Below are 57,671 nucleotides of genomic sequence, written 5' to 3'. Positions count from 1 at the left end.
GTTTAAGCTCAGAGTTGCCTTCAGTGGCTCGCCTGGTTGTACCCAGTTATTGGTATAACTGGACACGTAATAATCTTGGTCAAACAGATTTTCGATATTCAACTGGGCACGCACATCAGGATGGAGTTGCAGATAGCCACCCACATTCACGACAGTGAAATCAGGCAAACTTGTACCATTATCCATATAGTTTGCACTGCGCTTGCCGTAATAATTCAGATTGGCAATTAAACCAGAAGCATGTCCTGCCAGATTAAACTGGTAATCCGCAGTCAAATTTGCGGTATGTTTAGGAATGTTTTTCAGTCTTGCACCTTTTGCTTCAACTTCACTTTCCACGACGGAAGCATCGGTAAAGGTATAGTTGGCATTTAAGCGCAACTGTTCAGTCAATTGATGCTGTAACTCAAATTCCAGTCCATGACTTTGCACTCGCCCGCTGTCTACATAACTATCGCTAATACCTTCGGTTAACAAATGCTGTTTTTGCATATCAAAATATGTCAGACCTAACCAGCTTTTGGCTAAGAACTGATATTTAGCACCTACTTCCCAGCTTTCTGTTTTTTCAGGCTCATACAGCTCATTATCTTTGTTCAAGCCCGTATTCAGTTCAAACGCTTTGCCCCAGTTGCTATAAAATGACAACTTTTCAGTGGGTTGATAATTGATTCCCGCACGTGGGGTAAATGGACTAAAGGCCTGATTCGCACTTTTCCCTGTACGATGATCATCAATCTGTTGTTCTAAACGGTTGTAACGTCCACCCAATAAGATATTCCACTGATCATTCAAGAAAATGTGGTCTTGGAGATTAAAGCCCAACATCTCTTGCGTTTCTTTACTGTCTTTGGTGGTGCGGGTTAAATTTGATGTATGACCGTACGTTGGATCATAGATATTTATTGGAATATAAGCGTCTTCTACAGAACAACTCGTTGAATTAACCTGATTACAATTTCGTTGTTGAACTTGATCAATGGTGTATTGGCTTGCTTCAAAGTTCGCAACCACTTCATGCCTTATATTCCCTGCGTTTACTTTGCCTCGGAAAATGGACTGGAGTTGAGCTGTACTCGTTTCAAATTGGCGGTAACGACGGAAACGCTTTGCTGTAGTATTTTCGATTGGATTTAATATTCCCCATTCACTATCTTTCTTTGCATCTGGAAAGCAGCTTTTATCAGGATATACTCCACATAACTCAGTGGAAGTCCCCGCGCGCTCACCATGGTTATAAGTAATGGCTGTAGTATTGTTCCAATCATCATTAAATGCATGATTTAAGCGCAATTGATACATCTGATTTTTAATCGTGATATCGCCATCACTCGGCTCACCCAAAAAGGTCTTTTTATTCAGCGTCAATTGACCATTAAGCATCGGAATGCCTCGATCAAACACCCCGTTGGACTGTGCAAATTCCATATCTAAATTCAGTTGGGTTTGCTCTGAAATTTTCCATGCCAATTGTGGGGCAATGTAATAGTGTTGACTGTCTACGTGATCACGGAAGCTCTGATTATTTTCATAGGCCAAGCCTAGTCGATAAGCCAGCGCCTGATTCACTGCACCCGTATCATCTAGCGCAGCTCGGTATTCTTCTAAGGTGCTGCCACTCAGGCTGTAACTGCCTTTCGATTGCCATTCTGGTTGTTTGGTGGTGATATTCATGATGCCACCGATCGCCCCTTGTCCATACATGGCTGCCATCGGACCTTTTAAGAAATCAATCGCTTGTATATTCACCATATCTCGAGGTGTATGAATGCCACTCACAGAACTCAAGCCATTACGCATGTAAATCGTCCCCATGTTTGGGTCAGTACTAAAGCCACGGAATGAGTAATTATCCCAAAATCCGCCACCATAACTGTCTTGATACACCACCCCATTCACCAATGACAAAGCATCGCTAATGCGCTGTACATTATGATTTTGAATATCCGTCTCGGACACATGCGACTTGGTAAAAGGCACGTCCAATAAATCATGGTTAAACTGAGTGATGGCTTGTGATGAAGTATGACGTTCATCCTGCTTTTCTGCGGTTAAGGTAATGGTGGATAACTGTGTAATATCCGTGTCTTGCTCAGTTGCTTCAGCGGCAAACACCACATTAATTGAAAGTTGCGCCAGCAAAATACTCAACGAGAGCGGGTGAACAATAAATTTCGCCATGAAAAAAATAACCTAAAATTCTAATACTGAAATCCATGCAAACTCCACAAGGTGCGCAAGTGATGCTGGTTTCATTGAATAATTGAATGGTTTGAATTTCCCTCAAGCTTCAGGCAGCGCTATATTTCTTTCATCGCCAAACTTGTGCCACGGAAGCAATAGATGAAATCCTGCAGGATGAGGTTTGCCTGTTGCAACAGCACTCAAAGCATAAGATGTGAAATACCTATGCCATTACGCAGTCATACAGACAATGATTCAAACCAGACTCAACACAGACCATTGGAAGATTCCAATATCTGTGCATGCTTTATGTAGAAAATTTAGGCCAATACAGGTGGGGCACGTCCCTGAGGACTTAGAAATAACCGCTGTAAAACAAAGAAAACATGGCGAAAGGCTTGTTGAAATGCCAATAAGCGAACATTTAAGCGTTTAACCACTTCTTTAATTTCTATATTTAAATGCGGCAGCAAATGTCCATACACGGTACAGAAAATACAGTGATGATCCAGTTGGTGTTGGTGCTTAGACGTGGAATGCTGCATTTGCAACAGATCATGAGACTGCGAAGTGTCCGCAGTTGAATGATGCAGCGATTGATGAGTGGATGATTTTACTTGTAGCGTTAATTCGGCAATAGTGACGCATACCGGAGAAATCTGAAATTCCTCAGGTAAGAGTGGCTGTAAAAATACAGCTACTTGTAAAAACATCGCCATTAAAGCGAGAACCAAAGCTGTTCTCAACCCGCTATACATCCATCAATTGTGCGAGGCGGAAACTAACATAATACATCCGCGTGAATCAATTGGTTTAACCTTGCGCTTGGTTGAGTTTGCCTGAGGAAAAATTCACCATCCAGTCAAAATTTCAGTGATTTACATATGATTTAACAAGATTTATGTCTACCATTTCACAAAACATTTGCTATAGTGTTGTGCTAATGATTTCCAAAAGAGATCACATTAGGTGCTTATGTGTTTCGGAAGACTGTTTGGTTTCTTTGCAGTCTTATTACAGATAGCGGTGTTTTTACAGCCACTTTTGCCAGAGAAGTTCCAAATTTCTCCTGTCTGTGAAACTATTGCCCAAGCACTTAAAATAGGTGATTTTTCCACCAAAACTTTACCCAATTTGCAGCAGTCCCATCAACATCACAACATGATGAACATGACGGATCATGCGCAACATTTGGGGCATACTCTAGCAAGCAACGATCAAGCCAGTCCAACAACGCACTCACATCATGACGCTAATCATCAGTGTCAGTACTGCGTGGTCTATAGCCATGTCTTGCCGTTACCCGAGACCGATTTCAAGCTGATTTTACTGCGAATACAGATTCGTTTTCTGGCATTCCGTGAAAACTTCTTGCATGTGTTCTTTGAACTACAGCAGCTCTTTCTCATTCCTCAAGGTCGAGCACCACCACTGTCTTTTGCAATCTAAGTCACGCAGCAGTTTTGCTGTGCTTTTCATTTTATTGCATCGAAGAGACAGATCTTATGTTTATATCTTTTTTTGATACTCCAATGTGGGTAGAGCCCAATTCATCTCGATATTTCCTAATTTTGTACCCAGCATTGCGTGGGGTGACAGCATGAATTTAGGTTTAACTGCACTAGAACTGGCACGTATTCAGTTTGCCTTTACCGTTTCCTTTCATATTATTTTTCCAGCAATTTCCATTGGGCTTGCTAGCTTTTTGGCTGTACTTGAATGGCGCTGGTTAAGAACCAACAATCCAATTTATCAGGACTTGTTTAAATTCTGGGTGAAAATTTTTGCGGTCGCTTTTGGCATGGGCGTGGTCTCGGGCGTGGTGATGAGCTATCAGTTTGGCACCAACTGGAGTGAATTTTCACGTTTTGCTGGCGGTGTCACTGGGCCATTATTGGCTTATGAAGTATTAAGTGCCTTTTTCCTAGAAGCCGGTTTCTTGGGCATTATGCTCTTCGGCTGGGGGCGCGTGGGTAAAAAAGCCCACTTCTTTGCCACCTTAATGGTCGCAGTCGGGACCTGTATTTCCATGTTCTGGATTTTATCTTCAAACAGTTGGATGCAAACCCCGCAAGGCTTTAGCATCGAAAACGGCGTGATTGTGCCGCAAGACTGGTTTGCAATTGTCTTTAACCCCTCTTTTCATTACCGTTTAGCACATATGGCGATTGCGGCCTTTATGGTTGCGGCCTTACTGGTGGCAGCAACAGCGGCATGGCATCTCCTCAAGGGACGTCGTGATGAACTGGTCAAAAAATCTTTCTCAATGGCGCTTTGGCTGATTCTGATTCTTGCACCACTGCAAGTATTGATTGGAGATGCCCACGGCTTAAATACCTTAAAGCATCAGCCTGCCAAACTTGCCGCGATGGAAGGTCATTGGGAAACCAATCATGATGAAGGCATGCCGCTTTATTTATTTGGTCTTCCTGATATGCAAGAAGAACGTACCAAATATGCCCTTGCTATTCCCAATCTCGGTAGCCTCATTCTGACACACTCTAAAGATGGCACCGTACAGGGGTTAAAAGATTTTGCCCCTGAAGATCGCCCTAATTCCACTGTGGTGTTCTGGAGCTTCCGCATTATGGTTGGCTTAGGCATGTTGATGTTGCTTTTGGCATTGGCAGGACTCTGGCTCAGAAAAGGCAATCAACTTTATGAAAATAAATGGCTGCAACGTTTCGCATTGTTCATGGGGCCCTCAGGATTTATCGCTTTACTGGCGGGTTGGTTCACCACAGAGGTTGGACGCCAACCTTGGGTAATCTACGGGGTGATGCGTACCAAAGACGCGCTTTCTCCTGTTTCTGCGGAACAAGTCGGACTTACATTAATTATTTTTGTTGTCGTGTACTGCATCGTATTTGGGATCGGCATTTATTACATGCTGAAACTCATGCATAAAGGACCTGAGTTTATTCATAGTACTGCTGAAGAAGTTGGTGGTGTAGGTCATTTCAAAACACCCATGCGCCCATTAAGTGCCGCAGATGACTTTATTGACGATCAAAATCAGGGAGCATCATCATGATCGATTTATCTTTAATTTGGATTGTCATTATTGCCATTGGCGTCTTTATTTATGTGGTCCTAGATGGCTTCGATTTAGGGATTGGGATTCTGTTTCCTTTTATAAAAAGCCAACAAGAACGCGATGTAATGATGAATACCGTCGCCCCAGTCTGGGATGGCAATGAAACGTGGATGGTGCTGGGTGGTGCTGGTTTATTTGCAGCATTTCCGATGGTTTATTCGGCGGTACTTTCAGCGCTTTATCTACCGATTATTCTCATGGTCATTGCCTTGATTTTCCGTGGGGTTGCTTTCGAATTTCGCTTTAAAGCCAATCGCACCAAGTATTTATGGGACAAAGCTTTTATTAGTGGCTCTTTCTGTTCTAGCTTTTTACAAGGGGTCATTTTAGGTGCTTATATTCAAGGCATTCATATTGTGGATGGTCGTTATGCCGGCGGTGGCCTCGACTGGCTGACTCCCTTTTCATTGTTTACCGGCTTAGGCGTTGTGATTGTTTATGCTGCACTCGGTTGTGGCTGGCTGATTTTAAAAACCGACCAGCATCTACAACAACAGATGTATAAACTGATGCCGAAATTGATGCTGGCATTGTTCATCATTTTTGTGGTGGTGAGTATTTATACCCCTATGGCGCATCCCCGCATTGCCGAGCGTTGGTTTACTCAACCGCAATTGCTCTATTTTAGCCCTGTGCCAATACTGGTGGTGGTGTTTAGCTATCTCACTATTCAGGCCTGTCGTAAGCAGCAGGAATCGACACCCTTTTTATATACGCTGGCTTTGGTGTTCTTGGCCTATACGGGTTTTTTAATCAGCATTTTCCCTTACGTCATTCCACCATCCATCACCATTTGGGATGCCGCTGCACCCGCCAATAGTCAATTATTTGCCCTTATCGGGGCTTTAATCTTAATCCCGATCATTATTATGTACACCATTTTGTCCTACTGGGTGTTCCGTGACAAAGTCCGTGTCGGTGATGAAGGCTACCATTAAGGAGTGACTTATGAAATTATCTCAATTTCAGTGGTTTATTGTGCTTTGGTTGGCAGGGTTTCTGGGGCTGTTGGTGATTGCCCTACTGTTTAGACTATTGCTACAACTGGCCTATTGAATCGGGAGCATGACATGCATTTATCAGCACAAGCTCAGGCATTTCATGAGCGTTATGTCTCGAAGCAAGCCTTTAACTGGTCAGAAAGCATTATCCGAACCAGACATAAAATGAAGATTTCACAGCTCGAACTTGCCACAAAACTTGGCATTTCGGTCAGGACTTTAGAAAGTTGGGAGCGTGGTGTCCGCCAACCTTCGAGTTCTGCTCAGGCACTCATTCGCCTCTTTCTCAAATCCCCACAATTTGTGCTAGAAAATTTGGCATAAATGACAGGAGTACCATGCACATGCATGGTACTTCACATCTCTAGCTTGAGTTGCAACTTCGCGCTAATCAATTGAAATTAAAATAAAGATTAAGATGGTCGCTTAAAATGTTGATACCCTTGCACCAGTGCAAAAACAGTATGAAATAACACGATACTGACTACCCAGATTGGGACTAAGCAATACAGTACAACCATCGCAACCAACAGTAGCATTAAAGGCTTCAAATTACGCTGTTGCCACAGACGTTTTAAATTTTCATTAAAACTCTGTATGGTTTGAATCGGTCGGCTATAACTCCACCATGCACGATAGGCCAAGAGAATAATCGCCAAGATGCCTAACGCACTGATTACAAGCAGCAACTGATTCACCCAACCGAACAGCACGCCTATATGCATATCAACGCCCCAGCGGGTCAGTTTGGCCGAGAGTGGAAAATCCTGAAAATGCACAGCATCAATCACTTTATGCTGCTGCATGTCTACCGCTAAAGCATCGACTTGAATCGGATGGCGATGATTCATTTCTTCAACTTTCCATGCCAGATGCATGTCATAACTCGGCTTAATCTGTAAGGCTGATGCCATCAAACCGTTGGCTCTAGCAATTGCAATAATTCGATCAAACTGATTCAGGTCTAGCTTTTGCGATGCAGCATCTGACATCTGCATCATGGCATGATGTTCTGCGTGTAAATTTGGAGTAGTTGCCTGCGAAACATGTGCAATCTGTAAGTTTAAGCTTGGTGTATCACTGTTTAGCCAATGCCGAATTTGCGCAATATTCTCACCTGCCCATTTTGACCACGTGAGTCCGGTCAGGGATAGAAATAACAGCATGGGCAATATCAGTAATGCCGTAAGATAATGCCACCTGATGAACGTATGCCGCGCATGCGATGCTTGTTGAATTGTTTTTCGCTTCAGCCACCATTGCAACAAGCCCGTGAGGGTAAAAATTCCCAACCAACTCGCTGCCAGCTCACTATAAAGCCGTCCCCATTCACCCAAGAACAAATTGCGGTGTAGCTGATCCAGAAAAGTCCGCACAGGTAACACACCACTCGTACCATAGACAGGTAACTGACCTTGTATCGCTAACGTATAAGGGTTCACAAAAATAGCCGTACTGGTCACAGCATCTTCAGCGGATTGATACAGAACACGCGTGGTACTGTCTGCGCTTGCTGGAGTACGCACAGCCAGAATAGTCGCGCCATCAGGCAAGGCCTGTTGTGCCGCTTTAACCTGTAAGCTTAAAGCTTGTGGCTCCTGCTCTGGCTGATGTTCAGCAAATAACTGTTGCCGATAAATGCTCTGCTCGATTTGTGGAGTTAAGGCATACAGCAGACCCGTCATAGCCGCAATAAAAATGAGCGGTGCCATGAACACCCCCAATTGACTATGAGTTAAATTTAATAAGGTCTTCCACATCATGCCATCCGCATACCATCTTTGATCAAACCGACAAGGTTCATCTGCTTAAACTTAAGGCGGCATTATACGGGCAAAACAGCACAAAATTGCTAGCTGTATGGGGAAATTCAGAATAATTGAAAACGGTATAACCTGAAGACGAGACATCATGTTTTCAAGAACTGCTGTGAAATACACTTCTTAGATCATTAATAAAGTACTGTTCCAGTAAGGAGAGCTCTCTATCTTTATGCCAAGCCACGGATATTGGAATAATCGAGACATAGGGAAATGGCGGCAGTTGCTTAAACAAACGCTGTTTCTGGCTTTTTTCAATAATATTTTTGGGCAATAGCCCAATACCAATGCCATTTTGAATAAACCGGATCACTTCATCCATATTATTGGTGGTCACTAATAGCCTATTATTTTTCAGAATGCTTTCCCGCACCTCATTTAATGGCGATGCTGGATTATTTAACTGTTCACTTTGGAAAGAAATAAATCCATGTCCTTTAATTTGCTCAATGCTTTGAATATTCTCGTGATAAAGCGGATGTTGATCACTGCAAAATAGTGCATATTTTTGATTAATTAAGGTATGGTAATTCAATTTTGGATGATGGGTTTGATTAATCCCAATACCCAAAGCGGGAATTTTTTGTAATAACAATTGTTGAATTTCTTTACTCTTTAAAACATCAACCTGAAAATCCACCAATGGATATTTTTGATGAAAGTCATGCAAGAGCTGATCATACCGGCTCGATTCTATACGGCTCAGCACCAAAAGTTTAATCGTACCTGATAAGCTATTTTTCTCTGTATTCAGTCTTTCTTCATAGTCCAATAATTGACTATAAATCATCATACTCGCTTCAAAAACAATTTCACCCGTGGCTGTTAAGTAAAACTTGCCCCCTGTGCGCACAATCAGCGTTTCACCAATTTGCTCTTCCAGTCTTTTTAGGCTTTGGCTAATCGCGGATTGGGTGAGAAAAAGCTTGATCGCAGCTTTATTTAAACTGCCTTCTTGAACAATCACGCGAAAGATGCGCAGCAAAGACCAATTACATTTATCGAGTAATACATTTGATCGCATGCTTAAATCCCTCTTTGGTGCTGTTCCATCCATTGCATTCTGATCATATCAAAATTATGTGCTTATCGTTCAGATTTGCTAAGGCATCGTTCAAGCAAAACCTGAGCCAAAAAAATTATGATTCAGTGAGAAAATTCACCTCCGAGAAATGATCCTGAATATGCAAGGTAAAATATCGGTCATACTGCGCCTTCGTTAAATTACCGAATACAAAATGTGGCTGAAGCTGACCTTCATAAGCCAAAAATTGATCAATAATCTGTATCAAAATCTCTAAAGCTGGACGATGCTGTACCTCTATTGCTGCTGCACCCTCTAAGTCTGCCTGTAAATTATGCTGCATTCGATTACGGTAGAAAAACCAAGCCAAAACACAAGGACCAATGGTATTGCGAATAATCCGCGGTTTTAACTTCGGATAGCCTGTCATTGCACAAAGAATGGTCTGAGCACAATGCGTACAAATCTGCATTAGTGACCAATGCACTGTGATTGCTTCACTATGGCTATATTGAAGCAGATAATTTCGTAAACTGCGGAGATCTGAGACTGCGGATAAATTCATACGACAACCACTATAAAAATTTGCCTGATTATAGGAGATTGCAGTTTTCTAAATTGTCTTCTGGCTGACACCTCTCTAGAGAGACTCGCCCTACGTCATCTCATTGCTTCTGGCATCCGTGAAAGTGCCTGACATAAAATTGATCTAATTCCATAAAAAATCCAACGTTGCCCCTTCGACAGCTTTAGGGCTTGTTTTTTTTGCTCGACATTTTAATTTTTTTAGTCGGATGATTGCCCCCTCTATATACTATAGGGTACTATACTATTAAAGAAGCCAAAGACAGATTTCATGCCGAACCAAATTGAAGATAAAAAAAGAATTCTGCTCCGGGTCAGACGTATTAAAGGTCAAACCCAAGCCATTGAAAATGCATTAGAAGAAAATGCAGATTGCGGGGCAATTCTTCAACAAATATGTTCAGTCCGTGGAGCCATTAATGGCTTAATGAATGAAATGCTAGAAATTCACTTAAAAGATACTCTCGTTACAGGCGAGTCAACCGAGCAAGAGCGAAAAGAGGAATTTGTCGATATCGCCAAAATTCTCAAGTCATATTTAAAATAATCTTATCAGGAAGAATTTTATGAAATCACGTGCAGCCGTAGCCTTTGCCCCGGGTCAACCCCTTCAAATCGTTGAAATCGATGTTGCCCCACCGCAAAAAGGTGAAGTCTTAGTGAAAATCACGCATACAGGCGTTTGCCATACCGACGCTTTTACCTTATCAGGTGATGATCCTGAAGGTGTATTCCCTGCGGTATTGGGACATGAAGGTGCAGGTATTGTGGTGGAAGTTGGTGAAGGTGTGACCAGTGTACAACCGGGTGACCATGTAATTCCACTGTATACCGCTGAATGTAAAGAATGTTTATTCTGTAAATCTGGTAAAACCAATCTTTGCGTTGCTGTACGTGCTACTCAAGGCAAAGGTGTTATGCCAGATGGAACTACACGTTTCTCATATAACGGCGAACCTATTTATCACTACATGGGCTGTTCAACCTTTAGTGAATATACGGTTGTGGCTGAAGTTTCTTTGGCCAAAATCAACCCAGAAGCCAATCATGAGCAAGTCTGCCTATTGGGTTGTGGCGTAACTACAGGAATTGGTGCTGTACACAATACAGCTAAAGTACAAGAAGGCGATTCTGTTGCTGTATTTGGCTTGGGTGGTATTGGTCTTGCCGTAGTGCAAGGTGCAAAACAGGCCAAAGCAGGTCGTATTATTGTTGTCGACACCAATCCAGACAAGTTTGAACTGGCCAAACAGTTTGGCGCTACTGATTTCTTAAATCCAAAAGATTATGCACAACCAATTCAACAAGTGATTGTTGAAATGACAGGTTGGGGTGTCGATCATTCCTTTGAATGTATTGGTAATGTGAATGTTATGCGCTCTGCATTAGAGTGTGCACACCGTGGTTGGGGACAGTCAGTTATTATTGGTGTTGCAGGTGCCGGTCAGGAAATTTCAACGCGTCCATTCCAGTTAGTTACGGGTCGTAAATGGATGGGAACTGCATTTGGCGGGGTGAAAGGTCGTACTCAATTGCCTGGTATGGTCGAAGACGCCATGAAAGGTGATATTCAATTAGAACCTTTCGTAACCCATACCATGGGCTTAGAAAAAATCAATGAAGCTTTTGATTTAATGCATGAAGGCAAGTCTATTCGTTCCGTGGTGCATTTCTAAGATTAAAATTACCACTGTATTTGCTATGCATCCTTAACTCAGGTTAAGGATGCATCACTTGCAATAAAACTTAAAGAAACACCAGTTCTTTTAAAGTAAAAACCTTCGTGTTCTCTTATTCAGCATGATACTGATACCAGTGCTCCGCAATATCCCCGCGCCTGCAAATCCATACTTTGTCGTGAGATTGAATATAATCTAAAAATCTTTGCAAAGCTTTAAAACGTCCCGGTCGCCCTAAAATCCGGCAATGCATACCTATCGACAGCATTTTCGGAGAGGCTTCCCCTTCTGCATATAACACATCAAAGGCATCTTTTAAGTATTGGTAAAATTGCTCGGCACTGTTAAAACCCCCTGGTGAGCTGAACTTCATGTCATTGCTGTCCAAGCTATAAGGAATAATTAAATGTGGACGGCTATCACCTGAGGAATCTGTTAATGCACTCCAAAATGGCAAGTCGTCGCCATAGTAATCACAATCGTATTTGATCTGCGGGAACTCGGCTAATAACTGACGGGTATTCGGGCTGTCCCGACCGGTATACCAACCGATAGGTGCTTGTCCAAATAAGGCGTCCAAAACACTGATGGCTTGATTCATATATTGGCGTTCAAGTTCAATCGGCATGTCTTGATAATGTAGCCAACGCTGACCATGTGAAACCACATCATAATTTGCGTCTTTGATCGCTTGTACAATATAGGGATTGCGAATTAATGCCATGCCCACCCCAAAGATCGTCATGGGCAAATTACGTCGTTTAAACTCCTGATGAATACGCCAAAATCCGGCACGAGAACCATATTCATACATGGAATCCATCGACATATGTTTATCGGGAAAGCTTGCTGCCCCAATAATCTCGGATAAGAACTGTTCGGAGCCAGCATCGCCATGTTCAATGTGGTTTTCACCCCCTTCTTCATAATTCAGTACAAACTGCACTGCAATACGAGCGCCATTCGGCCATTGTACTTTGGGTGGCTCACCATGATAGCCAATCAAATCGCGTGAATAAGCTGCATGCTGAATGTGGTCGATGAGTTCCTGCCCACGTAAATAATCTTGTGTCACTTATATTCCTCAGAAGATAGATCAATATAGCTTTGTTATTTGTAAATGCAGCGGTTTTATTGAAATATTTTGACCGCTGCCACTCACAGGCATCGTCTTATCGTTAGCGGGAAAGCCCGCCCATTTGGCAGGCTTTTCAACGTTACATACAAAATTAAAATAAGAAATAACGCTGTGCCATTGGCAATACGGCGGCAGGTTCACAGGTTAAATGCACACCATCTGCGCGTACTTCATAGATTTCTGGATCAACTTCCATGACTGGCGTATAGGTATTGTGCTTCATATCGGCTTTTGAAATATTCCGAGTGTTTTGACATGCCGAAATGATTTTCTTCAGCCCTAATTTTTCAGCCACACCGTTATGAATTGCCGCCTGAGACAAGAAGGTAATACAGGTGTTATGCACACCACGCGCATTTGCCCCAAACATTGGACGATAATGCACAGGCTGAGGCGTTGGAATTGAGGCATTAATATCACCCATTGGTGCAGCGGCAATCATACCGCCTTTAATAATCATTGCAGGTTTCACCCCAAAAAATGCCGGTTTCCACAGCACCAAATCCGCCAGTTTACCTTCTTCGACTGAACCCACCTCATGGCTCAAACCATGGGTAATCGCAGGGTTAATGGTATATTTAGCAATATAGCGTTTGACCCGATGGTTATCGCTATGTGGCGTATCGCCTTCTAAAGGTCCACGTTGCACTTTCATTTTATGCGCGGTTTGCCATGTGCGAATAATCACCTCACCCACACGTCCCATGGCCTGTGAATCGGATGACATCATGGAAATTGCCCCCAAATCCTGCAAAATATCCTCGGCAGCAATGGTTTCACGACGAATCCGACTTTCAGCAAATGCAACATCTTCGGAAATTGCTGGGTCTAAATGGTGACAGACCATCAACATATCCAAATGCTCATCAATGGTATTGATGGTATATGGACGGGTCGGATTGGTTGAGGATGGCAAAACATTGGCTTGACCAATGGCTTTTAAAATATCAGGCGCATGACCACCACCTGCACCTTCGGTATGATAGGTATGAATGGTGCGCTGTTTAAATGCCGCGAGTGTTTCCTCTAAAAAGCCGCTCTCATTTAAAGTATCGGTATGAATTGCCACTTGTACATCGTATTCATCCGCTACAGTCAAGCAATTATCAATGGCTGCAGGTGTTGAACCCCAGTCTTCATGCAATTTTAAACCGACGACACCTGCTTCAATCTGCTCGCGAATCGGGTCAGGCAAACTCAAATTTCCTTTGCCTAACAAGCCTATATTCATGGGCATATCATCAATGGCTTGCAGCATGGTCGCAATATGCCACGGTCCTGGTGTCACGGTGGTGGCCGATGTCCCCGCTGCGGGTCCTGTTCCCCCACCAATCATGGTGGTTGTACCCGACATCAGTGCAGTTTCAACTTGTTGTGGACAAATCCAGTGAATGTGCGTATCAATACCGCCCGCTGTGAGAATCTGTCCTTCACCTGCGATCACTTCAGTCGCAGCACCTAAAGGAATGGTAATATTCGGTTGGATGTCGGGATTTCCCGCCTTTCCGATTTTCCAAATACGGCCATTTTTCAGACCGACATCGGCTTTGACAATGCCCCACCAATCGACAATTAACGCATTGGTAATGACGGTATCCGCGACATCCTCTGCCAATAGCTGGGATTGCCCCATGCCGTCTCGGATGACCTTGCCGCCACCAAATTTAACTTCTTCACCATAAGTGGTCAGATCTTGTTCGACTTCTATAAATAATTCGGTATCCGCCAAGCGAACCCGATCCCCAACCGTGGGGCCAAACATTTCCGCATATGCGCGTCGTGACATTTTCATTCTGGATTACTCTAAATTCTTGAAAGATTTTTCTATTTCTATCTAGTCAAGTTTCCCCATCACTCGACCCGCAAAACCGTAAACTTCCCGCTTCCCCGCCAAAGCCACCAACTCCACATCTCGGCTTTGCCCCGGTTCAAAACGCACTGCGGTACCAGCCGCAATATTCAGGCGATAGCCTTTGGTCTGTGCACGTTCAAATAGCAATGCATCATTGGCTTCATAAAAATGGAAGTGCGAACCAATTTGAATCGGGCGATCTCCTGCATTGGCCACAGTAATTTTGAGCGTTTCGCGTCCAACATTTAACTCAATATCACGATCTGGCGTGATCACTTCACCTGGAATCATCGTTGTTCCTTATTTTTGTCATTACATGATGGGTTGATGGACGGTGACCAGTTTGGAACCATCAGGAAAGGTGGCTTCAACTTGGACTTCAACAATCATTTCCGCAATTCCCTCCATTACATCATTCCGACTTAACAAAGTTGTTCCGTAATGCATTAATTCACTTACACTCATGCCGTCACGTGCGCCTTCAAGCAATGCCGCCGAAATATATGCAATTGCTTCGGGATAGTTCAACTTTAAGCCACGTGCTTTACGGCGCTCTGCAAGCAAACCCGCTGTAAAAATTAAAAGCTTGTCTTTTTCTGTTGGATTTAATTCCATATCTTTTACCTTTCTTAACCTGACGCTTTTTTATGTACTACATGCTCAACATGTGAATGAAACTTAGGCTATTTTGTATATACACAATTGCTAAATAGTCGCTAAGTTCTCCAAATACGCGGAAACTCTTCATCCAGATCATACCAATAGCGTCTGAGTTTCGCCCGAATCGCTGCAAAAGCATCATGGCATTGCCGAACATCCTGACCTAAAAAGCGTGCGCAAACCACATCATCCAACAGCGTTAAGGTCACGGGCACATCCATACGCATGATTAACTCGCGAATTAAATCGAGATGCTGTTCCAAATAAACACTGGCACGATATTCGGTGGGTGGAACAGCCCAGAAACTGCCCATAACAGATTGTCCATGCATGCCTAAGCATGAACTTAGCCAACGATCATTGCCCTTAAAACTCAAAGTATCCGCCACCAACAGGCTCTGATTGCGAAATAGTTTGAATTGGTTAATGTATGCCCCTTGGCTAAATTGTTCATCGCGCGCTTGCCGACCAATGACCAGCATGTCCCAGCCAATAAAACTAGCTGCCTGATCTAAATGAATAAGGGTTTCTGAATGTGCATTTGCCCCATTAAACAACATGGTTTCTTGTGGTAACCATTCAAAAATAGCATTGCCATTCAAACTGATATTGATATGTTGATAGGCCTTTTTGTCGTTGGTTTTGTACCATTTTCCCGCACCTGGGGTAGTCACCACAGCATGTGCCTGTGCATCTACCGACAGATCAAAAGTTAAATGATCACCACCGGCAATGCCTGCGGGTGGATGCACGATAATGGCATGACACACACCCGTCTTTTCTGGCCACAACATTTTTTGTACCCGCACTGGACCATAATGTTTGCGGTGATGTAACACCGTACATTCAGGCTGTTTTTGTGCCTGAAAGCCGAGCTCTAACTTGGCAAACCATAATTGTGTATCATGCGTTCGACTTAAGGTTAAATCTTGCATTATTCCTCTGATGTGACGAATACTAAAATGTGAGCTATGACCGTTTCAGCATGAAAACCGATATAAAATCATTAAGCTAAACCAATCAGTGCGACGAGTGCTGCGATGCCACCAATAATTTTTTTACCATGCGGTACGTATTTTTGAACGAATGCACCCAGCCCTAGCCCACCGACATAAATACAAGACATTGCAACGACCATGCCTATAACCAAACCCACCACATGACCGGATTGGCTCAACTCTGTGCCATGCGCCATGCCGTGAAAACTTGCGAGAATCATCGTGGCCAGTGCAAACAAGCGATTGGCTTTGCTCCAAAGTGCGATGGCTAATATAGACAATGAGAAAATAATGCCGTATTCCGCAATACTCGCGGAAAAGATATTGAGCTGACCTAGCGCAAAACCACTCACCATCGCAATGACCAAGCCTGCTAATCCAGCAAATTTCCAACGTGTAGTCGCAGACCAAAGCAATACACCAAAAGCCATTGCCATCATTAAATGATCAAGACCCGTAAAAGGATGAATAAAACCGGTCATAAAACTACTCTGATGCGCATGTCCGGGATGAGCCATTGCCCACATGGGAAATGCAGCAGCGAAAGTCACCAAAGTTCTTTTTAAATAAGTCATTATGTTTCCCCGAATCAGTTTTTAAATAAGCCTTGTTTTTCAATAAAAGAAATAATTTGTTCCAAACCTGCTTGGGTTTTCATATTGGTGAATAGGAATGGTTTTTCGCCCCGCATGCGTTTTGCATCTTGATCCATCACACTTAAATTTGCGCCCACCATTGGAGCCAAATCTGTTTTATTGATAATTAACAGATCTGATTTGGTAATCCCGGGGCCTCCTTTACGTGGAATCTTTTCACCACCTGCCACATCAATGACATACAGGGTTAAATCTGAAAGCTCTGGGCTAAAAGTTGCGGCTAAATTGTCACCACCACTTTCAATAATGATGAGTTCTAGCCCATCAAATTTTTCACATAAATCATCAATAGCGGCGAGGTTAATGGACGCATCTTCACGAATTGCAGTATGTGGGCAGCCCCCTGTTTCCACACCGACAATTCGGTCTGGTGACATGGCTTCGTTACGGGTTAAAAAATTGGAATCTTCTTTGGTATAAATGTCATTTGTCACCACCGCCATATTATATTTTTCACGTAAAGCCTGACATAAATTTAAGGTTAAGGCTGTTTTCCCCGAACCCACAGGTCCACCAATTCCTACTCGTAATGGGCTACGTTGTGACATGATTTTTTCCTCTAACAATTATGATCTGAATAGTCTGGAATATTGTGTTTCGTGATGCATACTCAGCATGGCGTATTGGGGTAAGGCACTGCTGATCTCGGTATCGTTCAGCGTCAGTGCGCGATTGATCGCTTCTGGGATCAAGCCATGTAAATGCCATAAAATGCGCTGACCACTCATCTGCCCCAGTGGAACTGTTTTTACTGCTGCCAAAACCTGATTTTCTAAAACAGTAAAGGTATAGGCCGTCAGCACATCGGTTTCATTAAGTCCTAAGCTTCCGCACAAGTGTCCATAGACTGGGACAAAGCCGAGATGCTTGTTGACTTTAACTGGTTGTTTTAAAACATCACGAATCCAAGCATTGAGTGAAAATGCCAGTTGTTTGGACTCTGCCAACAGTTCCTTACTCTCGCGGCTAGCACGATAAAAGTTTGCCCAGTAATCAAACTGCTCAATATCCTCACTGTATTGCATTAATCGTTTCAGCACGGGCAATTCAAAACGTACCAGAAGCATTTCGAGCACTTCCTCGAAATAAGCAATACTGGAAGCTTCGTCGTAAATGAGTCCACGATCAATTGCACTTTCTACACCTTGTGAATAACAATATGCCCCTATCGGTAATGCCGTAGAAGACAGTGTTAATAGGCTTAACAGTTGCGCTGGATTAGTGATGGACATGGTGCAAAGTCTTGATTGGACTTAAACGATGATCATGTTGGTGTTGTGCATATGCACCACTTTCAGGCTCAAAAGGATGATCAACATCTTGAATGCTTAATCCCAAGCCTCGAACCATTTCTGCCAACACATGGTCTGGCTCGAAATATAAAGCTGTTGGCGTCAACATGAGTGGCACATGACGATTACCTAGATGATAGGCTGCTTTGAGTAAATCAAATTCATGGGATGCAGAAACTTTCATCAGTTTTTCAGCTTGTGCTTCAACCCTTAGAATATTCCCGCTCTCAGTCGCAATGTACGATCCGCTACGTAAAATACCTGTACGTGGTAAATCTGCACCAATATCTACCCCATTTTTTAAAGTTGCACGAAAACGGCTCTTTTGACGTGTATCAAAATTCAGCTCAATGATGTCAAAGTTACTCTCTTCTGTAACTGTTTCTAATCGTTGAGTATAAATTTCCATGATTTCCCACCCTCAATTTAGCCTTATATTCTTTATGAGCCAAAATGACTCAAAATTAATTCTTGTATGCAAAATCGCACCACAATAAACATATAAGCAATTTTTGAACCAACTTTGGTTGTGAGATGAGAATCTGATTATTTCTGACAATGACCAAGCTAAATTGATTAATTTTTCAGCACCGAGTGATGTTGGATGTGTTAGGAGTATTTTTTTTAAATATCTTTTTCGTTCAGGCCGATGATCAAGTATTCAATTTTCAGCGTACAAATCTCGGATCTGATTATTCCACTTTGGTGAAATCCAATCGATTTGATACCTGATAAAACTTAGATTCATACAGAACAAAAGCTCCCTGACTGGGATCTTTTATGATCAAATTAATGTAGTTTCTTTATGAGGAACCATTGTCTTTGGACTGTCTATTCAATCTATTCAAACTAAACTAACTTATTGCTACTACACATCATCACTGTCTCCATTCACAAACTTGATGTCAGGTTATTGAGCGATCAATTCAGTGCAAGACACTTTCAATGTCAGGTCAATAAGATTCATAAGTATAATCAGGCTTCATAAATTTATTGAACCAGATCTCCCCTATACTCAAGTGACCACTTAAATTGAAGTGATTTAGAAGCGATTTAACTATTCAATAGTTGTGCAAAAAAGTCACTTTAACCCCATAAAAAAAGCCATACTCCTGCAAGAAGTATGGCCAAAATTCGTGTTATGACTACAACAAATTTAAATCAATTAGACCAACAATTCGGCTTGAACAGGATTTGCATATTTTGCACGTGCTGCATGCAATTTTTGGTAGCTATCGAGTAAGCGCTGATGACGATCCAATCCTTCTAGTTTCATACTGGTTGGGGTTAAACCATAGAATCGAACGCTACCATCAACTGAACCTACGGCTGCATCCATGTGTTCATCACCAAACATACGGCGGAAATTGACTTCATAATCTTCAAGTTCCATTTCATCATCCAGTTCTACTTCTAACACAACATTTAAACATTGATAGAACAAGCCACGTTCAACCGTATTGGTGTTGTATTGCAAGAAAGTCTCAACCAGATCTTTGGCTTCTTCAAATTGCTGTAAAGCCAAATAAATCATGAGTTTCAGTTCTAGAATCGTTAATTGCCCCCAAACCGTATTGTCATCAAACTCAACCCCGATCAGGGTTTTGATGTCGGTATAGTCATCCAACTCACTTTCTTCTAGACGTTCAACCAAAGCCTCAAGTTGTTCATCATCCAGACGATGTAAATTCAGCGTATCTTCACGGAACCACAACGCCTTATTGGTATTGTCCCAGATTAAATCTTCAACTAAATACACTTCTGAATAGTCAGGCACTAAAATACGACAAGCTGTAGCACCTAAATGCTCATACACCGCCATGTAAACTTCTTTGCCCATATCCTTAAGAATATCAAACAAAATTTTAGCTTCATCGGTATTTTTCGCATGACCTTCCGCACTAAAGTCCCAATCGACAAAGTCATATTCGGATTTTGCACTAAAGAAACGCCAAGACACCAAGCCACTCGAATCAATAAAGTGTTCGACAAAGTTATTCGGTTCCGTGACCGCCTCTGAACTAAAGGTTGGACGTGGTAAGTCATTCAAGCCTTCAAAGCTACGACCTTGCATTAACTCGGTTAAGCTACGTTCAATTGCCACTTGCATATTTGGATGAGCACCAAACGAAGCAAATACACCCCCAGTACGAGGATTCATTAGGGTCACACACATCACTGGGTATTTTCCGCCCAAGGATGCATCTTTAACCAAAATAGGGAAACCTTGCTCTTCTAAGCTTTTAATCCCTTCAATGATGCTTGGATATTGCGCCAGTACATCCGCAGGTACGTCTGGAAGTGCTATTTCACCTTCAATGATTTCACGCTTCACTGCACGTTCAAAAATTTCAGATAAGCATTGGACTTGTGCTTCGGCAAGGGTATTACCTGCACTCATGCCATTACTTAAATATAAGTTTTCAATTAAATTGGTTGGGAAATACACCACTTCGCCATCGGACTGACGCACGTATGGTAGCGAGCAAATACCACGCTCGATATTGCCTGAGTTGGTGTCGTATAAATGTGTGCCCAAAAGTTCATTTTCAGGGTCATAAATTGCTTTGCAATACTCATCCAGAATTTCTGGTGGTAATTCACCATTCGGTCCAGGTTGGAACCATTTTTCATCTGGATAATGCACAAATTCTGCATTGGCAATTTCTTCACCCCAGAATTGATCGTTATAGAACAAATTACAGTTCAAACGCTCAATAAACTCGCCCAAGGCAGAAGCCAAAGCACTTTCTTTGGTTGCACCTTTACCATTCGAGAAACACATTGGTGAATGTGCATCACGAATATGCAACGACCAAACATTCGGCACAATGTTACGCCAAGACGCAATTTCAATTTTCATGCCCAAGTCAGCCAATAACCCTGACATGTTGGCAATGGTTTCCTCTAAAGGTAAGTCTTTGCCTGTGATATGCGTCAAGTGTTCAGATGCCAAATTCGGCATTAAAAGCGCTTGTGCATCTGCATCAATACTTTCAACTTCTTCAATGACAAAATCCGGTCCAGTTTGAATCACTTTCTTTACAGTACAGCGATCAATCGAACGTAAAATCCCTTGACGATCTTTTTCTGAAATATCGGCAGGCAGTTCAACTTGGATTTTAAAGATTTGTTTATAACGATCTTCAGGATCAACAATATTATTTTGTGATAAGCGAATATTATCGGTTGGAATATTACGTGCAAGGCAATACACCTTAACAAAGTAAGCCGCACACATCGCTGAAGATGCTAAGAAATAGTCGAATGGTCCTGGTGCTGAACCATCGCCTTTGTAGCGAATAGGTTGGTCAGCAATTACAGTAAAGTCATCAAATTTAGCTTCGAGTCGAAGGTTATCGAGATAATTGACTTTTATTTCCATGTTGGCACCTAATGATGCTTATATGCCTAAACCAGACAGATAAACGTCGAAAATATTGAATTAAAAGCAGAATGCAATGAAGAAATGGGCTTGCAAAAAGAATCAGCCAAAGGATTGGAGCTGATAAAAAACGGCTTTACGAATGGACATAGATTTTACAGATTTCTAGCTCAAAGTGGAAATGCTATCTTGCGATTTAAGCAATTTTTCCCATAAGCCCATACATTTTAAATATGCACTATATTCAATTGCTAGGTTGTTAAAACAAAACACATCAAAAAAATATGTACATAACTGTATTAGTTCAGATCTGATCAGACATTGAACTTGAAAAAGAGAAAGTTATCCGTTTTGATAAATGTATCTATAGAATCGGTGACTATTCACATTTTATTTCTCTTTGGTACAACCATTCGAATTTGTTACCATATCGAGTCTGAGTTAGACAAAATCCTCCCACACCTCTTTAATATGATTAAGCCTAAAAAAAGGTACACTAAAAGGTATACTTTTTAAGTGGATTAGATCAGATTGATTCAGAATAAATAGGATCTGGTTGGACAGTCAGACTTGTTTTAAAATTTAATTAATTATTTAAATTCAAGGATTTCATATACATGAGCTTGCAAGACATCATAGCCAATATTGATTCCCACACTCCTATGATGCAGCAATACCTAAAAGTTAAGATGCAACACCCTCATGCCTTAATGTTTTATCGTATGGGTGACTTCTACGAATTATTTTTTGATGATGCCCATAAAGCCGCCAAACTACTCGGCATCACGCTTACGCATCGCGGTAAAACCAATGGTAATCCTATCCCGATGGCAGGAGTGCCTTTTCATGCCGCAGAAGGTTACCTCGCTCGCCTAGTGAAAAAAGGCGAAACCGTTGTTATTTGTGAACAACTTGGTGAAGTGACGGGTAAAGGACCTGTTGAACGCGGTGTTGTGCGTATTCTTACTCCTGGCACACTCACTGACGATGCTTTACTAAATAGCCATCAATCTTCAAATTTGGTGGCTTTGTGCCTCCAGCAAAACCAGATTGGTATTGCCCTGCTCGACTTAAGTGCAGGTTTATTTAAAGTTCAACAACAAGATTTTAAATTAGAACAACTAAGCATTGAACTTGCCCGACTCATGCCAAGTGAAATTTTGGTCGATGAAGATATTGTTGATCCAAACATTTTAGAACAAGTCAAAAAACAACTCGATTGTCCTATCACCAAGCGCCCGAATGTCGACTTTAATTTAAACAACGCACAGAAAACCTTGTCAGATCAGCTCGGTGTTTCGACCTTATCTGGTTTTGGCATTGACCATCTGCCTTTGGCCAAAGCAGCCGCGGCAGCATTGATTCATTATGCCAAAGAAACGCAAAAAACGGCTTTACCCCACATTCGTAGTATTCAGCTCGAACAAAGTAGCGATTTTATTGCACTTGATCCCGTGACACGTCGTAATTTAGAAATTGTTGACCCGCTTTTTGAGCATGGCACATCATTGTTTCAGCTCATCAATGACTGTCAAACGGCCATGGGTGGTCGATTACTCAGTCGTACGCTGATGCAACCGATGCGTGACACCGCCTTACTCGATGCTCGACTTGATGCGATTCAAGCCATCCTGAGTGGTTATCACGACTCACCAATTCGACTGGTATTAAAAGAAATTGGCGATATCGAACGGGTTTTGAGCCGAGTGGCTCTTGGCAGTGCACGACCACGTGACTTGGTACAATTACGCCATGCTAGCGCTCAGTTACCCTTTTTACGTCATGCACTTAATCCAATTGTGCAAAACCATCAATCGAAATTAGTGGTGCAATTGAATGAGGAATTGGGAGATTTTCACGGCCTGCATCAACGCTTACTCACCGCGATTGTAGAAAATCCGCCCGTCTTACTCCGTGATGGCAATGTCATCGCTGAAGGTTTCGACAGCGAACTGGATGAACTGCGCAAAATTCGTGATCATGCAGGACAATTCCTGATTGATCTTGAAATTAAGGAACGTGAATCTACCGGAATTTCTACACTTAAAATTGGCTACAATCGTGTTAGTGGCTACTATATTGAACTGACCCGTGCACAGGCAGAACAAGCACCTGAGCACTACATCCGTCGTCAAACCCTGAAAAATGCAGAACGCTATATCACGCCAGAACTAAAAAGTTTTGAAGATAAAGTATTGTCGAGCGAATCTCGGGCTTTAGCACGTGAAAAAATGTTGTTTGAAATGCTGCTAGATGAGCTGCGTCAAGAAATTGCAGCCTTGCAAATGATGAGTGCTGCAATCGCACAAATTGATTTACTCAGCAATTTTGCTCATCAAGCACGTTTAAGAAATTGGACACGACCTGAGTTTAGTCCAGAAACAGGGATCAAGATCATTGCAGGTCGGCACCCAGTCGTTGAAGCATTAAGTAAAACTGCATTTACCCCAAATGACACACATTTGGATTATGCCCATCGCATGGCCATCATCACAGGCCCCAATATGGGGGGTAAATCGACCTTTATGCGTCAAACAGCATTGATTAGCCTGCTCGCTTATTGTGGCAGTTTCGTGCCAGCACAATCGGCTGTTTTAGGTCCAATTGACCGTATTTTCACGCGAATTGGTTCTGCTGATGATCTATCGACGGGTAAGTCGACCTTTATGGTCGAAATGACCGAAACCTCACAAATTTTACATCATGCGACCAATCTATCTTTAGTACTTATGGATGAAGTCGGTCGAGGAACCAGTACCTATGACGGCTTATCTTTGGCTTGGGCCTGCGTGCTAGATTTGACCAAACGAGTGAAATGTTTGTGCTTGTTTGCCACACATTATTTTGAACTGACGGAACTGAGTAAAGAATCTGGCATCTACAACTACCATGTCAGTGCCAAAGAATTAAATGGTAATTTAATTTTATTACATAAGGTTCAGCAAGGTCCTGCCAGCCAAAGTCATGGCTTGCAAGTGGCTAAACTGGCAGGTATTCCTGTCAATGTGATTAAGGAAGCGCAAAACCGCTTGAAAATTCTCGAGCGTCAACAGCAACAACATGTCAGTACTGCGGTACAACGAGACTTATTTGCTCCAGCTCCTCAACCCGAACCTGATATTATCGAGCGTGTTGTTGAAGTGGAAAAAGTCTCTCCTGCGTTAGAACTCTTAAAAGAGCTTGATGTAGACAATCTCACTCCACGCGAAGCCTTACAGCATTTATATATGTTGAAAGAACAGTTAGAAAATTAAGCACTCGACCATAGATCAGATAAATTAAACTGACCTATGGTCTTGTATTCTTAAATTCGCAATAAGGCTATTACATGTTTAAACATAAGCCCGACAGAATATCTATCTAAATATGAATAGTTACTTTCATAATAAGTTAAACTCAAAAATTACTGTATTATGAATTGCCACCCGCCCAATACCAATAAACCTCTCCCCAATCTAGTTCTGAAAAGGTTGGAAGAATAGCACCTTGCTCAAAATACTGTCGTGAATCTGGTCGTGCGGGAGTTTGCCAATAACCAGTTTGTGGGCATAACTCGCCACCTTTCACTTTAAGTTTTTCTTCTTCCAATGATAAGTTACTAACCTTATTGACTCGTTTCCCTTCAGGCCAACTGCTATTTTCATCAAAACGAGCAATCCATAGGGGTGAGCTTTCTATATCAAATCTTGGGTTAGGGTCATCATCCCATGCATCAAGAGTCGTCAACTTCAAATCATTACATCGTATTGGTTTAATAAGCTCATTTGCCTTTACCAATAAATCTGGAATACCTTCTTCAACAGGATAAAGTGATAATTCTCCCAATTGAATCCAAAGACTGAATTTTTCAGGATCTGTTGGATCTAGCAGTTTGGTGATCTCGATTCGTGGATCATCTAGTTTTAAACGGATTTGCTCCTCACTTAATCCTAATTTTTCTAGCCAATATGGTGAAAGTAAAAAACACCATGTTGGAGTACGTATTCCTGCTGCTAATGATGGTGTATAGATAAAACCATCTATATCATCATGAGAATGACTCATGTTACTAGGATGATCGATATCTAGCCCGTAAAAATAGTCACTAAAAATGCGTTCTACAATTTCAAATTCTGGAGAAACCATAGGAAATTGTGCTGCACTCCCAATTTCATAACCACTATAGGCTTGTATTGGATTGAGTTTAATTAAACATTGCTGTACAAACTGATACCATTGCTTTTTATGCTCTTTATACCATTTTTCGCCAAATGATAATTTTAGACTAGAATATCTTAATCCGTTGTCTCTAATATTACTTTGTAAAGCCCACTGCGCACTTTGGTTGTCTGAATCTCCAGTGGTCGCTGCTATAAAATATACAGAATATTTTTTATAGCCTTCATGCATTTCATCCAATAACTTCTGACGAGTTCTTTGCCATTTTTCAGCCTTTTTCCATGTACTTGTTTTATGCCTGTACTTGAGTTTAAAAGGCTTATCAATTATTTTACTTTCAAACTCCTCATAAATATCAATGATTTTATTAGCAACCTCTTCCACTTCATCATCTTGATGATAAATATAAAATGTGATGTATGGGCAAATACCGAATTCTTCTTGTTCATATCCATAGATATGGTCACTATCCTTCTTAAACTCGGCTATATAATCAGTGACTTCTTCTTGGCTTAAAAATAATTCGTCATTATTCACTTCATTACTCATCATTTTTTACTCGCTGATTTCGATTTTTTTTGCTGCTGGCTAGGCTGATCTTTTGGACTCACATCTTCTGGATAACGGAATAATGACAATTTAAACCCCTCACTTGCTGTAATTTTGCTGGCTTTCTTTTCAGCAGCGCATTGCTTTTTTAGATCATCATAATTATCAAACTGTGCTTTATCAATCTTGTCTCCTTGGAACTTGATTTCCACCAATGCAAAAATATTGGTCAAAGTTAAAGGCTCACCACGATATTCTGGAATAATAATATCAGCACCAATTGTATTCTTTCCTTTATATGGCATTGGCCAAAATGGATTGATATCAGTACCTGTACGCTTGATTCGTGTTGTACCCTCTAATAGAGGTGCAAGGTACTTCTTCGTTTTTACATCATAACCAAAACAAACTTCTGATTTTAATGGACTCTTCCATTTGACAAGCTCATCCATGAATTCAAACATAAAGTTCACAGCAAGCTGCTTTAATCTCACGATGATATATTCATCTACATTTGCCCCCGCAAGTTCTTCAGCAGTCATCTTCAAAAGTTTTGCAACAATATCAACTTTGCTTTTAGGGACAACATCCTTTAGCTTTTTACCTTTTTGCTTCCTTAATTGAATCATAGGCAACTGTTCAGATTTTTCACAGACCTGACTAATGATTGACCGAAATGGTACCTTTTGTTTAATCGCAGCAGTAATCACATTACTTTTTGTTTGGGGGCGTCCAGATGCAGCTTTGGTATTGTTGCTTTGCTTATCGCCAGTAGTTAACGTCGTTAGTAAAACTTTTTCTTTTTCCTTATCTATTTTATCTGAAATCTCTTGACCAAGATTTTTCATGATTTTTTTAATTTCTTCTTTAGCCTTTTTAATATTGTCCTGATAGTTTTTCACCTCACCATAAGCATTAGAAGCTGTACGATATATTTCATATGCAGTTATTGCATATCCTGCCAATTCAACAACGACAATAATAGCTGGCAGCATCGTTACTCTCCATCCAACTCAGATTCTAGTTTTTTTGCTTTTTCTTCTAATTTTGCTTCCCAGTTTTCAGTCAATCGCTCGCTTTCTCTCATCACTGATTTATATCCAATAATTCTTTCTTTGATTTGTGTAATCACTTGCTCCGTAAATCCCTGCTCGTCTGTAACCCCCTCTTTTAATGAGTTATTCTTGCTATCATGTATTGAAAACTTATAACCTTTAAAGTTACGACCATCTGCTTTAAAAAGCTGATATTGAGCTGAGTAAGGTGACTCAGCAAATTCTAGTTTAGGTAATTGGGGTAAATTGCTAGAAACCTTCGCCCCTCCCATAAACACATGCTGCCCTGCCTTCACCTCAAACTTGCCACCCGTAGTCGGGAAAATACCTGAACCATTCAACTTGATTTGCGAGCCTCCAGCAGTAATCACAATCTCTTTCGGACTAGTGATCTCAATCCGATCTTCTGTCGAAATAATCTGAATCCCTTGCTTGGCAAGCAAGTCCATCCCATCTGATTGGGCATGTACCTCATACTTACCTTTAGCCGCCACCTGTTTGATGCCATTCTGTGCGGCAAACAGGCTAATCCTGTTCTGGACATGGGCAACCAGATTCTTTTGCGTGGTGAAATTGATGCTGTCGCCTGCAAACTGGTTAATTTGCCCATCAGCCGAAACATGAATGTCTGCATTGGTGCTTAAACCAATCCCATCTGGCGAGTTTAAAAGTAATAGCGCCTTTTCAAATTTTGCAATCTGCGCTTGAATTTGGTCTGCAAACTCTTTTAACTGATCAATCGACTCAATCTCATCAGTTTGCTGATTCTTGGCGACTTCACTGAGGGCTTTGGCATTACTCTGGTTGTTTTCCAACTGTTGTTTGGCTGGTTGAGCATCCAGATGTTCGCCTTCTGCTTGTGCTTGTGCATGCGTGCTGATTAATAATCCTTCACCTGCGCGTACAGCTCCCCATTGGTCAGTCCGAAGCTCAAAACCTTCACCACGGTCTTCACTTTCTGCATGGTCTTTAGGATGGCTGAGTTTGCCTAAATTAAGCTGACTTGCCGCATGGCTACTTTGCAACTGGGCACTGATTTGTCCCGTGGTGTCATCAAAGCGCAGCTGGTTAAAGCCCTGCCCCTGATATTCTTTGGATTTAATGCCTGCCAGTTTTTTGGTCTCAGGCAATTGCCCTGCATCATCAAATTTTGTTGGGTGACGTTGTGCTTCATGAATACGTCCCACCACAAATGGCCGGTCAATGTCCCCCTGAAAGAAGTCAATCACGACTATTTCACCAATACGTGGCAAGAAACGTGCCCCGTAGCCTTCACCCGCCCATGGGGTCAGTACATCCACCCAAGCCGAGTCAGTATCATTGTCGTTACTGCCTACACCACCATCATGTGCATGGTCTTCATTTCTGGTGAATAGAAAACGGACTTTGATGCGCCCCCATGCATCGACATGAATTTCTTCACCACTTGGTCCGACCACTTTTGCCCGTTGTCGGTATGCAGATGGACGGTGCTGCTCAGGATGATAGGCTGGAATAGTTTTAATCTGCCGACGTTGTAACTGTAATTGATTGGCTTGGCGTTGTTCTGGGTCTATGGTGCCATTCCAGATGGGTTGCTGCCAGTTGCTCTGTTGCAGTAGTCGTAGCAGCTGTTGATTGAGGTCTTTAGGTAGGTTGTTTTGACTATAAAAGGTTTTTTCCGTAATCAGAAACTCTTGGTCCGCACCGCTATGTAAATGAATTTCAGGGTGATCTTCCAGAATAAACCAGTAACCGACCTGAGCATCGCGTACCGTAGAATAGGCACTAAAGTGCTTGGCTTGTGCGTGGTAGTAGTCTGATAGCTGCTGATTGAATTGTTCCAGTTGCGGATTACCCGATGCGGTTGCCCCATCCTCGCCCTTCAGGTCTTGCATCCATGCGGGTGCAAAGTGCCAAGCTTGTTCTAGTCCTAAACTGCTGTGGTCATATTGTTCGCTCTGCTGGTGTTTGCTGTAGACGCTGCCTGCACCATCTTCTTGGCTCAGGGCATCAGCTTGCCAGCGTTGGAGATGTACCGCTGTCGGTTGTAACTGACGTTGTGCCTGCCAGTGAGTAATGCTGTCTGCTGTTTGTACGGCACTGCTCTGCTGAAAGCGGATACTTCGTCTTGGTAGGGCTTGGTAGTGCTGATTGTCATCAATCAGGCGAAGCTTTTGTGCTTGAATCGGGTGATTGATGTGGGGAACTAAGGGCTGTGCTTCATCGACCAGCCAATTGATGCCTTCACTTCTCAGTAAGCGGGTTAAAAAGTCATCATCGCTTTCGTTACTTTGCATAATAAAGGGCCGGACATCGTAGTCTCGACTCAATCCTGTTAAATCAAGGCTTAGACTGGCTGCAAACAGCGGACTTTTTTGTTGCCACTCCTGGAACAGGATGTTGACCACATCCACCACGCTTTTATTCATAAACACACGACTATTACGACGTTGTTTCCATAATGCAGTAGGGTCTTGTACTGTGAGACGATATAGCGTGAGTGCACCATCATGCGCACCAACATCAGCTTGGGTAATGATCCCTGTGATACGACTCAATTGGCCTGTATCCGTCACCTGGTCAATCGCAACCTGACAGCCAATAAACTGTTTTAGCGGAATAAAGGCATGTGTCGACAAGCAAATTAAGCTAGCCGTTAAACCTTGGTTCAACGCATGTGCCCCATCAATCCGCTGTAAATAGACCTGCTGATTGAGCACAGGATGGGAAAACTGAAGATGTAGCACACGTTTTTGCGCAGTGAACCCCAGCTGTTCAAGCGCCGCATAAATATGATTCAACATAATGTTTTTAATAAATATAAAGTTAATGTCGTAATTATAAAGTTTGCCGTATAGTATAAAAAATTAGCGACTATAGCCAGTGCTGATCTTAAATTTAGGGCACTTTGTGACATAAATTGGCAATCAAACTTTTGAAGTTAATCTCAGGAAATAAACATTTCTAGTTAAGAAATAATCGTTTATTACATAATAATTAAATGAATTTAATATTACTTAATCAGTAGAATTTGATGCACTTTGAAGTTAAGAGTAATATTATAATAAAACACACAACCATAAGGCATTGTTTTTTATAAATATCTGCTTAAAGCAGACTTCAAAATGGTCTTTTTCCAAGCCTTTATTTAGATTGATTATCATTTACTTAGATGTATTTCATGCAATTGAATAACAAATATCAATAAAAGCAATTGTTAGTTCAGTACTTTTTTGCCTAAAATACGTCATGAGTAATTAAAACCATATTTTTAGGTAGCTGTCGCCATGACCTTTGTTGTCACTGAAAACTGTATTAAATGTAAATATCAAGACTGCGTAGAAGTTTGCCCTGTTGACTGTTTCTACGAAGGTCCTAACTTCTTGGTGATCAACCCGGATGAATGTATCGACTGCGCATTGTGTGAACCAGAATGTCCAGCAAATGCCATTTTCTCAGAAGATGAATTACCAGAAGGTCAAGAAGTCTTTATTGAGCTAAATGCTGAACTTGCACAAAAATGGCCAAACATTACTCAAATCGGTGACCAACCTGCGGACCGTGAAGAATGGAATGGTAAAGCAGACAAGTTACAGTACTTGGAAAAATAAGCCATAAAAAAGATCAGCAATTGTGCTGATCTTTTTTTATACCAAAAGCACACATTTGATTGCAAAATTTCCAAATTTACTTAAGTATTTTCGATTAAAATAAGCAACTATATTTCTAAGCATTTGATTTTTCATACATGAAGCATTTTTTCAAGGGTTTGCTCGGCTTGAGTATGATCCCTTTGGTTATGATTGGATGCAGCTCATCTCCTCATAAATCTGTGCAAGGCACTCCTCATGGTAAGCGTATTTACATACCACAAGAGCGTGTCATTATCGAACGCCCTATTCCACCAAAGATCATTCCTTATACCTATAATAGCTGGGTTGCAGCAAGTAACAACTTAAGAAATGTGCGTGAGTACGAGATTTTCTTAGACAAAAATAATGTCGGGAACATTGTTCCTAGCTTCGAATTGTTAAGAACAGCACGTGACTGGCAAAAATGTGGTCGCTCGCAATATATGATCCCAACACGTGAATTGTGGAATAACTTAGTTCCGACGCTACGTGTATTTAAATATTTAGTTGCAGCGAAGGTACTCACGGATTTTGAAGTTACCTCGGTGTATCGCGACTTGCCCCTTAATCAATGCGCTGGTGGTGCGAGTTCTTCTCGTCATCTATTCAACTCCGCAATCGACTTTCGTATCGGACCTGAATACCCGCAACCTGAAGATTATGCCTATATTGAACATACTAAATTTAAACTCTGCCAGTTCTGGGAACAACACGGTCAAAGTTTAAATATGGGCTTAGGCTTATACTCATCTGGACAAATTCACATCGATACTCAAGGTTATCGTACTTGGGGACCAGATTTGAGCCGCTACTCATCCATGTGTAATTATTAAATGCTGAATTTTGCAGAGGTCTTTGACCTCTGTTTTTATTTTCATTGATTAATTTAGACAGAGAATTGCACTCTGTCTAGAAAAGTTTAAAATGCACTGATTCAAATTTTAGGCGCCAAGATTATGCAAAAAATGTGGTCAGAGATTGATAATTTTATCGATACACATTTAATTCCAGAAGATCCTATTCTTTTACAAACACTTGAAAATACAGCTCAAAAAGGCTTTCCTGACCACCTTGCTGTTGCGCCAAATCAAGGGATGCTTTTACAAATGTTGATTCAAATGAATCAATGTAAACGTGTGCTTGAACTCGGAACTTTTGCCGCTTATAGCACCATGTGGTTAGCGCGCGCCTTACCTGAAGATGGGTATATTCTCACCATTGAAGGTCGAGATACCCATGCCGCACTCGGTCAAGAAAATATTGACCGAGCAAATTTACCCCAAACGGTTGAATTAAAAGTCGGACGCGCAGCAGATGTGCTTAAAGCCTTACCTGCGGATTTTGAACCTTTCGATTTTATTTTTATCGATGCAGATAAACAAAGTTATCCTGAATATCTTGAACTAAGCTTGAGTTTATCGCATTCCGGTACGGTGATTGTACTCGACAATGTAATTCGTGCAGGCGACATTATCAATCCAGATAATCACAAACCAAGTATCGAGGGTTTACGCGAAACCTTTGCACGTCTTAGAAATCATCCCAAACTCTTGTCTTGCACTGCGCTGCAAACTGTAGGGAGTAAAGGTCATGATGGTTTCGCAATTGCGATTGTAAAATAACCGGTAGCGAGCAAAAAACAACCTTCTGCATTTTTGCTTTAAAATACAGACATTTACATATCCTATCCATATAGTTATCCACATATAATGCGGATAACTATATTCAACACTCAATGTTTCAATATTTACTTCGCTACTAAAAGCGGTACTGTCGAATTTCTGAATATAGTGGTGGTAATACTGCCTAAGAAGAATTGATGAAGCTTGCTATGGCTAAATGCGCCCATGACAATTAATTTAATATCATGTTCTCGCTGATAATCCAAGATATTTTCTGAAACATCTCCATAACGATATTCAACCACTACATCTAAGCCAGCATCTCTTAAATATTGTGAAGGGTCATTTAGTATTTCAGGATGATCACCCACATACAGTAAATGACATTGCAATAAGCGCAATAAATCACTTTGTGCAATGCGATGCATCATCTTCACACATGTAGGCGAATACTCGTAAGCAAAAATAAAACGTGTCGGAGGAACAAAGTTTTCTCCTACTGTTAAAACGGTACTACTCACACCACGAATAAAGTTTTCAACATTGCCACCGATCGGTTTGTTACGTTCTGCTGAGCGCTCCCCTACACGACCAATAACCGCAATATCATCCTCTTGGAGCACATGAAAACTTTGTTCTAGGAAATCCCCTTTTTCTTGTATATGGGTTGCCTCTAGGTCATATTTTTCTTTGACCATTTCAGAAATGTGGTTGAGTAAATTATTACTGTAATCCAGTGCCAATTGGCTTTGTTTTTGTTCAAGCTCGGCGAGTTCTTTCAGTAACATGGCATTACTTTCAAAGCCAATCACCCCACTGATTTCACCTAAATGGTAGCTTGCGGGATAGTAATCTAACACTTGTAATAACACGAGTTCGCGTTGAGTTTGTTTTGCGATCCAAGCCGCGGCTTCAGCGACCGCATTAATGCAAGGAGAAGAATCTATACACGCTATTACCCGTTTCATTGTATGCCTCTCAATTAGCCTCTGGGGACTATAGGTCTAGTTGTTGACTCTAAACTTAGCACATCTATATGAGAGTTGGCATCTTTTGTGTAACCGAGAGTGATGAAAAATAAACAATTATTCTATTCACGGTAACGAATAAAGCGGGCTGGGTTACCTGCAACAATCTCTCTTTCCGCAACATCTTTGGTGACCATACTTTGCATGCCGACTATGGCATAATCCGCTATTTTCACCCCATCTTTGACCCCAACGTGAGCACCGAGCCAGACATCACGTCCAATTTCGATCCCCTGTGAACGCACGGGTTGCTGATAAATAGGCTGATCGAGTTGCATCCCATGATCAAATGCATACAAGTGGCTATATGCAGCAATACGAACCTGATCATGCAATTTAATCCCTGCACGCCCACCATCTAAAATGCAATGATGATTGATGGCGACTTCATTGCCGATGTCCAAAGGACCATGCAAGGTACAGTCTGCAGCAATAAAGCAGTTGTCACCAATGCGAATGGTCCGTCCACGTTCGGCAAAAATATGAGCCAAGGGAGAAATAAAACAATTTTGACCAATCTCTACCGTTTCCATTTCTCTTAAATATTGTTGATATTCATTCTGCCATTGCTCCGCCCAAGCACGGTGCTTCGGCTTTAAACTCCAGTACAGCCAAGGCATGTAATTGAGTCGATGCTTATGCTGCTCACGATATTTTAATAATGGATCTTGCTCAGTCATGTTGCTCTTCTACCACCTTGAGTTGCTCTCTGCCACGGGTCACATCACGAATTTTATCCATTAATTCTGCAATCTGATGAACCTGTAATTGAATTTGTACGCTGACTCCATCTGCGGTGTATTGTTCCTGATAGTCAATGCCTTGCTGATTTAACTCGTATTGAAAAATCGGCCATTCTGAAAACTGACAGCTAAAATGTGCTACTTTCTTTTCAATCAGTTCAATTTTCTCTGCCAATAGTAGCGCTTGACCTGCACACCCACCATAGGCACGCACCAAGCCACCAGTGCCGAGTTTCACTCCACCATACCAACGATTCACCATCACTAACACATTGGTCAGCTCATTGCCTTCTATGGTGGCGAGAATCGGACGTCCAGCTGTCCCCGAAGGCTCTCCATCATCATTAAAGCGGACTTGATGCCCAATCTTCCACGCCCAACATTGATGCGTCGTGGTTAAATCACGATTTTCCTCCAAAAAAGCCTTCACCTCCTGCTCGTTTTCTACAGGCACAGCAAACGCTTGAAATCGACTTTTTTTGATTTCTTCTTCATAAGTAACTTGAGCAGCAATGGTAAATGGCATATCAGACAGGAAATAACAGATAGAAAAAAATAAGGTTCAATACTATATTGAAACACAAGCCTAAGAAAAAACCTCCATTTCAATGGAGGTTTTTATACGAATTATCATCAAACCTTGTGATTAGACCATGAAATCTTCGCCCAAGTAGACCTGACGCACTGTTTCATTTTCCAAGATTTCTTGCGGTGTACCTTCAGCAATTACAGAACCTTCGCTGACAATATAGGCACGCTCACAAATCGCCAAGGTTTCACGCACGTTGTGGTCGGTAATCAACACCCCAATGCCACGGTCTTTGAGCGTGCGAATAATGTCTTTAATGTCATTGACTGAAATTGGATCAACCCCAGCAAACGGCTCATCAAGCAACATAAATTTCGGATCTGCTGCCAAAGCACGGGCAATTTCCGCACGACGGCGCTCACCACCCGACACACTCATGCCTAAAGAATCTTTAATATGGGTGATTTTAAAGTCCGCCAGTAATTCCACTAAACGCTGTTGACGTTGTTGCTTATTTAAATCTTTACGGGTTTCCAAAATCGCCATGATATTTTCAGAAATGGTCAGTTTTCGAAAAATAGAAGCTTCTTGCGGTAAATAACCAATACCCTTGCGCGCGCGCTCATGCATGGCAAGATCGGACATATCCAGATCATCCAGATGGATTTCACCCTTATCCATACGCACCAGTCCTACCACCATATAGAAACTGGTGGTTTTACCAGCACCATTCGGACCAAGCAAGCCCACAATCTGCCCACTTTGCATGCTAAAAGAAACGTCTTTGACGACCCAACGTTTGCTGTAATTTTTGGCAAGATGCTTAATACAAAGCGTTTGTGTTGCAGTATCGACTTGTTCCATTAATCACGCGCTCCTGGGAAGGATTTAGTACTTGAAGGTGGAATCACAATTTGTACACGACCTGATGATGAACCTGTGCTGTTTGGTGTTCCTGTCGCTTCAATATCCCCTTTATTCATACTGTATTTCAGGGTATTCCCGCGAATGCTCGCGCCATCTTGTTCCAACAATGCACCACCAGACATAGTGATGATACCTGTTTCAGCGTTATACACAATTTTTTGGGCCTGCCCTTTGGCTAAGCCCTTATTGGCATCGAGCTGCTGTTGGAAACGCGCAGGTGAACCTGATGCAGTAATTGAACTGATTTGTTTTTTCTGGTTTAGATTGGCAACAATTGACGCTGCCTGTAAACGCATGGTGCCCTGCTCAATAATGACATTGCCTGAGTAGGTTGTGATGCCTGTTTTTTCATTAAAGGTCGCGCGGTCAGCCACCAAGGAAATCGGCTGATTGCGATCTGAAGGAATCGCAAAAGCAGAAGATGCAGCCATAATAACGATACTGAGTACTGCCGCTTTTTTAAGGAAAGCTTTATGAGCTTGAAACTTAAGATTTTGGTTCATACTTTCCTCGAATATTAAAAAATTCGTATTGACCATCATTCAAATTGGCTTTCAATCCCTGACTGATAAATTCTGCCTGAGGAGATTGAACAGTCACTTGATGATCTGTTTCAATGACACGTGTTTGTGGAAATGCTGTCAGTTCATCTGTCAGAAATTGCATTTTCCCTTGCCCTTGATCAAGCAACTTGGTTGCAACAACTTGCTGGGACAGAATGACTTTTTTATTGTCCTCATACCCATTGGCTTGTTTGGCAAAAAAAGTCGCATCAACCGCGCCATTTTTATACATAGAAGCATTCAAGTTTTCGAGCTTAGAGGTTTGCTTTTGCATATCCTGCTCCAGTCGGTCGACTTGAGCACGGACATAGAGATTTCCAGCATCATCGGTTTGGGTTAAATTAATTTTTTCTGCCGAATAGGTCATACTCCGTGCAGATTCAATTTCTAATTTATTTCCCTTACCGCTGTAATAGTAATAACCACCACTTACAGCAGCAATTGCAATCGCCGTGATATATAAAACTTTGGTATCCATAAGTGTGGTTCTTCACTAAAAACAATTATGTACGTATATAAACATTAATGCGGGATTGAAATAAATTTTTCAAGTAGCTCTTGGTAAGTGCCTTTCGCCATTAAAAGCATATCGCAGATTTCACGTACCGCCCCACGTCCACCCATTGCTTGGGTGACTAAGTCTGCACGACGACGTACTTCAACATGACCATTTGGCACGGTCACTTTCATACCTGCAATCGCAAATGCAGAAAGATCAGGCCAGTCATCACCCATATACAGGCAGTCTTCAGGAGAAAGATTTAATTGCGCACAGGCTTCACGTAAAGCTACACCTTTATCTTCACGTCCTTGGAAAACCAAGTCTACACCTAAGTCCGACATTCGTTTTTCAACAATATTGCTTTTACGCCCAGTGATAATAATCACTTTAATGCCAGACTTTTGCACCAATTTCATGCCTAAACCATCACGAATATCAAAGGATTTTATTTCATCCCCTGTATTGGTTAAGGTCACAAAACCATCACTTAAAATACCATCGACATCTAACACTAACGCTTGAATATGACGTGCTTGTTCTAATAACACATAAGATGCCATGGATTAATTTACCCCTGCTTGAATTAGGTCATGCATGCTAATTACACCAATCACTTTATTGGCATTATCAACCACCACAAATTGGTTAATTTTTTTATCGCGTAATTTCTCTAAGGCATGCACAGCACGCGCTTCCTGTGAAATTGTCGCTGGATTTTGGATCATTACTTGCGAAACTGGAAGATTGACATCAAAACCTTGCTGTTTGTCGATGAGACGACGTAAATCCCCATCGGTAAAAATCCCCAATAAACGATCTTCACTGTCTACAACCGTGGTTAAACCCAAACGCTTGTTTGAAATTTCATATAACACTTTATTCATTGGTGTTTCAGGTGCAACCTTTGGCAGCTCATTGCCTGTATGCATTAAGTGTTTTACATGCAATAACAAACGCTTACCCAGAGCACCCGCAGGATGCGAACGAGCAAAATCATCAGCAGTAAAGCCACGCGCTTCCAATAAAGCAACGGCCAAAGCATCACCCAAAGCTAAGGTTGCAGTCGTGCTCGAAGTTGGAGCCAACCCCAGTGGACAAGCCTCTTGAATATTACCCAAAGTCAGTGCCACATCTGCATTTTGTGGCATAGGACCTGTGTCGTCACCACTGATGGTAATTAAAGGCACTTCTAGATGTTTAATCAATGGCATGAGCATCATGATTTCATCACTCTTGCCCGAGTTTGAAATTGCAATCAGTACATCACCACGTACCAACATACCTAAATCACCATGTCCAGCTTCACCTGGATGCATAAAGAAAGATGGTGTGCCAGTAGAAGCAAAGGTTGCCGCCATTTTACGACCAATATGACCAGACTTACCCATGCCTGTCACAACCAAGCGACCTTTGCACTGTAAAATAATTTCGCAAGCACGACTAAAACGCTCATCAATTTGAGTCGCTAAAACGCCTAATGCTTGTTCTTCTATGCGCAAAGTTTCTAATGCGGCTTTTTGAAAATCGATTGGATTCGGCATGGTTTGTAGATTCAACGTTGGCAACCTTAAACTCAATATGAGCTTATTTTAGGGTATTTAATCATTAATCCAATAATGATTTACCCTGTATCAAGTAAAAAAGAATTTTCGCAATTTTATCATATCTATGCAATTCACACGTTTCTAAATGTATAAGTTTTCACTTGCTTATAAAAATAACGCATAAAACTTTGTGAATCATGGACCTTACGTTATGATGAACCATCTTTTTGTTATCGCAATATGAAAGTCCTATGCAACCTTTTGTTCTATACAATTCAGAGCAACGTAAAAAAGTAGAATTTGTGCCACGTAAAGAAGGTCATATCGATATGTATGTCTGTGGTATGACCGTTTACGATTACTGTCATATCGGGCACGCACGTGTGATGGTTGCATTCGACTATATTATTCGCTTTTTGCGTAGTCAGGGCTGGAATGTCAAATACGTCCGCAACATTACCGACATTGACGACAAAATTATTAAACGCGCCAATGAAAATGGTGAAAGTATTACTGCTCTGACGGATCGCTTTATTCAGGCGATGAATGAAGATGCAGAAAACTTGGGTTGTTTACATCCTGATGAAGCGCCACGTGCCACTGACTATATTGACCAAATGCAAAGCATGATTGGCAATTTAGTCGACAAAGGTACAGCTTACCCTGCCAGCAATGGCGATGTGTATTTCCAAGTTGAAAAATTTGCCAAATATGGTCGTCTCTCTGGTCGCAAGCTTGAAGATATGCAAGCAGGTGCTTCAGAGCGCGTCGATGTTGAAGTAGAAAAGAAACATCCTTTTGACTTTGTATTGTGGAAACACGCCAAAGAAAATGAACCCGCTTGGGCTTCACCATGGGGTAATGGGCGTCCAGGTTGGCATATTGAATGTTCAGCAATGTCGACGTGCTGCCTAGGCAACCATTTTGATATTCACGGTGGTGGTTCTGACTTAATGTTCCCGCATCATGAAAATGAAATTGCCCAAAGTGAAGCATCGACAGGTGAACAATATGTGAACTATTGGATGCATGTTGGCTTCATTAATGTTGATGGCGAGAAAATGTCGAAGTCATTAGGCAACTTCTTTACCATCCGTGATGTAATGGATAAATTCCATCCCGAAGTGATTCGCTACTTCATTGTGTCTTCACACTACCGTAGCCCTGTGAACTTCTCTGATGTAGCCTTAAAAGAAGCAAAAACGACCTTAAGCCGTTTCTATCATTCTTTTAAAGCGTATCAACAAGTTTATGGCAACCATTTAATTGAACAATTAGATGACTCTCTGGTTGAACGCTTTAATGCTGCAATGTGTGACGACTTTAATACCGCAGAAGCAATTGCTGTCCTGTTTGAAATCAACAAAGAACTAAATCGCGCTGTAAAAGAAGAAAATGCTGAACAAGCTGCTGTCTTCTATGCAACACTTCGTCACCTCACCAACATTTTAGGTTTGGTTCAGCATGATGTTGAAGAGTTTTTAAAATCGGATATTGGTCAAGAAGCTTTAGGCTTGTCTGAATCTGAAATTGAAGATTTGATCCAACAGCGCCAAGATGCGAAAAAAGCCAAAGATTTTGCTAAGGCAGATGGCATTCGCCAGTCTTTATTGGACCAAGGTGTAGTCTTAGAAGATACTCGCCAAGGTACTGTATGGCGTCGTGCTGATTAATTCAGCAGTTGTGCATCTAGAGAGTTGACAGCTTATTAAAACTCTCTATAATGCACATCCATATTGCGGGAATAGCTCAGTTGGTAGAGCACAACCTTGCCAAGGTTGGGGTCGCGAGTTCGAGTCTCGTTTCCCGCTCCAAAATACGAAAGAGCCCTCATCGAAAGATGAGGGCTTTTTCTTATTGTTTTTTAATAAATTTATTTATCATCAGAAATTCTTACACTCCAAAAAGCAATATTACAAAACTCCCCTTTTTTTAGTTTTCGACTATTCTATTGGTAGAGCGATATCGGAATAAGTTTGATTACAACCACATCCATTATGGAATAACCAACTCGACCACAAGTTCATTTACAACCACTCTCGCAGCCCTAGCCTCACCAAGTCAAAAGACTAAACCACTACCACTGTCCTAAAATTGGTATGAATAATTGATTAAAAAACGATGCTGATCCCAATCTTGACGAGTCATACCGTTAATTTTTTCTCCCAACTGCCCATTTTTAAACTTTGAGTCGTAGCTTAAGTAAGAATAGCGAATATCCATATTCTTCACCCAAGGAATGGTATAACTCAATGTTAAATCTAAGAATTTCTCTTTTCCTTCAAGATCACTACTGATATTACTTTGATGTGCTCCAAACCCATAAATATATTTAGCTTCTGTTTTTAGACCTTTAATCGTATCCTTCCAATCATACTTAAGCCGAAATGCAATAGCTGTTTCATCATTATTAGTAAAATCAGGTCCAATGCTTGAAGAGATAGGAAATGGATTTGTACCATGGTCTTGCGTTAAAACATTGGCACGATCAGAAGATGTAGAAAAACTATCTTCCAACCAAAAACCATCAAATTTAGAAATAGCAAATCCCGCCTCAACATTCTGCTTTGACCAATTCAGATCCAAGAAATATCCTCGCCCTCGGTTATCAATCTCTTGCCCTTTAACGCAATCTAAATCAAATTCAGCACCACATTTGAACAAGTTGCCATTATCACGAGAATAAAATGCCCCACCACTCAAACGCCAATAGTTCTCTGCCACCGGAAGTTTGTATTGAAGTATTGCACCATACTTTTCCAAATAGTCTTTGCTTTTTAGATATTCCGCTGAAACACTCACATTCTGAGCCTGATATAATCCACCAATGACGCCAACATAAGAAATTCGTTCATTATTATCGGTGACTAATTTTTCAAAAGAATCCATACTGCGTGGCTTCCACCGATCATAATAAGAAATATAGGTCTTTACTTGATCATTAAATTTTAACTTAGCACTGGCTCCTGAGAATGTATCGGGAACTGCACGATTTGTTGTACTTTTAAGTAGTATTGAATCTTGCATTTGGCGCCCGACTTTAATCTCACCAATCTCTAAAATTTTGGCCTTAAGATACAATTGCCCCAAAGTTGCAAAATTTTGATCTAATTTTCCATTTGGCTGGAGTTCTAATAATTGGGTTGTAGGTTTACCTGAGTCGAATAATTTCGTCACCGCATACAAAGATCCATCCATTCCCAACCAGTTTGACCAGTATTTAGAGCGATAATTTAATTCAACCCCTAAAGCACTTTGTTCATAGCCAACTTCAGACGGTTTAGGATTACCTAGAGTTGGATGGGCTGTCCCTTCATCATTCCAATAACGAGTATTCAGTTTTAATTCCAATGTCCCTAAATCAGATGGTTGTTCTGCATGACTCCATGTACATATAAAACAGCCCACCACCCCACATAAAATATATGGATTCATTTAAAGTTCCTTTTTTTTAGGCATGAATGACCTTTTGCCTAACTTTTATCGTTAGGCAAAATTCACATTAGAGAGTCAGAAAGTTGTTTAAGGAGAGAGTTTTTCGAGCATTTGACCTTTGGTTTCTATAGCAAACCAGAACGTCACAAGCCCACCAATTAATGCAACCACAGCCAAGACACTGAAAACATATTGGATACCATAACCAGATACCACAAGCCCAACCATGAGAGGCCCAATTGCAGATCCCGCACGTAACCAAGCTGTACTAAATCCAATCCCCATGGCTCTTAGTCTGGTTGGATATAATTCGGCAGCATATAAGTACAAAGAGAAAGAAATGGTCTGTAAAATTGCATAACTTAAAGATGCCAGAACAACAACCTCTGTAGCTGTTTTCGCCCCAAGTATAGACAGACTCATTAATGGAATGATGGCTAAAAAGAATGCCGCAGTATACCAAGGGCGACGCCCCACTTTATCAATCATTAACGCGCAGATGATCGAAGCAATAACCCCAACACCGGAAGTAATCCAGCCGTAGCCTAAACTGGTTTGTAGAGATAAACCAAAATGTTGCTTATAAAGTGATGGTAGCCATGTCACCATTGCATTATTCACCATATAGACACAAAACCACATGCCCCAGAGCGTGAACGTACGCTTACGATAGATCCCTCTAAACAATTCACGCCAATCAGTTTTTGCCATAGATTGTGGATTAATTTCCTTCACTATTGGCTCAGGTAGAACTTTTCCACTTTTTACAGCCCCTTGTTCAAAAAGCGTTACTACACGGTTGGCCTCTTCAAAACGCCCTTTCGACGCTAACCATCGCGGGGATTCTTTTAAGAAAAATCGTAAAGGAATAACCAACACTGAGGGAATAAGCCCGACGATAAACATGACCTTCCAGCCGTATATAGGCATTAAGAAATAAGCAGCCATTCCTGCAAACATTAATCCTAAAGGAAACAAAACTTCATACAATAAGAAAAACTTGCCTCGTTTTTCAGCACCAATAAATTCATTAATGTAGGCACTTGCAACAGGTACTTCTCCACCCGTTCCGACCCCCTGAAAGAATCGAAAAATTAATAAAGACAGTCCACTCCATGCAAATAAACAGGCAATATCCATCAATACAAAAAGCAGGATGGTAAATGAGAGAACTTTTAACCGACCGACCTTTTCAGCCAGTGATCCAAAGAAAACAGCACCAAATAATTGACCAACATATCCAGCAGCAATAATTGCGCCTACATATGCAGGGGTTAAATGCCATTCACTAATCAGTTGAGGTAAAGCGAAGGCAATTGCAAGAACAGTATAGGCATCAAAAAATGTCGCTATACCAATCGTGACTCGCATAAATTGCAAGCGTCGCGTCACAGGAATTCGTTCTAGTCTTGCAATAATTTCAGCATTTTTTTGTTGATGATGATGAATTAACTCCATGTCTGCTAGATTTGTCATCCTCAATCTCCTTATCAACTACGTTCCTCGTAGTTTCTTTGTTATTCGCTGCAACTACCTGTCACCAGCAATGTCGTACTTTTTAATTATTATTTTTAGTTCATGTCCGAAATTTGCCTCAGGCAGCGTACATGATAAAAGGGCTAACGTAAAATGTTAGCCCTTATAGTATTAAGCAACCGCCTGTTTTTCAGACACTTTAGCAATACCCGCCAATCGCATCGCTTCATGAATCTCTTGCTCTGCTCCTTCTGCTAGCGGCAATAATGGCGAACGTACTGTTGCATGATCCAAAATTCCACGTGCAACTAGCGCATGCTTTAATGCCACCGTTCCTTCCATATGTGAACCACGATGGTATACATTACGTGTCACTGGCAAAAGTTGATCATGAATCGCACGGGCTTTTGCATAATCTTTGGCCTTACCCGCTTTAATCATTTCAATTAAAAGTTCTGGCGCGATATTGCCATACCCGACTAATGCACCATCTACATCAAACATGGTATGTAATAGATATTCATCGTGACAGGTTAGAATTTGTAAATCTGGGCGTTCACGACGAATAATTGGAATTTCCACATCCCAACGACGCATATTACGCACGCCATTCTTCATCGCAAAAACACCCGGTTGAGCCGAAATATCCAATAAAGTATCTAAGTCATAAGTGGCTTTAGTCGCATCTGGATATTGGAAAAGAATGGAAGGTAGACCGCTCTCTTCATAAATAGCCTTATAACGATCCTGTGGAGCACCTTTTTGATAACCAAAACGTAACCAGCCATGTGATGGATAAACCAGACCAGCAGCGGCGCCAGCTTCAACTGCACGCTTAGCTTCTTGTGCAGCAACTTCAGTTCCTTCTAAAGTAATTCCTGCAATGACTGGAATCTTGTTATCTACCGACTTAACAAAACTTTCAATGACTTGTTGCTGCTCTTTTTGAGAGAGGAATGTACCTTCCCCTGCATGCCCCAGAACAACCAAACCTTTAACTCCATCAATGCTACCAAGCCAAGAACCTAGTCGTTGGATCGCAGCATGGTCAACAGCACCATCACGAGTAAATGGAGTCACAGGGGCTGGTGTTAAACCGCGTAAATCAATGCTCATCTTTTGCATCCTTGTAAATCATCAAGTTAAAGTTATAAAATTAATATAATTCAACAATTTAATTGAATATTTAAACTTTATGATTAAAGTATAGGATGTATCATTTTTTTCGAGAATCCGTTATTTTCTTATTTCAGCTATACTGAATTCGTATATCTCACAGGAGGGATTAAGTGAACTACATGCAATGGAAATTATTCTTAGATGCAAATGATTTAGGTAGTTTAAGTAAAGTGGCTCAGTTTTATAACAGCAGCCAACCGCACATCAGTCGACAATTACAAGAGTTAGAAGATTTCTGTGGTGGACGCTTATTTCATCGTACAGGTCGAGGGGTCACGCTCACGGATTTAGGCTTATTCTTACTTCCTAAAATCCGTCATTGGGTCAAACTCACTGAACAATTACAAAATGATATTCACCATTCGAGTAAGAATTTAATCGGTAAAGTGCGAATTGGTAGCATTCCCTCTACTGCTCACCCACTACTTACAACTGTTAGTCATCGACTTAAAAAGGAATATCCTCAAATCGAACTCTCAGTACGTGAAGGTCAAGGTGTCTTATTAGAAAAATGGCTTGAAGAAGGATCTGTCGATTTATCTTTACACTATCGATTTAATTCCGCTTCACAAAATGGAGATTTATATTTAGCGGAAGTAGAAACTTATTTAGTTGGCAAAAAAGAAGATCCTTTATTAAAAAATATGAGCATCAATTTTGCACAGCTTGATGGATTACCTTTAGTTACTTTTTGCAGACCAAATAGTTGGGTCACCCATTTAGAAAATATTGCACGCCAAAAACAAACCACCCTTAATATTGCTTTTGAAGCCGACTCCATCAGTATGCAAATGCATTTAATTGAAAGTAGCAATTATTATGGCATTTTAGGCCCTCAAGCAATTAAAAACCATGCCCCCGATAAGGGACTTACCGCAGTCAAAATCATAGATCCCAATATTAAACGCTATTTATCGTTATCCATGTCACCACATACTTATTTAACACCACCCTGTCGAAAAGTGATTGATATAATCAAAGATATATTGAAGTCAGGGGACCTCGATTTTTCTAATGTCAGAGATGATTCTTTAAATTAATGAAACTTTTGATTGATAAAAAATTATAGATGATTGAATTCACTTAAAAAGTCCCATTCACATTTTAAACACTTAGATGAAAACATACGCAAGCCAAATGATTAAGATTTTTGAAGGCTATTCAAGATTTTAATCATCATGAAATTTGATTGGCGGAAATATTTGACGGATTACTTCAAGCTGAAAAATATCACTTCGACTGTAATGTCCTGCAGCATCAAGACTTCTGCGTGCGTTCGCCGCCGCTGCAGGATCAATTTCCACATAAAAAAGCCTTTCTTCACCACCTCGAGGTTCCGAAATACACCTTCCTCCTGGGGCATACACGCTGGCCTTTCCTGGGTTAATACACTCATTTTCATCTGGAAATATCTGCTCTCGATGAGGGAAGCTCGTGGGAATATCTTTTCCATAGATACAACTTGCAACCCCAACAACGTAACACCCCCCTTCACGAGCTATATGCTGTAAAGTACTTTGCCAAATATCGCTACTGTCCCAAGTAGGCGCTAAATAAAGATCGACCCCTTGCGCGTAAAGCGAATATCTTGCTAGCGGCATATAACTTTCCCAGCAGATCAGCACACCAACTCTTCCAACTGGCGTATCTATAACTCGCAAGCCACGTGCATCCCCAATTCCATGAATCATTCGCTCTGAATTAGTGGGCATTAGCTTCCGGTGTAAATTTAACAACTCACCTCTGTGACTTATAAGTGCATTACTGTTAAAAATGGTTCCTCTAGAGAATTTTCCTTCTCGCTCATTCATTCCTATGCTAACCGAAATACTACATTCTTTAGCTGCTTGCTGAATTGGTGAAAGATCTCCAGCTGAAACGTCTACTGAGTTTTCCAATAGTCTGTCATGTATATCGTTATAATAGGCCATATCTGCGCCTGGCTTGAGTCGCCATGACCAAGTTGGATAACCAGGAATAAAACACTCGGGGAGCACCACCAATTGCGCTTCCGCTCGCGCAGCTTCTTCAATTATCGCCACGGCCTTGGCAATAGAGGCTTCCTTGTCTAAAAGAACTGGCGCGACTTGCGCTACTGCTATTTTTTCATTAGGATTCCTGCCATATATAACTAAATTTAACGGCTCATTTGCTATTTTATTTAAAGCGGATAAAACTTCTATTCTTATAAATTTACATATTATTTAATCAAAATTATATCAACATGGGCTTTGTTGCACAAACCTATCTTTAAAGGCTTATTCCACAATATATTTCTCAAATAAATAAGCCCACGCCTAAAATTTATCTTACAACCAATTGGTCTTCTTAGAATCGTGCTTTAATAAATCGAGAAAACCCCTCTGTTCCTACTACCCCATGGTATGCTCAGCCAAAGGGCAAACAAGGACGAAATCGAACCTACTCAGATACAACCATCCAATCTTGCTTAATGATTAAATCTCTATTTCGACTTTCTTTGCGTATGGTCACAGGTTTTGTGCAAAGCCTGATTAAACTTTGTGGTTTGGATTGGACAACCCCGAATATCCGTGATATTCGTACTCCACCATTTGTAGAAGATAATGGCATATTGATATTTCAATTTGCTATCAAAAAATAGTGATGGGCTTCATCTACTCGTTGACTCTACTGGTTTGAAATTTCTAGGTGAACATGAATGGAAACGTAAGAAACACCCGCCTGAATATCGTCGCCAATGGCGTAAATTACATATTGGTATATATACTAAGACCCTGCAAATACGAACAGTTCAACTCACCACAAACAATGTGAGCGATTCACAGGTACTTGGTGATTTACCTGATCAAATTCCATGAGATGAGCAGATTTTTAATCTATACACAATTTTACTGCTATAAACAAACCATTTAAAAGATGGCAACTGCACATTGCTATACAGTGCCACCTTGTTCAATTAATGCATTTTTAATTGCGGACGAGAAGACTTAGACAAAATATCTTTTAACATCAGGATACTGGTTTTAAATAAGCCGTGCAGTGCTATTTGATGAAATCTGTATAAAGACATATACATGACACGCGCCAAAAATCCTTCAATGTTGATATTTCCCATCACATGCCCAACACTATTCCGATCACTTAAAGACACCAATGATCCTTTGTCTTTAAAAACAAATTCAGGAAGTGGCTGCCCCATTACATATGCATATAATGCTTTTTCTAAGAAAATAGCTTGTTGATTGGCAACTTGAGCACGCGGTGCCAAAGGACGATCCTGACCATGTGGGGTAAAGCTTGCACAATCGCCCATAGCAAAAATGCTTTCATCGCATGTCGTTTGCAAGGTAGGTTTAACAATGAGCTGATTAATCCGATTGGTTTCTAGGCCTGCAATATTATTTAAAAAATCGGGAGCTTTAATCCCTGCTGACCATACTTTTAAATCGGCTGACAGTTGTGATCCATCATCGAAATAAATATTCGTTTCATCAATTTTCTTCACACGACTCTTGGTTCTGACATAAATTCCCATATTGAGCAATTCAGTCTCGGCCAGATTTGAAATTTTTGGATTCAGTGCTGGCAATATACGATCAGTCGCCTCAATTAATGTGATTTGCACATTATCTGGCTCAATACTGTCTAGGCCATAGCGACAGAATTGATGCGCAGCAAAATGTAATTCTGCCGCCAATTCAACCCCTGTAGCACCTGCGCCAATAATGGCAATATTGAGTAAGCTTGGCTTATCATTTTCAATCAAGCTGTTCGCTTGTGCTTGCAAATATAAATTTAAAAACTCTTTTTGCAAGTAATCTGCCTGAGCGCGTGAGTCTAAACGCACACAATTTTCTTTAGCCCCTTCCGTATTAAAATCATTTGAAGTCGAGCCAACTGCAACCACCAAAATATCATACGACAGTGAACGGCTAGGTGCTATTTTCTCACCATGATGAGAACTTAATTCTTCAAGTTGTATCGTTTTATGCGTCCGATCAATATTGATCATCTTACCTAAGAAAAATTCAAAATTATTTTTATTGGCATGTGCAAAATAATTCAGTTCATCTTCATGAGAATTTAAAGTACCAGACGCCACTTCATGTAAAAGTGGTTTCCAGATATGCGTCAAAGCAGCATCCACCAAGATAATCTCAGCCTTATTTTTTTTCCCCAAGCGATTTCCTAGACGAGTGGCAAGCTCAAGCCCACCAGCTCCTCCACCCACAATCACAATACGCTTTCTAGGATGTCCGATTTGTATTTTGTTATACAGCATTGTTGTCACTCCAATTGTTTGATGAATACAAAACGTACGATTCATATTCATCAAGCAATTGTTTAGGCATTTAAACTCAAGAAGTTGTTTCAAAATGTATCCTACTATAAAAAGATAAAAAAAGATGATAGTCAACATTTTATTTCGAAATAAATGAAATTTGCAAACATAAGATATTGCTTTTAATATATATTTTTTTTAGAAATACCAAACTCAAGAACTGAAATGTATTTTCAACTATTGACATTTAAATTTTTCAATTATTTTAAAGTTTATAATCATAGGATTCCAAACGCACTTTCTCAGCTCTTGCAATGTTCAATTACAATAAATATCAATAAAATTAAGATCCTAGGCACATGCTTTCCTAACCAAATGATTAAGAAAGTCGAATAAATTGATAAATAAACTTCCAACAATTAAATTTGAATGTTCTCATCTTTGTTTTTTTGAATATTTTTATTTCATATACTTCACACAAAACCGCTTTAAACATCATGGTTATGATTGATCGTCGAGCAAAAAGACCTTCATGCTCAGAGATTAAAATGCCTAAGATATTGCAAGCCATTCTCAAAAATGAGCATTGAACTTTGAAGTAAAAGTTGCGACTTTAACGGCTTATTTGAAATGAATAAAAGATAGCTAAATTGAGCAGTTCAGACCCCATTAAATCTTCTCTGAATAGCCACTAGAATTCTAGACAATAAAAAAGCCCGACATCCTGTCGGGCTTTTTCGTGTGTGGTTGATTAGGTATAACTCCTGTCGTACCTCACGTCCTGGTGTTGCACTTATCATTATTGTTTTATGTGTTGGAACATCCTGTTCTCTATGTCCCCATCATATGAAAAATCCCCTCGATGGCCTAGACGCCATGCTCGCTAATTCATGTCAGCCTGAGCGTACAACATTGCTCAAAACTTACCCCAAGGTTTATCCGCAGAAATTGCGGATAGTTTCGGGACTGGATGTATTGAGTTATCAGGGAAAAGTTTAAATTTGAACGTTTTTTGATCGAATTTATTGGCTGAAAGTGACAAATTCGTTCAATAAAAAGCCGATTTGTTTCAAAATCGGCTTTTTGGGCATTTTTTGATTGGAGTGAAATTTTTAAGTATTTGATATTTAAATTAATATACAAGTGTACTTCGTATAACGCCCATTATGTTAAATGGGTAGTCGTTTCAATATATTTGAGAGCATGTAATAATCCTATTACCACACTTACATCACATATTTTTAATATGTTTTGTAGAGTAAGAAATAGAGCAATCTATTTCTTACTCAACTTATCTTACATTGGATAGTTAAAGCTATCTCGATGCCATTTCAAATATTTTTTTGACTCTTGTGGTAACTCAATTTTTCTAGTTTGAACATTCATTTGCTCTAGCAAATTATCTACTTCATTATTTTTAGTAAGAAGGTTTCCTTCATCATCGAATGAAATAAGTCCTTTATCAAATAATATATCTACGTGAGCTGCTAATAAGATTCCATTTGATGAATCTAAGCGTTCACTATCATTTGAAATCCTCCAAGGTTTAATATGGCTTGCACGCAACAACTCATTTAAACGGATTCCAGTAAGCGGACAATGCCCAAACTTCTTAATTAGTTCTTTTCGAAAGATGTTTTGCCCAATGCGCTGCAAGATATATACAGATTTTGATGTTAGAGGAATATTTTCATCTTTATCTTGGTCTAATTGACCAATTTCCAGCTCTCCGGAAGGATCTATTTTTTCATATAAGTAACTGGCCAAGTTGGCGCTAATTTCTGCTAAGTAGCAACCTTGGTTGCCATTTCCTGTAGTTGCGCTGATTGGGGAATATTTGGCTGGTAATAATGGTCGAATTTCATCAATAAAGTCTTTAGGCTTAAATTTACTTTCGACAACAAAGAAATCAACATCTACTTTCCAGCCAACGCTCCCCCAATGTCCTGTTTCTTGAAAAGGATTTTCTGCCTCATAAGCTGATGATCTAGCACAGCCTAATGCCTGGATGACTCCCATTGCGTAAGAAAAAACAATGTCACCAGGTTTTACGAGTTTCATGTTTTCGTATGATTGATTGAAACTATTGTTGGCATTTACTTTTGGGGACCAGAGATAACCATCTCCAACTTCAGTTTTATATGTTTGTTTATGATTAACCCAAAAATAGTTAGGAAGTTGTGTATTCATAGTAAGTCTCTTCTGCAGTTTGATTAGGAAATGAGAGCAGAAGAAGCACCACACTTACATCACATCTCTCAATAGACATTAGAATACACACGAAATACAGGGGTGTAAACAGGGTGTTATCCAGGGCTTTAGTATTTTGATGCTTAATTTTTATTAAAATATTGTTTTATATCATTAAAAATTTTTACAGGGCTTGTTTTTTTATGCTTATTTTTGTTAAAAAAATCTTTTATAAGCGTTCTTATATTCTCTAATAGATGCAACTAGAGTCCAAATAAGAATTCCTATAATCAGATAGTTTGAACGTTTTATTAGTCGATGAGGCTCTAGACTTTCTAACAATGTACCTGCCGTTTGAGCATGTAATTTTGCTAGCTGATAGTCCATGCCAATTTTGATTAGCAATGATAACCCTATGCCAAAGACGAGGATCCACCATAATTTTTGGCTTACCATAAATGGAAAAAAGATAGTTTCTAGTAATGCTCTCATTAGCTTCTCGTGTTTTTAAATTTGAAAGTTTTTCTAAAATTAACATAATGCACGTTATACGTAATGCCTGAAATTTCCCTATAAGCATCAATATCTTAGTCAAATCCGTTCCAGTACTCAACATACTGGAACGGTTTATTAATGATTCTTCACGTTCCACACTTATTTTTAATCAAATTTCTACTAATTTAATTATGTCTACTAAACAATTCTTAATTACCAACTTCAACGCTTTTTTAACAGTTGCTACTCCAACTCCTAATTCCTTTGCTCCCCTTATGATTGTTCAACTTTCTTCCAGCATCGCTGTATTATTTGAAAATAATCTATTTGATGCTTTCTACCCTTATACAAACCTCTAGTCTTGGCTTTAGCAGTGTCTTCCTTTGGACTTTCCCAAATTATTGTACGTTCAAATTCTGAAAAAGCTGTGAATATCTAAAATATGAATTTATTAATGGCTGATTGAATAACATAATAGCCACCCAAAATTTCTCGCACCATCACTTAATCTTCTAACAATCGAGCCAATAAATGAGGGAAAAATTATTATTCTGTTCTACATTTTCATAAGTCTGCCGTAATTACGAAGCCAAAATCATGCCCGTTCAATTCGTTAATCCATTAAATGATTTAGAAATTAACTGCTTGATAATCCGTGTGAGTAAGACTTGGACTGCCACTATGTCTAGGATATTAGGGGCAGTCCCAAATAAGCAGGTATAATATTTAATACCTGCTTTCCTTGTTAGAAACTATAACTCACTCCAAACTTCGCAGTACGAGGTTGTCCCGGATAAACATAACGGTTAAAGGCGCTATCATCATATTCTTCGTTAAAGATGTTTTTGATATCAAAGCTTAAGCGTACATCTTTGTTCCAATCATAATAAGATATTAGATCCGTTGTCGCATAACTCCCCATGTTGTAGGTGTTATTGGCTGTTTGCCCTTTACGACTACCAACATAACGTTGGTTAATCCCTAAACCTAAACCATTGAATGTGCCTGATTTAAACTCATATATACTCAATAGATTAAATGAATCCTGAGGAATATTGGCTAAACGTGTACCTTTTTCCAAAGCATTGTCTTTGCTAACAGCAGCATCTACATAAGCGTAATTACCAATAATTTTCCATTCAGGAGTGATGTTACCAACTAAGCTTAAATCTAGGCCTTTACTGGTCACTTCACCCGCGGCAATGCTTTTGGTGGAATCTAATGGATCAAGTGTTAAGACATTTTCTTTCTTCACATAATAGATTGCCGTATCAAATGAAAGCTGATTATCTAACAAGGCATATTTTGAGCCGATTTCGTAAGAAATACCCTCTTCTGGATCAAATCCTTGGTTGTTACGATCTGCGCCAGCATTTGGTTTAAATGACTTACTGATATTGCTGTAAATAGTGAATTGATCGGTCAGGTCATAAGTTAAACCCACCCGTGGAATAAATGCATTGTTGTCTGTAGACCAAGACGTATTATTCACGAAATTGCTGTAATCTTGTTGGTAGTTTTCAAAGCGCATCGCAATCAACGTATTTAAACGATCCGTGAGACGAATTTGATCTTGCACAAAAAAAGCTTGGCTTTTTAATTTTTCTCGGTCATGTGTAGTCACATTCACCAATTCTGGTAATGGAAGTGTGTCATACGGTTGATTGATATTGAGATCAAAAGCATCTTTAGAACGGATGATGTAAGATTTATAGTCATATTCTTCAAGCTCAATCCCTGAAATCAAGGTGTGCTCTAGATTGAATAAATCAAAGTGACCGACTACATTGGCTTGGAAATTCTTATCAATCCAATCTAAGTTACGCCAATTATAGTTGCGAGTAATGACTTCGCCATTGCTATCGGCTTTTACCCCATTAGCTTCAACAGCATAACCATGCAGATGACCATTTAAATATTGAGCACCAACATTCAATTTCCATGTATCGTTGAGCGCATGTTCAACACGGAACTGTAGCATGTCGTTATTGTTATATAGTCGATTACGGTCTTTGCCTGACTCCCACCAATATTCCGAGGAATCGAAAGAATCTTTTTGTTGTCCTTCATAACGGGTAAAACCGCGATCCAAGGCATGCTGATTACGTAAAAAATCAGCTTCTAATGTGAGCTTGGTCGCATCTGTAGGTGTCCATTGAATAACAGGCGCAATATTCCAGCGCTTAGAATCGACATGATCACGATAAGTATCCCCATTTTCACCCATTAAATTAAGGCGATAGGTAAGACTTTCATCATCTGTTAAAGCCCCTGTCGTATCTACAGTGCTACGGTATAGACCTTCCTGATCTACACTTAATCCCAGTGTTGTTTTTCTTTCTGCTTGTGGTGTTTTACTGACAATATTAAATGTTCCACCCGGGTCACCACGACCATATAAACTCGATGATGCCCCTTTTAGGACTTCAACGCGTTCCACGGTACTACTATCAGGGGCATTCGGATATCCACGGTTAATTGGAAAACCATTACGATAATATTCGCCACTGGTGAAACCCCGTGAAGTAAAGGTCGTTAAGCCTTGTCCACCAAAGTTATTTGCTCGACCAACACCCGCGACATCCAGCGCTTCAGATAATCGCGTAGCTTGAATGTCTTTTAACACCGCTTCAGGAATTACGGTGACCGCCTGAGGCGTTTCTTTCAGTGAAGTATTGGTTCGAGTGGCTGAACTGGCTGAGCTGACTTTATAAGATTTTTCGGCATCTTCGGAAGAACTCGTCGCTTGTAAGCTGATGGTAGGCAGAGCACTGATTTGATCATTAGCAAATACTGGCATTATACAACTAAGAGGTAATAAGCTAGGTAATAGACGACGTTTAAACACAACAAGTTTCGCTAAATCTTAATGATAATGATTGTATATTACAAAAACCATCTACATAAAGCTATTGATTTGTTCTATATGCTTAACTTATTTTTTATTAAAAATAAAATATAATTATTTAAAATCAATTTTATATAAGAATGCAGCTACAAACTCAAATTTAAAAAAGTTTCTTAAAAGTCACCCCAACCACTTTTAGAGTTAATGCTTTTAGATTTTTCTAGTAAAGCATTTGATCTGTTGATATCTATGTCAAATAAAGCACTATATTCTAAGCCAAGATTGACAAAAGCCTTTATTAAAAGCCAGACACGGTCAACTTGTAAAATGGTCAAATCACTCCAATCCACACCCAGACACAAAAGAAGCCTAAATTTTATTAAAGCCTGCTGCATCCCTTCCGAATTCTTAAACTCATTGCTTCACAGAAAATTGATCTCTAAAACCTTACACTCCATTTAACACCACCTCAAAAATAAAAAACTATGCGCTTTGGTTTAATTCTCGGTGATCAATTAAATCACCAACTCGCAACGCTCAAGTATTTAAACCGAGAGGAAGATATCATCCTTATGGCGGAAGTACTCGAGGAAACAACTTACGTTGTTCATCATCCGCAAAAAATAGCGCTGATCTTTAGTGCCATGCGTCACTTTGCCAAAGAGTTAAAAGCACAAGGTTGGAAAGTACGTTACCACCCCTTTAAGCGTGAAAGTGACATCAAAAAACTGGTTGATTTTATTGCCGATCAGCAACAACGCTACCCTGCAAATGCGCTGGTGGTCACGCAATGTGGCGAATATCGTTTGCAGCATGAGATTGAGAATACTTGGAGTGCTTCTCTAAAACTCCCAATAGTTTGCTTAGATGATGACCGCTTCTTTTGTAGTTTAGAGCAATTTAAGCAATGGTCGACTCAACATAAAACACTGCGCATGGAATATTTTTATCGAGAAATGCGCAAGCAAACTCAATATCTCATGCATGAACAGCAACCCGTGGGTGGGCAATGGAATTTTGATCAAGCCAACCGTAAAGCATGGACAGGTGAACCGCCCCTTATTTCCGCATTAGTCTTTGAACGTGATCAAATAGATCAGGACGTGATTGAACTGGTCAAAAAGGAGTTTGCTCAACATATTGGCAATATTGAGTCATTCCATTGGGCAACCACACGTCAAAATGCACTGCTTGCTTTAAATCATTTTATTGCTAATCGCTTACCCCACTTTGGTGATTATCAAGATGCCATGATTTATGGCTCAGATTTTATGTTTCACAGTCTGCTTTCACCTTATTTAAATTGTGGCTTACTATTGCCCCGAGAAGTCTGTGATACTGCGCAACGCGCTTATTACAATGGTCAAGCCCCCTTGAATGCCGTAGAAGGTTTTATTCGGCAAATTTTAGGCTGGCGAGAATATGTGCGGGGAATTTACTGGTTATCTATGCCCGAATATCGCAACCAAAATACCTTACAGAGTACAACGCCTTTGCCGCAGTATTACTGGACAGGTCAAACCAAGATGGCTTGTATGGCTGAATGTTTCCGCAATACCTTTCAACATGCCTACGCGCATCATATTCAACGTTTAATGGTTACGGGAAACTTTGCACTTTTAGCCGGAGTACATCCAAACGAAATCTGCGAATGGTATTTAGCGGTATATGCCGATGCCTATGAATGGGTCGAATTACCCAATACCTTAGGCATGGTGATGCATGCAGATGCGGGTTTAATGGCGAGTAAGCCTTATGCCGCATCGGGCAATTACATACATAAAATGTCAAATTATTGCCAGCACTGTGCTTATAACGTCAAGAGCAAAACTGAAGCAGACAGCTGTCCCTTTAATAGTCTGTACTGGTATTTTATACATCGACATGAGACTTTATTTCGTCACAACCCACGCATGGCAATGCTGTATAAAACTTTTGATCGACTGCCAGATAAAGCCCAAATTATCACCCATGCACAGTCCCTACTGACGCAACTGGATCAATTGTAAAACTATGAAAAAACAACATTTACCAGAAAAAATATGTGCCTATTGCCAACGCCCTTTTCTTTGGCGAAAAAAATGGCAACGCTGTTGGGACGAGGTGAAGTATTGCTCTGAAAGATGTAAACGCCACGCCCGTTCAAACCGGTAAACAGACCGTACCATGATTAGGATATAGGCAATCAAGATCTGCTGTACTGCCCAGTTGCATAACTAAAATGTGTTGAGGGCATTTCCGTTCAACTTAAGCATATTTATACTGACGCGAACAGTAAGCCCTGCTTATCTCGGGTGATCGTAACTGCTGATGTTTGCTCTGACGCCCTGCCATCCTTTTGCGCCACAACTTAAAGCTGCCCGCTTTCAAATTCTGCCGCATTAAACGTACAACTGCGGCTTCATTTAAACCATACTCGCGTGCAATGGCTTCAAAAGGCGTCCGATCTTCCCACGCCATTTCAATAATTCTAGATAGATCCTGTTCTACAAACTTGCTCACGCTATCCCCTTTTTCAAAAGCCAAATGTTTAACGCAGAGCGCATCTAAACCATTAGATTCAGTCTGGTTTGAGACTATGCTGCTGCACCTCGAATGATAAAAAGGTCAACATGAATTTTTTGTGATGATTGACATTTCAAAGCTATTTTTTGACTGAATATTTTCACATTCACTTCACATCACTTTATTTAAATTAAATAAAAACAGAGGAAGCGTGTGATGAAAATTTTTACAACACTAATGACCACTGCGCTGGCTGTGCTCGGACTCTCGGCCTGTAAAAGTCTTCCAAGTTATAGCCCGGACTACACTCAAGCAGATCAGAATATCCAAGGGGTTAGCTTGAATGATGAGCTGGCCTACAACATCGGCACTCGCTTTGTCGCTGCCTTCAATACTTTGGGAACACCCGAGTTTGTGACTCAAGCGAGTAGTCTCTATGCAGATCAATTGTATATTAACGACACCTTATCGCAGTTTTCGAATAAGCAGGATTTAATCAAGCATTTTCAAGGAATGAATAACCGCGTCAGCAATGTCACAGTCAAACTCATCAGTGCGACCCACCATCAAGATTCAGCCTATATTCATTGGTATATGGCGTATGACTTCAAGATGTTTGGGCGGAGTAAAACTATGGCGTCATATGGCATTAGCGAAATCAAGATCAATGCAAACCAACAAATCATTTTCCAGCAAGATTACTGGGATCCAGCCAATGGTCTTTATCGTTCATTACCAGTTTTTGGAGGTGCTTACAAATGGGTCTTACCATTCAAAAAATCCTGATCTGCGTGGTCGGTACCACGACATTCATGCTGAGCCTTTCAACTGCTGCGGCCAGTTTAGAAAAATGTAGCAGTGCCCCGCTGATTGTGACCAAAAAAAATGTCGGTACGGTGAGCTATTTTGCAGCCAACTGCCAAAAGCCTTGGGAAAAGCAGACCATCCGCTTAGACTTCAACTATAACCACGACATTCCAGAGTGGGCATTTAAGCAGGCGGCCACCTATTTCTTACAGAAAAATGTGGCTAGCTATACTGAAAACTCACAGCTCAACCAAATTACCCAACTCT

51 protein-coding genes, 1 tRNA gene and 1 pseudogene (2 of these 53 running past the window's edge) are annotated in these 57,671 nt (G+C 40.7%); 18 read left to right on the top strand and 35 right to left on the bottom strand.

Going from position 1 to position 57,671, the window contains the following annotated elements; all coding sequences use genetic code 11:
- Positions 1 to 2,181, bottom strand: the 5' portion of a protein-coding gene (locus ACX17N_RS10195) for a TonB-dependent siderophore receptor (RefSeq protein ID WP_458892456.1). Its footprint begins 12 nt before the window's first position; only the first 2,181 of its 2,193 coding nucleotides appear in the window; the start codon lies at positions 2,179 to 2,181; the stop codon falls past the left edge of the window.
- Positions 2,182 to 2,504: 323 nt separating this feature from the next.
- Positions 2,505 to 2,903 (bottom strand): DUF2946 family protein, encoded by a 399-nt coding sequence (locus ACX17N_RS10190; RefSeq protein ID WP_458892455.1) that lies wholly within the window; start codon positions 2,901 to 2,903, stop codon positions 2,505 to 2,507.
- 256 nt (positions 2,904 to 3,159) lie between these two features.
- Here ACX17N_RS10190 and ACX17N_RS10185 point away from each other — a divergent pair, with 256 nt between their 5' ends.
- The 4 genes from ACX17N_RS10185 to ACX17N_RS10170 all read left to right on the top strand — a co-directional run bounded on the left by ACX17N_RS10185 (position 3,160) and on the right by ACX17N_RS10170 (position 6,606).
- The gene (locus ACX17N_RS10185; RefSeq protein ID WP_458892454.1) at positions 3,160 to 3,633 is read left to right on the top strand and encodes a DUF2946 domain-containing protein; all 474 of its coding nucleotides are present in this window, start codon (positions 3,160 to 3,162) and stop codon (positions 3,631 to 3,633) included.
- A 151-nt stretch (positions 3,634 to 3,784) separates the two neighbouring features.
- Complete coding sequence (locus tag ACX17N_RS10180; RefSeq protein WP_458892453.1) at positions 3,785 to 5,218, top strand: cytochrome ubiquinol oxidase subunit I; 1,434 nt, start codon at positions 3,785 to 3,787, stop codon at positions 5,216 to 5,218.
- Positions 5,215 to 6,219, top strand: a complete 1,005-nt coding sequence (gene cydB, locus ACX17N_RS10175) for a cytochrome d ubiquinol oxidase subunit II (protein ID WP_458892452.1) — start codon at positions 5,215 to 5,217, stop codon at positions 6,217 to 6,219. The genes ACX17N_RS10180 and cydB overlap by 4 nt, the downstream gene beginning before the upstream one ends.
- 132 nt (positions 6,220 to 6,351) lie before the next feature.
- Positions 6,352 to 6,606 carry a helix-turn-helix domain-containing protein gene (locus ACX17N_RS10170; protein ID WP_458892451.1) on the top strand — a complete coding sequence of 85 codons (255 nt, stop codon included), beginning with the start codon at positions 6,352 to 6,354 and terminating at the stop codon, positions 6,604 to 6,606.
- Between the two features lie 89 nt (positions 6,607 to 6,695).
- On the opposite strand, the gene ACX17N_RS10165 is transcribed toward ACX17N_RS10170, so the two are convergent.
- The 3 genes from ACX17N_RS10165 to ACX17N_RS10155 all read right to left on the bottom strand — a co-directional run bounded on the left by ACX17N_RS10165 (position 6,696) and on the right by ACX17N_RS10155 (position 9,691).
- Positions 6,696 to 8,042, bottom strand: coding sequence for a PepSY-associated TM helix domain-containing protein (locus ACX17N_RS10165; protein WP_458892479.1), 1,347 nt, complete (start codon positions 8,040 to 8,042; stop codon positions 6,696 to 6,698).
- Between the two features lie 157 nt (positions 8,043 to 8,199).
- Positions 8,200 to 9,126, bottom strand: a complete 927-nt coding sequence (locus tag ACX17N_RS10160) for a LysR family transcriptional regulator (RefSeq protein ID WP_458892450.1) — start codon at positions 9,124 to 9,126, stop codon at positions 8,200 to 8,202.
- Positions 9,127 to 9,241: 115 nt separating this feature from the next.
- Complete coding sequence (locus tag ACX17N_RS10155; protein WP_458892449.1) at positions 9,242 to 9,691, bottom strand: DUF1569 domain-containing protein; 450 nt, start codon at positions 9,689 to 9,691, stop codon at positions 9,242 to 9,244.
- Between the two features lie 291 nt (positions 9,692 to 9,982).
- On the opposite strand from ACX17N_RS10155, the gene ACX17N_RS10150 reads away from it, so the two are divergent.
- Positions 9,983 to 10,258 (top strand): metal/formaldehyde-sensitive transcriptional repressor, encoded by a 276-nt coding sequence (locus tag ACX17N_RS10150; RefSeq protein ID WP_458892448.1) that lies wholly within the window; start codon positions 9,983 to 9,985, stop codon positions 10,256 to 10,258.
- A 19-nt stretch (positions 10,259 to 10,277) separates the two neighbouring features.
- Complete coding sequence (locus ACX17N_RS10145) at positions 10,278 to 11,387, top strand: S-(hydroxymethyl)glutathione dehydrogenase/class III alcohol dehydrogenase (protein WP_458892447.1); 1,110 nt, start codon at positions 10,278 to 10,280, stop codon at positions 11,385 to 11,387.
- A 115-nt stretch (positions 11,388 to 11,502) separates the two neighbouring features.
- Here ACX17N_RS10145 and puuE read toward each other — a convergent pair whose 3' ends face one another.
- The 10 genes from puuE to ACX17N_RS10095 form a co-directional block, all read right to left on the bottom strand.
- On the bottom strand, positions 11,503 to 12,465 hold the full coding sequence (gene puuE / locus ACX17N_RS10140) for an allantoinase PuuE (RefSeq protein WP_458892446.1): 963 nt from the start codon (positions 12,463 to 12,465) through the stop codon (positions 11,503 to 11,505).
- Positions 12,466 to 12,619: 154 nt separating this feature from the next.
- On the bottom strand, positions 12,620 to 14,320 hold the full coding sequence (ureC, locus tag ACX17N_RS10135; RefSeq protein ID WP_458892445.1) for an urease subunit alpha: 1,701 nt from the start codon (positions 14,318 to 14,320) through the stop codon (positions 12,620 to 12,622).
- Positions 14,321 to 14,362: 42 nt separating this feature from the next.
- Positions 14,363 to 14,671, bottom strand: a complete 309-nt coding sequence (locus ACX17N_RS10130; protein WP_458892444.1) for an urease subunit beta — start codon at positions 14,669 to 14,671, stop codon at positions 14,363 to 14,365.
- Positions 14,672 to 14,692: 21 nt separating this feature from the next.
- Positions 14,693 to 14,995 carry an urease subunit gamma gene (gene ureA / locus ACX17N_RS10125; RefSeq protein ID WP_458892443.1) on the bottom strand — a complete coding sequence of 101 codons (303 nt, stop codon included), beginning with the start codon at positions 14,993 to 14,995 and terminating at the stop codon, positions 14,693 to 14,695.
- Positions 14,996 to 15,096: 101 nt separating this feature from the next.
- Positions 15,097 to 15,975, bottom strand: a complete 879-nt coding sequence (locus tag ACX17N_RS10120) for an urease accessory protein UreD (RefSeq protein WP_458892442.1) — start codon at positions 15,973 to 15,975, stop codon at positions 15,097 to 15,099.
- 71 nt (positions 15,976 to 16,046) lie between these two features.
- The gene (locus ACX17N_RS10115; protein ID WP_458892441.1) at positions 16,047 to 16,613 is read right to left on the bottom strand and encodes a HupE/UreJ family protein; all 567 of its coding nucleotides are present in this window, start codon (positions 16,611 to 16,613) and stop codon (positions 16,047 to 16,049) included.
- A gap of 14 nt (positions 16,614 to 16,627) precedes the next feature.
- Complete coding sequence (ureG, locus tag ACX17N_RS10110) at positions 16,628 to 17,242, bottom strand: urease accessory protein UreG (protein WP_458892440.1); 615 nt, start codon at positions 17,240 to 17,242, stop codon at positions 16,628 to 16,630.
- A gap of 18 nt (positions 17,243 to 17,260) precedes the next feature.
- Positions 17,261 to 17,926, bottom strand: a complete 666-nt coding sequence (locus tag ACX17N_RS10105; protein ID WP_458892439.1) for an urease accessory protein UreF — start codon at positions 17,924 to 17,926, stop codon at positions 17,261 to 17,263.
- The gene (ureE, locus tag ACX17N_RS10100) at positions 17,913 to 18,395 is read right to left on the bottom strand and encodes an urease accessory protein UreE (RefSeq protein WP_458892438.1); all 483 of its coding nucleotides are present in this window, start codon (positions 18,393 to 18,395) and stop codon (positions 17,913 to 17,915) included. Before ureE ends, ACX17N_RS10105 begins: the two co-directional genes overlap by 14 nt.
- A 756-nt stretch (positions 18,396 to 19,151) precedes the next feature.
- On the bottom strand, positions 19,152 to 21,371 hold the full coding sequence (locus ACX17N_RS10095; RefSeq protein WP_458892437.1) for an OsmC domain/YcaO domain-containing protein: 2,220 nt from the start codon (positions 21,369 to 21,371) through the stop codon (positions 19,152 to 19,154).
- Positions 21,372 to 21,988: 617 nt separating this feature from the next.
- Between ACX17N_RS10095 and mutS the strand changes: the two genes are divergently transcribed.
- On the top strand, positions 21,989 to 24,625 hold the full coding sequence (gene mutS / locus ACX17N_RS10090) for a DNA mismatch repair protein MutS (RefSeq protein ID WP_458892436.1): 2,637 nt from the start codon (positions 21,989 to 21,991) through the stop codon (positions 24,623 to 24,625).
- Between the two features lie 157 nt (positions 24,626 to 24,782).
- Here the strand turns inward: mutS and ACX17N_RS10085 are convergent, their stop codons facing one another.
- The 3 genes from ACX17N_RS10085 to ACX17N_RS10075 are packed head-to-tail and all read right to left on the bottom strand — an operon-like array spanning position 24,783 to position 29,919.
- Positions 24,783 to 26,066 (bottom strand): type VI immunity family protein, encoded by a 1,284-nt coding sequence (locus tag ACX17N_RS10085; protein ID WP_458892478.1) that lies wholly within the window; start codon positions 26,064 to 26,066, stop codon positions 24,783 to 24,785.
- 11 nt (positions 26,067 to 26,077) lie between these two features.
- Positions 26,078 to 27,073: a hypothetical protein gene (locus ACX17N_RS10080; RefSeq protein WP_458892435.1), complete on the bottom strand. Its 996-nt coding sequence runs from the start codon at positions 27,071 to 27,073 to the stop codon at positions 26,078 to 26,080.
- 2 nt (positions 27,074 to 27,075) lie between these two features.
- Complete coding sequence (locus ACX17N_RS10075) at positions 27,076 to 29,919, bottom strand: type VI secretion system Vgr family protein (protein ID WP_458892434.1); 2,844 nt, start codon at positions 29,917 to 29,919, stop codon at positions 27,076 to 27,078.
- Positions 29,920 to 30,402: 483 nt separating this feature from the next.
- On the opposite strand from ACX17N_RS10075, the gene fdxA reads away from it, so the two are divergent.
- The 3 genes from fdxA (at position 30,403) to ACX17N_RS10060 (ending at position 32,369) form a co-directional block, all read left to right on the top strand.
- Positions 30,403 to 30,726, top strand: coding sequence for a ferredoxin FdxA (gene fdxA / locus ACX17N_RS10070; protein WP_004938070.1), 324 nt, complete (start codon positions 30,403 to 30,405; stop codon positions 30,724 to 30,726).
- 137 nt (positions 30,727 to 30,863) lie between these two features.
- Positions 30,864 to 31,580, top strand: coding sequence for a peptidase M15 (locus ACX17N_RS10065; RefSeq protein WP_458892433.1), 717 nt, complete (start codon positions 30,864 to 30,866; stop codon positions 31,578 to 31,580).
- 123 nt (positions 31,581 to 31,703) lie between these two features.
- A complete protein-coding gene (locus ACX17N_RS10060) occupies positions 31,704 to 32,369 on the top strand; it encodes an O-methyltransferase (protein WP_458892432.1) in 666 nt (221 codons plus the stop codon).
- A 125-nt stretch (positions 32,370 to 32,494) separates the two neighbouring features.
- Here ACX17N_RS10060 and ACX17N_RS10055 read toward each other — a convergent pair whose 3' ends face one another.
- The 8 genes from ACX17N_RS10055 to ACX17N_RS10020 form a co-directional block, all read right to left on the bottom strand.
- Complete coding sequence (locus ACX17N_RS10055; RefSeq protein ID WP_458892431.1) at positions 32,495 to 33,337, bottom strand: universal stress protein; 843 nt, start codon at positions 33,335 to 33,337, stop codon at positions 32,495 to 32,497.
- Between the two features lie 122 nt (positions 33,338 to 33,459).
- Entirely contained in the window at positions 33,460 to 34,077 is a 618-nt protein-coding gene (locus ACX17N_RS10050) for a DapH/DapD/GlmU-related protein (RefSeq protein WP_458892430.1), read from the bottom strand.
- On the bottom strand, positions 34,070 to 34,666 hold the full coding sequence (locus ACX17N_RS10045; RefSeq protein WP_458892429.1) for an IMPACT family protein: 597 nt from the start codon (positions 34,664 to 34,666) through the stop codon (positions 34,070 to 34,072). The genes ACX17N_RS10050 and ACX17N_RS10045 overlap by 8 nt, the downstream gene beginning before the upstream one ends.
- 120 nt (positions 34,667 to 34,786) lie before the next feature.
- Positions 34,787 to 35,533: an LPS export ABC transporter ATP-binding protein gene (lptB, locus tag ACX17N_RS10040; RefSeq protein ID WP_458892428.1), complete on the bottom strand. Its 747-nt coding sequence runs from the start codon at positions 35,531 to 35,533 to the stop codon at positions 34,787 to 34,789.
- Positions 35,533 to 36,099, bottom strand: a complete 567-nt coding sequence (lptA, locus tag ACX17N_RS10035) for a lipopolysaccharide transport periplasmic protein LptA (RefSeq protein WP_458892427.1) — start codon at positions 36,097 to 36,099, stop codon at positions 35,533 to 35,535. Before lptA ends, lptB begins: the two co-directional genes overlap by 1 nt.
- Positions 36,083 to 36,637, bottom strand: a complete 555-nt coding sequence (gene lptC, locus ACX17N_RS10030; protein WP_458892426.1) for an LPS export ABC transporter periplasmic protein LptC — start codon at positions 36,635 to 36,637, stop codon at positions 36,083 to 36,085. Before lptC ends, lptA begins: the two co-directional genes overlap by 17 nt.
- A 44-nt stretch (positions 36,638 to 36,681) precedes the next feature.
- The gene (locus ACX17N_RS10025; RefSeq protein ID WP_458892425.1) at positions 36,682 to 37,221 is read right to left on the bottom strand and encodes a KdsC family phosphatase; all 540 of its coding nucleotides are present in this window, start codon (positions 37,219 to 37,221) and stop codon (positions 36,682 to 36,684) included.
- A gap of 3 nt (positions 37,222 to 37,224) precedes the next feature.
- Positions 37,225 to 38,202, bottom strand: coding sequence for a KpsF/GutQ family sugar-phosphate isomerase (locus ACX17N_RS10020; RefSeq protein WP_458892477.1), 978 nt, complete (start codon positions 38,200 to 38,202; stop codon positions 37,225 to 37,227).
- Between the two features lie 254 nt (positions 38,203 to 38,456).
- Between ACX17N_RS10020 and cysS the strand changes: the two genes are divergently transcribed.
- Positions 38,457 to 39,878 carry a cysteine--tRNA ligase gene (cysS, locus tag ACX17N_RS10015; RefSeq protein WP_458892424.1) on the top strand — a complete coding sequence of 474 codons (1,422 nt, stop codon included), beginning with the start codon at positions 38,457 to 38,459 and terminating at the stop codon, positions 39,876 to 39,878.
- A 65-nt stretch (positions 39,879 to 39,943) separates the two neighbouring features.
- Positions 39,944 to 40,019 (top strand) — tRNA-Gly (locus ACX17N_RS10010).
- A gap of 274 nt (positions 40,020 to 40,293) precedes the next feature.
- On the opposite strand, the gene ACX17N_RS10005 is transcribed toward ACX17N_RS10010, so the two are convergent.
- The 3 genes from ACX17N_RS10005 to ACX17N_RS09995 all read right to left on the bottom strand — a co-directional run bounded on the left by ACX17N_RS10005 (position 40,294) and on the right by ACX17N_RS09995 (position 44,232).
- Positions 40,294 to 41,640, bottom strand: a complete 1,347-nt coding sequence (locus ACX17N_RS10005) for an OprD family outer membrane porin (protein WP_458892423.1) — start codon at positions 41,638 to 41,640, stop codon at positions 40,294 to 40,296.
- A gap of 87 nt (positions 41,641 to 41,727) precedes the next feature.
- Positions 41,728 to 43,116, bottom strand: coding sequence for an MFS transporter (locus ACX17N_RS10000; protein ID WP_458892422.1), 1,389 nt, complete (start codon positions 43,114 to 43,116; stop codon positions 41,728 to 41,730).
- A 171-nt stretch (positions 43,117 to 43,287) separates the two neighbouring features.
- The gene (locus ACX17N_RS09995) at positions 43,288 to 44,232 is read right to left on the bottom strand and encodes a dihydrodipicolinate synthase family protein (RefSeq protein WP_458892421.1); all 945 of its coding nucleotides are present in this window, start codon (positions 44,230 to 44,232) and stop codon (positions 43,288 to 43,290) included.
- A gap of 173 nt (positions 44,233 to 44,405) precedes the next feature.
- Between ACX17N_RS09995 and ACX17N_RS09990 the strand changes: the two genes are divergently transcribed.
- Complete coding sequence (locus tag ACX17N_RS09990; RefSeq protein ID WP_458892420.1) at positions 44,406 to 45,335, top strand: LysR family transcriptional regulator; 930 nt, start codon at positions 44,406 to 44,408, stop codon at positions 45,333 to 45,335.
- Positions 45,336 to 45,464: 129 nt separating this feature from the next.
- Here ACX17N_RS09990 and ACX17N_RS09985 read toward each other — a convergent pair whose 3' ends face one another.
- On the bottom strand, positions 45,465 to 46,397 hold the full coding sequence (locus ACX17N_RS09985; protein WP_458892476.1) for a carbon-nitrogen hydrolase family protein: 933 nt from the start codon (positions 46,395 to 46,397) through the stop codon (positions 45,465 to 45,467).
- A gap of 179 nt (positions 46,398 to 46,576) precedes the next feature.
- On the opposite strand from ACX17N_RS09985, the pseudogene ACX17N_RS09980 reads away from it, so the two are divergent.
- Positions 46,577 to 47,132: pseudogene (locus ACX17N_RS09980) on the top strand (IS5 family transposase); the annotation flags it as partial.
- A gap of 101 nt (positions 47,133 to 47,233) precedes the next feature.
- Here ACX17N_RS09980 and ACX17N_RS09975 read toward each other — a convergent pair.
- The 4 genes from ACX17N_RS09975 to ACX17N_RS09960 all read right to left on the bottom strand — a co-directional run bounded on the left by ACX17N_RS09975 (position 47,234) and on the right by ACX17N_RS09960 (position 54,487).
- Positions 47,234 to 48,559, bottom strand: a complete 1,326-nt coding sequence (locus ACX17N_RS09975; protein WP_458892419.1) for an NAD(P)/FAD-dependent oxidoreductase — start codon at positions 48,557 to 48,559, stop codon at positions 47,234 to 47,236.
- A gap of 1,296 nt (positions 48,560 to 49,855) precedes the next feature.
- Positions 49,856 to 50,749 (bottom strand): HNH endonuclease, encoded by an 894-nt coding sequence (locus ACX17N_RS09970; protein ID WP_216972119.1) that lies wholly within the window; start codon positions 50,747 to 50,749, stop codon positions 49,856 to 49,858.
- Positions 50,750 to 51,989: 1,240 nt separating this feature from the next.
- Positions 51,990 to 54,044 (bottom strand): TonB-dependent siderophore receptor, encoded by a 2,055-nt coding sequence (locus ACX17N_RS09965; protein WP_458892418.1) that lies wholly within the window; start codon positions 54,042 to 54,044, stop codon positions 51,990 to 51,992.
- Positions 54,045 to 54,265: 221 nt separating this feature from the next.
- Positions 54,266 to 54,487 (bottom strand): hypothetical protein, encoded by a 222-nt coding sequence (locus ACX17N_RS09960; protein WP_458892417.1) that lies wholly within the window; start codon positions 54,485 to 54,487, stop codon positions 54,266 to 54,268.
- Positions 54,488 to 54,577: 90 nt separating this feature from the next.
- On the opposite strand from ACX17N_RS09960, the gene ACX17N_RS09955 reads away from it, so the two are divergent.
- A complete protein-coding gene (locus ACX17N_RS09955) occupies positions 54,578 to 56,101 on the top strand; it encodes a cryptochrome/photolyase family protein (RefSeq protein WP_458892416.1) in 1,524 nt (507 codons plus the stop codon).
- 4 nt (positions 56,102 to 56,105) lie between these two features.
- Positions 56,106 to 56,246: a DUF2256 domain-containing protein gene (locus tag ACX17N_RS09950; RefSeq protein ID WP_458892415.1), complete on the top strand. Its 141-nt coding sequence runs from the start codon at positions 56,106 to 56,108 to the stop codon at positions 56,244 to 56,246.
- Positions 56,247 to 56,339: 93 nt separating this feature from the next.
- On the opposite strand, the gene ACX17N_RS09945 is transcribed toward ACX17N_RS09950, so the two are convergent.
- Positions 56,340 to 56,594, bottom strand: coding sequence for a TIGR03643 family protein (locus ACX17N_RS09945; RefSeq protein WP_458892414.1), 255 nt, complete (start codon positions 56,592 to 56,594; stop codon positions 56,340 to 56,342).
- Positions 56,595 to 56,813: 219 nt separating this feature from the next.
- On the opposite strand from ACX17N_RS09945, the gene ACX17N_RS09940 reads away from it, so the two are divergent.
- Both ACX17N_RS09940 and ACX17N_RS09935 read left to right on the top strand, forming a co-directional pair.
- Positions 56,814 to 57,383 (top strand): nuclear transport factor 2 family protein, encoded by a 570-nt coding sequence (locus ACX17N_RS09940; protein ID WP_458892413.1) that lies wholly within the window; start codon positions 56,814 to 56,816, stop codon positions 57,381 to 57,383.
- A protein-coding gene (locus tag ACX17N_RS09935) for a chalcone isomerase family protein (protein ID WP_458892412.1) crosses the window boundary here: on the top strand, positions 57,356 to 57,671 show its 5' portion. Its footprint extends 185 nt past the window's final position; 316 of the gene's 501 nt are visible here — the first part of the coding sequence; the start codon lies at positions 57,356 to 57,358; the stop codon falls past the right edge of the window. The genes ACX17N_RS09940 and ACX17N_RS09935 overlap by 28 nt, the downstream gene beginning before the upstream one ends.

This window comes from Acinetobacter sp. GXMZU3951, from assembly GCF_054457875.1.
This window is presented reverse-complemented; position numbering and strand designations above follow the sequence as displayed.

Coding starts and splice junctions, on each gene's coding strand:
- ACX17N_RS09955 (WP_458892416.1), top strand. CDS start 54,578: ATGCGCTTTGGTTTAATTCTCGGTGATCAATTAAATCACCAACTCGCA.
- ACX17N_RS09950 (WP_458892415.1), top strand. CDS start 56,106: ATGAAAAAACAACATTTACCAGAAAAAATATGTGCCTATTGCCAACGC.
- ACX17N_RS10165 (WP_458892479.1), bottom strand. CDS start 8,042: ATGTGGAAGACCTTATTAAATTTAACTCATAGTCAATTGGGGGTGTTC.
- ACX17N_RS09970 (WP_216972119.1), bottom strand. CDS start 50,749: ATGAATACACAACTTCCTAACTATTTTTGGGTTAATCATAAACAAACA.
- ACX17N_RS10130 (WP_458892444.1), bottom strand. CDS start 14,671: ATGATTCCAGGTGAAGTGATCACGCCAGATCGTGATATTGAGTTAAAT.
- ACX17N_RS09960 (WP_458892417.1), bottom strand. CDS start 54,487: ATGCAGCAGGCTTTAATAAAATTTAGGCTTCTTTTGTGTCTGGGTGTG.
- ACX17N_RS10185 (WP_458892454.1), top strand. CDS start 3,160: ATGTGTTTCGGAAGACTGTTTGGTTTCTTTGCAGTCTTATTACAGATA.
- ACX17N_RS09965 (WP_458892418.1), bottom strand. CDS start 54,044: ATGCCAGTATTTGCTAATGATCAAATCAGTGCTCTGCCTACCATCAGC.
- ACX17N_RS10120 (WP_458892442.1), bottom strand. CDS start 15,975: ATGCAAGATTTAACCTTAAGTCGAACGCATGATACACAATTATGGTTT.
- fdxA (WP_004938070.1), top strand. CDS start 30,403: ATGACCTTTGTTGTCACTGAAAACTGTATTAAATGTAAATATCAAGAC.
- ACX17N_RS10115 (WP_458892441.1), bottom strand. CDS start 16,613: ATGACTTATTTAAAAAGAACTTTGGTGACTTTCGCTGCTGCATTTCCC.
- ACX17N_RS10075 (WP_458892434.1), bottom strand. CDS start 29,919: ATGTTGAATCATATTTATGCGGCGCTTGAACAGCTGGGGTTCACTGCG.
- ACX17N_RS10150 (WP_458892448.1), top strand. CDS start 9,983: ATGCCGAACCAAATTGAAGATAAAAAAAGAATTCTGCTCCGGGTCAGA.
- ACX17N_RS10060 (WP_458892432.1), top strand. CDS start 31,704: ATGCAAAAAATGTGGTCAGAGATTGATAATTTTATCGATACACATTTA.
- ACX17N_RS10050 (WP_458892430.1), bottom strand. CDS start 34,077: ATGACTGAGCAAGATCCATTATTAAAATATCGTGAGCAGCATAAGCAT.
- cysS (WP_458892424.1), top strand. CDS start 38,457: ATGCAACCTTTTGTTCTATACAATTCAGAGCAACGTAAAAAAGTAGAA.
- ACX17N_RS10095 (WP_458892437.1), bottom strand. CDS start 21,371: ATGGAAATAAAAGTCAATTATCTCGATAACCTTCGACTCGAAGCTAAA.
- ACX17N_RS10065 (WP_458892433.1), top strand. CDS start 30,864: ATGAAGCATTTTTTCAAGGGTTTGCTCGGCTTGAGTATGATCCCTTTG.
- lptB (WP_458892428.1), bottom strand. CDS start 35,533: ATGGAACAAGTCGATACTGCAACACAAACGCTTTGTATTAAGCATCTT.
- ACX17N_RS09995 (WP_458892421.1), bottom strand. CDS start 44,232: ATGAGCATTGATTTACGCGGTTTAACACCAGCCCCTGTGACTCCATTT.
- ureC (WP_458892445.1), bottom strand. CDS start 14,320: ATGAAAATGTCACGACGCGCATATGCGGAAATGTTTGGCCCCACGGTT.
- ureE (WP_458892438.1), bottom strand. CDS start 18,395: ATGGAAATTTATACTCAACGATTAGAAACAGTTACAGAAGAGAGTAAC.
- ACX17N_RS10080 (WP_458892435.1), bottom strand. CDS start 27,073: ATGCTGCCAGCTATTATTGTCGTTGTTGAATTGGCAGGATATGCAATA.
- ACX17N_RS09975 (WP_458892419.1), bottom strand. CDS start 48,559: ATGCTGTATAACAAAATACAAATCGGACATCCTAGAAAGCGTATTGTG.
- ACX17N_RS10020 (WP_458892477.1), bottom strand. CDS start 38,202: ATGCCGAATCCAATCGATTTTCAAAAAGCCGCATTAGAAACTTTGCGC.
- ACX17N_RS10045 (WP_458892429.1), bottom strand. CDS start 34,666: ATGCCATTTACCATTGCTGCTCAAGTTACTTATGAAGAAGAAATCAAA.
- ACX17N_RS10025 (WP_458892425.1), bottom strand. CDS start 37,221: ATGGCATCTTATGTGTTATTAGAACAAGCACGTCATATTCAAGCGTTA.
- ACX17N_RS10170 (WP_458892451.1), top strand. CDS start 6,352: ATGCATTTATCAGCACAAGCTCAGGCATTTCATGAGCGTTATGTCTCG.
- ACX17N_RS10180 (WP_458892453.1), top strand. CDS start 3,785: ATGAATTTAGGTTTAACTGCACTAGAACTGGCACGTATTCAGTTTGCC.
- ACX17N_RS10000 (WP_458892422.1), bottom strand. CDS start 43,116: ATGACAAATCTAGCAGACATGGAGTTAATTCATCATCATCAACAAAAA.
- cydB (WP_458892452.1), top strand. CDS start 5,215: ATGATCGATTTATCTTTAATTTGGATTGTCATTATTGCCATTGGCGTC.
- lptC (WP_458892426.1), bottom strand. CDS start 36,637: ATGGATACCAAAGTTTTATATATCACGGCGATTGCAATTGCTGCTGTA.
- ACX17N_RS10005 (WP_458892423.1), bottom strand. CDS start 41,640: ATGAATCCATATATTTTATGTGGGGTGGTGGGCTGTTTTATATGTACA.
- lptA (WP_458892427.1), bottom strand. CDS start 36,099: ATGAACCAAAATCTTAAGTTTCAAGCTCATAAAGCTTTCCTTAAAAAA.
- ACX17N_RS10190 (WP_458892455.1), bottom strand. CDS start 2,903: ATGGCGATGTTTTTACAAGTAGCTGTATTTTTACAGCCACTCTTACCT.
- ACX17N_RS09940 (WP_458892413.1), top strand. CDS start 56,814: ATGAAAATTTTTACAACACTAATGACCACTGCGCTGGCTGTGCTCGGA.
- ureG (WP_458892440.1), bottom strand. CDS start 17,242: ATGTCACAACGTAGCCCATTACGAGTAGGAATTGGTGGACCTGTGGGT.
- ACX17N_RS10145 (WP_458892447.1), top strand. CDS start 10,278: ATGAAATCACGTGCAGCCGTAGCCTTTGCCCCGGGTCAACCCCTTCAA.
- ACX17N_RS10055 (WP_458892431.1), bottom strand. CDS start 33,337: ATGAAACGGGTAATAGCGTGTATAGATTCTTCTCCTTGCATTAATGCG.
- ACX17N_RS10105 (WP_458892439.1), bottom strand. CDS start 17,926: ATGTCCATCACTAATCCAGCGCAACTGTTAAGCCTATTAACACTGTCT.
- ACX17N_RS10160 (WP_458892450.1), bottom strand. CDS start 9,126: ATGCGATCAAATGTATTACTCGATAAATGTAATTGGTCTTTGCTGCGC.
- ACX17N_RS10155 (WP_458892449.1), bottom strand. CDS start 9,691: ATGAATTTATCCGCAGTCTCAGATCTCCGCAGTTTACGAAATTATCTG.
- mutS (WP_458892436.1), top strand. CDS start 21,989: ATGAGCTTGCAAGACATCATAGCCAATATTGATTCCCACACTCCTATG.
- ureA (WP_458892443.1), bottom strand. CDS start 14,995: ATGGAATTAAATCCAACAGAAAAAGACAAGCTTTTAATTTTTACAGCG.